45 protein-coding genes and 6 pseudogenes are annotated in these 54,958 nt (G+C 39.0%); 30 read left to right on the forward strand and 21 right to left on the reverse strand.

The window, feature by feature from the left end; translation table 11 throughout:
- Positions 1-277 precede the first annotated feature (277 nt).
- From HPS56_RS12210 to HPS56_RS13435, 9 genes and pseudogenes are all read left to right on the forward strand, one after another.
- Positions 278-472 (forward strand): annotated as a pseudogene (locus HPS56_RS12210) (NAD-dependent epimerase/dehydratase family protein); the annotation flags it as partial.
- A 176-nt stretch (positions 473-648) separates the two neighbouring features.
- Positions 649-1,029, forward strand: a complete 381-nt coding sequence (locus tag HPS56_RS12215; RefSeq protein WP_172277098.1) for a hypothetical protein — start codon at positions 649-651, stop codon at positions 1,027-1,029.
- Positions 1,030-1,060: 31 nt separating this feature from the next.
- Positions 1,061-2,809 (forward strand): outer membrane beta-barrel protein, encoded by a 1,749-nt coding sequence (locus HPS56_RS12220; RefSeq protein ID WP_172277101.1) that lies wholly within the window; start codon positions 1,061-1,063, stop codon positions 2,807-2,809.
- A 30-nt stretch (positions 2,810-2,839) separates the two neighbouring features.
- Positions 2,840-5,066 (forward strand): annotated as a pseudogene (locus HPS56_RS12225) (peptidase domain-containing ABC transporter).
- Positions 5,066-5,785: a hypothetical protein gene (locus tag HPS56_RS12230; protein WP_172277104.1), complete on the forward strand. Its 720-nt coding sequence runs from the start codon at positions 5,066-5,068 to the stop codon at positions 5,783-5,785. Before HPS56_RS12225 ends, HPS56_RS12230 begins: the two are co-directional and overlap by 1 nt.
- Positions 5,786-6,003: 218 nt before the next feature.
- Complete coding sequence (locus HPS56_RS12235; RefSeq protein WP_172277107.1) at positions 6,004-6,681, forward strand: DUF4422 domain-containing protein; 678 nt, start codon at positions 6,004-6,006, stop codon at positions 6,679-6,681.
- A gap of 13 nt (positions 6,682-6,694) precedes the next feature.
- Positions 6,695-7,420 carry a hypothetical protein gene (locus HPS56_RS12240; RefSeq protein WP_172277110.1) on the forward strand — a complete coding sequence of 242 codons (726 nt, stop codon included), beginning with the start codon at positions 6,695-6,697 and terminating at the stop codon, positions 7,418-7,420.
- 7 nt (positions 7,421-7,427) lie between these two features.
- Complete coding sequence (locus HPS56_RS12245; RefSeq protein WP_172277113.1) at positions 7,428-8,594, forward strand: hypothetical protein; 1,167 nt, start codon at positions 7,428-7,430, stop codon at positions 8,592-8,594.
- Between the two features lie 265 nt (positions 8,595-8,859).
- Positions 8,860-9,246: pseudogene (locus HPS56_RS13435) on the forward strand (transposase); the annotation flags it as partial.
- Positions 9,247-9,567: 321 nt separating this feature from the next.
- Here HPS56_RS13435 and mltG read toward each other — a convergent pair.
- A complete protein-coding gene (gene mltG / locus HPS56_RS12250) occupies positions 9,568-10,593 on the reverse strand; it encodes an endolytic transglycosylase MltG (RefSeq protein ID WP_172277116.1) in 1,026 nt (341 codons plus the stop codon).
- A gap of 140 nt (positions 10,594-10,733) precedes the next feature.
- Here mltG and HPS56_RS12255 point away from each other — a divergent pair, with 140 nt between their 5' ends.
- Both HPS56_RS12255 and HPS56_RS12260 read left to right on the forward strand, forming a co-directional pair.
- The gene (locus HPS56_RS12255; protein ID WP_172277119.1) at positions 10,734-13,421 is read left to right on the forward strand and encodes a 4-alpha-glucanotransferase; all 2,688 of its coding nucleotides are present in this window, start codon (positions 10,734-10,736) and stop codon (positions 13,419-13,421) included.
- Between the two features lie 42 nt (positions 13,422-13,463).
- On the forward strand, positions 13,464-14,105 hold the full coding sequence (locus HPS56_RS12260; protein ID WP_172277122.1) for an HAD family hydrolase: 642 nt from the start codon (positions 13,464-13,466) through the stop codon (positions 14,103-14,105).
- Between the two features lie 261 nt (positions 14,106-14,366).
- On the opposite strand, the gene HPS56_RS12265 is transcribed toward HPS56_RS12260, so the two are convergent.
- Together HPS56_RS12265 and HPS56_RS12270 are read right to left on the reverse strand one after the other, a co-directional pair.
- A complete protein-coding gene (locus tag HPS56_RS12265) occupies positions 14,367-14,966 on the reverse strand; it encodes a riboflavin synthase (RefSeq protein ID WP_172277125.1) in 600 nt (199 codons plus the stop codon).
- Positions 14,967-15,328: 362 nt separating this feature from the next.
- Entirely contained in the window at positions 15,329-16,033 is a 705-nt protein-coding gene (locus HPS56_RS12270; RefSeq protein WP_172277128.1) for an SIMPL domain-containing protein, read from the reverse strand.
- A gap of 331 nt (positions 16,034-16,364) precedes the next feature.
- Here HPS56_RS12270 and HPS56_RS12275 point away from each other — a divergent pair, with 331 nt between their 5' ends.
- Positions 16,365-17,297: a restriction endonuclease gene (locus tag HPS56_RS12275; protein ID WP_172277131.1), complete on the forward strand. Its 933-nt coding sequence runs from the start codon at positions 16,365-16,367 to the stop codon at positions 17,295-17,297.
- A gap of 505 nt (positions 17,298-17,802) precedes the next feature.
- Here the strand turns inward: HPS56_RS12275 and HPS56_RS12280 are convergent.
- Entirely contained in the window at positions 17,803-18,609 is an 807-nt protein-coding gene (locus HPS56_RS12280) for a metallophosphoesterase (RefSeq protein ID WP_172277134.1), read from the reverse strand.
- A gap of 280 nt (positions 18,610-18,889) precedes the next feature.
- Entirely contained in the window at positions 18,890-19,246 is a 357-nt protein-coding gene (locus HPS56_RS12285) for a hypothetical protein (RefSeq protein WP_253952471.1), read from the reverse strand.
- A gap of 150 nt (positions 19,247-19,396) precedes the next feature.
- Here HPS56_RS12285 and HPS56_RS12290 point away from each other — a divergent pair.
- Positions 19,397-19,941, forward strand: a pseudogene (locus tag HPS56_RS12290) (transposase); the annotation flags it as partial.
- 129 nt (positions 19,942-20,070) lie between these two features.
- On the opposite strand, the pseudogene HPS56_RS12295 reads toward HPS56_RS12290, so the two are convergent.
- The 10 genes and pseudogenes from HPS56_RS12295 to rplU form a co-directional block, all read right to left on the reverse strand.
- Positions 20,071-20,762, reverse strand: a pseudogene (locus HPS56_RS12295) (helix-turn-helix domain-containing protein); the annotation flags it as partial.
- 263 nt (positions 20,763-21,025) lie between these two features.
- Positions 21,026-22,486: a tRNA uridine-5-carboxymethylaminomethyl(34) synthesis GTPase MnmE gene (gene mnmE / locus HPS56_RS12300; RefSeq protein WP_172277140.1), complete on the reverse strand. Its 1,461-nt coding sequence runs from the start codon at positions 22,484-22,486 to the stop codon at positions 21,026-21,028.
- Between the two features lie 28 nt (positions 22,487-22,514).
- Positions 22,515-23,393: a nucleoside phosphorylase gene (locus HPS56_RS12305; protein WP_172277224.1), complete on the reverse strand. Its 879-nt coding sequence runs from the start codon at positions 23,391-23,393 to the stop codon at positions 22,515-22,517.
- Positions 23,394-23,444: 51 nt separating this feature from the next.
- The gene (locus HPS56_RS12310) at positions 23,445-24,626 is read right to left on the reverse strand and encodes a YncE family protein (protein WP_172277143.1); all 1,182 of its coding nucleotides are present in this window, start codon (positions 24,624-24,626) and stop codon (positions 23,445-23,447) included.
- A 200-nt stretch (positions 24,627-24,826) separates the two neighbouring features.
- A complete protein-coding gene (locus HPS56_RS12315) occupies positions 24,827-25,561 on the reverse strand; it encodes a tRNA 2-thiocytidine biosynthesis TtcA family protein (RefSeq protein ID WP_172277146.1) in 735 nt (244 codons plus the stop codon).
- A gap of 48 nt (positions 25,562-25,609) precedes the next feature.
- Positions 25,610-25,978 (reverse strand): DMT family protein, encoded by a 369-nt coding sequence (locus HPS56_RS12320; RefSeq protein ID WP_172277149.1) that lies wholly within the window; start codon positions 25,976-25,978, stop codon positions 25,610-25,612.
- 14 nt (positions 25,979-25,992) lie between these two features.
- Positions 25,993-28,350, reverse strand: a complete 2,358-nt coding sequence (locus HPS56_RS12325) for a bifunctional dihydroorotate dehydrogenase B NAD binding subunit/NADPH-dependent glutamate synthase (RefSeq protein ID WP_172277152.1) — start codon at positions 28,348-28,350, stop codon at positions 25,993-25,995.
- 191 nt (positions 28,351-28,541) lie between these two features.
- A complete protein-coding gene (gene serS, locus HPS56_RS12330) occupies positions 28,542-29,831 on the reverse strand; it encodes a serine--tRNA ligase (RefSeq protein WP_172277155.1) in 1,290 nt (429 codons plus the stop codon).
- A 226-nt stretch (positions 29,832-30,057) separates the two neighbouring features.
- Complete coding sequence (rpmA, locus tag HPS56_RS12335; RefSeq protein ID WP_172277158.1) at positions 30,058-30,321, reverse strand: 50S ribosomal protein L27; 264 nt, start codon at positions 30,319-30,321, stop codon at positions 30,058-30,060.
- A 17-nt stretch (positions 30,322-30,338) separates the two neighbouring features.
- On the reverse strand, positions 30,339-30,656 hold the full coding sequence (rplU, locus tag HPS56_RS12340) for a 50S ribosomal protein L21 (RefSeq protein WP_172277161.1): 318 nt from the start codon (positions 30,654-30,656) through the stop codon (positions 30,339-30,341).
- Positions 30,657-31,640: 984 nt separating this feature from the next.
- Between rplU and HPS56_RS12345 the strand changes: the two genes are divergently transcribed.
- From HPS56_RS12345 to HPS56_RS12405, 13 genes are all read left to right on the forward strand, one after another.
- Positions 31,641-32,105 (forward strand): helix-turn-helix domain-containing protein, encoded by a 465-nt coding sequence (locus tag HPS56_RS12345; protein ID WP_172277164.1) that lies wholly within the window; start codon positions 31,641-31,643, stop codon positions 32,103-32,105.
- Entirely contained in the window at positions 32,105-34,054 is a 1,950-nt protein-coding gene (locus HPS56_RS12350; protein WP_369800314.1) for a dipeptidyl-peptidase 3 family protein, read from the forward strand. Before HPS56_RS12345 ends, HPS56_RS12350 begins: the two co-directional genes overlap by 1 nt.
- Positions 34,055-34,111: 57 nt before the next feature.
- Positions 34,112-34,735, forward strand: coding sequence for a DNA alkylation repair protein (locus HPS56_RS12355; protein WP_172277167.1), 624 nt, complete (start codon positions 34,112-34,114; stop codon positions 34,733-34,735).
- Positions 34,736-34,938: 203 nt separating this feature from the next.
- Complete coding sequence (locus HPS56_RS12360; RefSeq protein WP_172277170.1) at positions 34,939-36,210, forward strand: adenylosuccinate synthase; 1,272 nt, start codon at positions 34,939-34,941, stop codon at positions 36,208-36,210.
- Between the two features lie 116 nt (positions 36,211-36,326).
- The gene (hisS, locus tag HPS56_RS12365) at positions 36,327-37,694 is read left to right on the forward strand and encodes a histidine--tRNA ligase (protein WP_172277173.1); all 1,368 of its coding nucleotides are present in this window, start codon (positions 36,327-36,329) and stop codon (positions 37,692-37,694) included.
- A gap of 158 nt (positions 37,695-37,852) precedes the next feature.
- Positions 37,853-38,857 (forward strand): rhamnogalacturonan acetylesterase, encoded by a 1,005-nt coding sequence (locus HPS56_RS12370; RefSeq protein WP_172277176.1) that lies wholly within the window; start codon positions 37,853-37,855, stop codon positions 38,855-38,857.
- A 404-nt stretch (positions 38,858-39,261) separates the two neighbouring features.
- Positions 39,262-39,822, forward strand: a complete 561-nt coding sequence (locus HPS56_RS12375; RefSeq protein ID WP_172277179.1) for an NADH peroxidase — start codon at positions 39,262-39,264, stop codon at positions 39,820-39,822.
- A gap of 68 nt (positions 39,823-39,890) precedes the next feature.
- The gene (locus tag HPS56_RS12380) at positions 39,891-41,378 is read left to right on the forward strand and encodes a right-handed parallel beta-helix repeat-containing protein (protein ID WP_172277182.1); all 1,488 of its coding nucleotides are present in this window, start codon (positions 39,891-39,893) and stop codon (positions 41,376-41,378) included.
- A 140-nt stretch (positions 41,379-41,518) separates the two neighbouring features.
- A complete protein-coding gene (locus HPS56_RS12385) occupies positions 41,519-41,833 on the forward strand; it encodes a T9SS type A sorting domain-containing protein (RefSeq protein ID WP_172277185.1) in 315 nt (104 codons plus the stop codon).
- A gap of 121 nt (positions 41,834-41,954) precedes the next feature.
- Positions 41,955-43,436: a L,D-transpeptidase family protein gene (locus HPS56_RS12390; RefSeq protein ID WP_256372624.1), complete on the forward strand. Its 1,482-nt coding sequence runs from the start codon at positions 41,955-41,957 to the stop codon at positions 43,434-43,436.
- Positions 43,437-43,499: 63 nt separating this feature from the next.
- The gene (locus HPS56_RS12395; RefSeq protein WP_369800315.1) at positions 43,500-44,051 is read left to right on the forward strand and encodes an RNA polymerase sigma factor; all 552 of its coding nucleotides are present in this window, start codon (positions 43,500-43,502) and stop codon (positions 44,049-44,051) included.
- Positions 44,052-44,093: 42 nt separating this feature from the next.
- Positions 44,094-44,486 carry a hypothetical protein gene (locus tag HPS56_RS12400; protein WP_172277191.1) on the forward strand — a complete coding sequence of 131 codons (393 nt, stop codon included), beginning with the start codon at positions 44,094-44,096 and terminating at the stop codon, positions 44,484-44,486.
- Between the two features lie 33 nt (positions 44,487-44,519).
- A complete protein-coding gene (locus HPS56_RS12405) occupies positions 44,520-45,038 on the forward strand; it encodes a hypothetical protein (protein ID WP_253952472.1) in 519 nt (172 codons plus the stop codon).
- A gap of 55 nt (positions 45,039-45,093) precedes the next feature.
- On the opposite strand, the gene nth is transcribed toward HPS56_RS12405, so the two are convergent.
- The 4 genes from nth to proS form a co-directional block, all read right to left on the reverse strand.
- Entirely contained in the window at positions 45,094-45,741 is a 648-nt protein-coding gene (gene nth / locus HPS56_RS12410) for an endonuclease III (protein ID WP_172277194.1), read from the reverse strand.
- A gap of 1 nt (position 45,742) precedes the next feature.
- Positions 45,743-46,555: an SDR family oxidoreductase gene (locus HPS56_RS12415; RefSeq protein WP_172277197.1), complete on the reverse strand. Its 813-nt coding sequence runs from the start codon at positions 46,553-46,555 to the stop codon at positions 45,743-45,745.
- Positions 46,556-46,614: 59 nt separating this feature from the next.
- Positions 46,615-47,814, reverse strand: coding sequence for a mannonate dehydratase (gene uxuA, locus HPS56_RS12420; protein ID WP_172277200.1), 1,200 nt, complete (start codon positions 47,812-47,814; stop codon positions 46,615-46,617).
- Between the two features lie 188 nt (positions 47,815-48,002).
- Complete coding sequence (gene proS / locus HPS56_RS12425) at positions 48,003-49,484, reverse strand: proline--tRNA ligase (protein WP_172277203.1); 1,482 nt, start codon at positions 49,482-49,484, stop codon at positions 48,003-48,005.
- A 134-nt stretch (positions 49,485-49,618) separates the two neighbouring features.
- On the opposite strand from proS, the gene HPS56_RS12430 reads away from it, so the two are divergent.
- Together HPS56_RS12430 and mtgA are read left to right on the forward strand one after the other, a co-directional pair.
- On the forward strand, positions 49,619-50,293 hold the full coding sequence (locus tag HPS56_RS12430) for a YiaD family glycine zipper/OmpA-like lipoprotein (RefSeq protein ID WP_172277206.1): 675 nt from the start codon (positions 49,619-49,621) through the stop codon (positions 50,291-50,293).
- A 45-nt stretch (positions 50,294-50,338) separates the two neighbouring features.
- Entirely contained in the window at positions 50,339-51,049 is a 711-nt protein-coding gene (gene mtgA / locus HPS56_RS12435) for a monofunctional biosynthetic peptidoglycan transglycosylase (RefSeq protein ID WP_172277209.1), read from the forward strand.
- 162 nt (positions 51,050-51,211) lie between these two features.
- On the opposite strand, the gene HPS56_RS12440 is transcribed toward mtgA, so the two are convergent.
- Together HPS56_RS12440 and folK are read right to left on the reverse strand one after the other, a co-directional pair.
- Positions 51,212-52,444 carry a M64 family metallopeptidase gene (locus tag HPS56_RS12440; RefSeq protein WP_172277212.1) on the reverse strand — a complete coding sequence of 411 codons (1,233 nt, stop codon included), beginning with the start codon at positions 52,442-52,444 and terminating at the stop codon, positions 51,212-51,214.
- A gap of 96 nt (positions 52,445-52,540) precedes the next feature.
- Positions 52,541-52,918, reverse strand: coding sequence for a 2-amino-4-hydroxy-6-hydroxymethyldihydropteridine diphosphokinase (folK, locus tag HPS56_RS12445; protein WP_172277215.1), 378 nt, complete (start codon positions 52,916-52,918; stop codon positions 52,541-52,543).
- A gap of 314 nt (positions 52,919-53,232) precedes the next feature.
- On the opposite strand from folK, the gene HPS56_RS12450 reads away from it, so the two are divergent.
- Entirely contained in the window at positions 53,233-54,732 is a 1,500-nt protein-coding gene (locus tag HPS56_RS12450) for a xylulokinase (RefSeq protein ID WP_172277218.1), read from the forward strand.
- An 88-nt stretch (positions 54,733-54,820) separates the two neighbouring features.
- Positions 54,821-54,958: pseudogene (locus tag HPS56_RS13440) on the forward strand (xylose isomerase); the annotation flags it as partial.

The following is a 54,958-nucleotide window of genomic DNA, read 5'->3' on the forward strand; positions in this document are numbered from 1 at the left end:
AAAAAAAGTATGTTTTTATTTTGTATTATATAATATATATTGTATATTTGTAGGCAAAAAATACGGCATGATATCAAAAAGTCAAGTTGTATAAAACAGAATTAAAACCAACATAGTTATGAGATTCAACCAACAAAAAACAAAAAGAGGATTATGCTGTTCATCTGTGATAACCATTATTAATTCAGAAAAGGAAATCTGTAAATATTGAAATCTTGTTTCTTGTTAAAACAAAGTATTTTACAGAAAGACCAATATTAAGATTATGGGAGAATATATGAAAAAGGACGGAGAGTATAAAGTGACTTTGGTCGCAGGAGGTGCGGGCTTTATCGGTTCGCATTTGTGTGAAAGGCTTATAAAAGAAGGCTATAATGTGTTATGTGTGGATAATCTCTATACTGGAAGTATGGAGAATATCCGGCATTTATTACCCCATTCTGAATTCACCTTTAAAGAACACGACACGACATAACCGATCCGATAACAGCTCATACAGGAAAGCAGACAAAAATGATTTTTATATTTGAAAAGAACCTAAAACCCGCAAGTTGTTTCCATACGGGCTAAATTACATGCCTGTTGTTCCATTTGACAATGATTTTGCTTGTCTTTAAACACAGCACTAAGATAAGTAAAACATATGTTATGGCAAAATTTCCTGCAACGATTTGTTGCTTAAGAGCTTATAAGAAAAGTTTAACTAAAGTGCTGCGAAATTTAAGAAAAATGCGATTTTTGATTATTATGTTTTCTATATTCTCTTTGTGTGTTAATGCGCAAGAGAGCACAAATGACACGACTGTAGTCAATGGTAAAACCTTAAACGAAATTGTCGTTAAGGCAAAATATATGAGGCAGAAGAATAATGGCGATATTATTCTTCAAATAGCAGGGAACCCTCTTGCAGAAGGAAAGCCATTATCACAGGTGTTAAATTATATACCTGGAGTTATTTCCAAAGATGGTAATGTTTCGATAAATGGATTAGACGGGACTGTTTTTTTACATAGACGAGAGACAAAGTAGTCTTGATGAAATAAATGCTCTTCCAACGTCAATGATTTCAAAAATAGAAGTGATAGGTTTCCTTGATGCTTATTATGGAAGAGTTCATGGTGGGATAGTTAAAGTTGTATTGAAAAAAACAGAAGCTTTTACAACAAGTTTCAATGTTAAAAATCAAGAGGATAAAGAGGGCTATGTTGATGCTTCCATCTCTAATTTCACAGTATATCAAAAAGGTAAAAATACGTTGTACAATAATATTCGATATTTTCTTTATGGTGACTATCATACTGTCAACACACGCAGGGATATATATGAAGATTCTGTCTCAGTTACAAAAATGTATATGAATAATAAATGTTATGGTAGTATAACAGACAATATAGGTTTTACCCATAATTTTAATAAAGATACATATATAAATGTATATGGTGGTGTGTGCTTTGAAAATTCTGAGAAGGACAATATAAGTGTAACTGATAATCATATCCTGTCCATACATGGCAAAAATAATCCTTGGAGCTATAATGTCGGCTCTATTTATAAGAATGGTATCTTTAAAAATGGGAAAAAACATGATCTCACATTAAAAATAAACCATTCTTATTTGCACAGCGAGAATACAAAACAATATGATTATTATGGCAATGATTCAGAATATTTAAGAAGGCATTATTATAACGTATCATTTAATCCATGTTATAAATTTGAAATAGCTAAGAATACTTCTATTAATATAACTTCATTTTTAGGCTACAATGAAGATCGCCATTATGAACAAGGATTACAAAATTCTATACTTCAACAAATTGTTCAACGTGATTATAAAACACAAGAAACCAATTTTGAGTCATGGGTTGAGTTGCAGACCTCTTTGTTTAAATGTCTGTTTGCAAGATTGTCATTTTCTTATCTTAATGGCTCTTTGCATTATAACGATTTATTATCACCTTCAAATAATTATAAGGCAAAAGGAAGAAGCGGCTTTTTTTATGATGGACTTTTGAATTGGGTTATTAAAGATAACAGATATCTTTTATTGTCTTTTAAACATTATTATTCTTTTCCTAATATTGGACTCTATAATCCAATGGCGACTTATAGCTCAAGCAACTTTTATAATATAGGAAACCCGAACTTAAAAATGGAAATTTTCAATCGCCTAGAATTGAAATATACAGCAAATGAGAATTTGTCTTTTTTATTTCAACTTAGGTCGGGACGTAATATCATTCAAACATTAACTCATAAAGAAGAAAATGCCGATATGTATTACACAAGACCTGAGAATGTAGGCAATAATATGAGATATAATTTTCTTACCTATTTGAATTTTGATGTTGCAAAATGGTGGAGAACAAATAACACTATAAATTTGTGTTTATATCATGAAAACCTTAATGGCGATGTTGCGAATTGTTATGTTGCAGCTTTAACCTCTGCGAATAATTTTAGGATTAGCGGAAAATTTGGAGCTAATTTAGAATTTAGTTTATATCCAAAGTCTGAAAGTGTGCACTATCAATATAATGCTGGATACTATGTCGATTTAAGTTTTTATTACAAATTTAACAAGAACTTAAATCTTAATGTTATGTTTGGTAATATATTATGCAGCCACTCAAAACTTACAATCAAAGGAAGTGACTATGAACTGATACGAAAAGATGAATCAAATCGTAGTCGTCTGAAATTAAATTTAACTTGGAATTTCGGTAGAGGAAAGGGTAAAAAAGCTTCTATTGAAACTGGACAGATTATGGAAATGAAAAGTGTGGAATTACAGCAGACTATGCAATAATTTATTTAACATTTAGAAATTTATATATATATGATCTCGTCATTTCCACATTATTTACAACATGATGCAATGGATTGTGGAGCCACATGTCTTCGCATGATTGCTAAATACTACGGTAAGGAATATTCAGCTGAGATGTTACGCCATCATTGCTTCATAACTCGTAATGGTGTGTCAATGCTTGGTATAAGTGATGCAGCAGAGTATATTGGATTTCATACTATAGGTGTGAAAATAACGGCTGATCAGTTAGCAAAAGATGTTAAGCTCCCTTGTATCCTCCATTGGAATCAAAAGCATTTCGTCGTATGTTATAAAGTTAAGGAAAATAGAAAAGGAAAACATTGTTTTTATATTTCGGATCCCGCGTCACAACGATTGATATACACGGACGAAGAGTTCCGAAAGTGCTGGATTAGCTCGTCTGTCTATGGCAAAGATACTGGAGTAGCCCTTCTGCTTGAACCAGGAACAGATTTTGGAAGGCGTGAAGAGGAAGTTTTATCGAATAGAAAAAGTATATCATATTTCTTTCGCTATCTTCTACCATATAAAGAACAATTCTTTATGTTGTTTCTTGGAATGGTGTTAGGGAGTCTACTGCAACTCGTCTTTCCCTTTCTCACTCAGGCATTAGTGGATTGTGGAATACAAGATGGAAATATAAATTTCATCACTCTAATACTTATAGCGCAACTGATGCTTTTCGTTGCGCAGCTAAGTGTTGGCTATATTCGCAGTTGGATTCTCTTGCACATAAATTCAAGGATTGATATATCGCTGATATCAGACTTCCTTATCAAACTGACAAACATGCCTCTGATTTTTTTCGACACAAAGAATACTGGTGATATCATGCAGCGTATAGGAGATCATTGACGTATCAAATCTTTTCTCATGAGTAACTCTATGAGTATGATGTTTTCGATTGCTAATTTTGTGATATTCTCTGTTATATTGGCGTATTATAATACGATGATACTCTGCATCTTTTTCCTTGGAAATGGTCTCTATGTATTGTGGATTCTCTACTTCATGAAATATAGGAGGGAACTTGACATAAAACGTTTCAATGTGTCTGCCTCGGAACAAAGTAAGATTATACAACTTATTCAAGGAATGCAGGACATCAAACTTAATAACTGCGAGAAACAGAAACGTTGGGAATGGGAAAGATTGCAGGTCAACCTTTTTCGTATTAGTGTGAAAGGACTGAGGATTGGACAGATTCAGCAGACAGGAAGCGTATTCTTTACTCAGACAACCAACATTCCTGATATCATTCATTGCGGCCAAGTCTGTATGCGATGGTTTAATGACACTTGGTATGATGATGTCCATGACCTATATCATAGGTCAAATTTCCTCTCCCATATCATCATTCATAGGTTTTGCACGGTCTCTGCAGGATGCAAAGATTAGCTTTGAACGTTTGAGTGAAATTCATGCACAGAAGGATGAAGAGAGTGATATTGCAGAAAAATTGTCTGTACTCCCAAAGGATAGAACTATAAAAATAGAGAATCTGAGTTACAGCTATGATGGGGCAGACCGTAACTATGCTCTTAACGATGTTACACTGACCATACAACCGAATAAGGTAACTGCCATTGTGGGTGAGAGTGGATGCGGTAAGTCTACACTAATAAAACTGATACAAGGATTTTATGTTCCTAATCACGGAAACATAAAGGTTGGAGGAGTAAACCTAAATAACATAAATGCACATCTCTGGCGTAGTGTTACAGGAAGCGTTATGCAGGAGAGTTATATATTTTCTGACACAATAGCCCATAACATAGCTCTCAATTTTGATAACATCGACACGGACCGTCTGTATGAGTCGGCCGTTGTTGCCAATATTGATAATTTTATCTCAGAACTTCCACTTGGTTATAATACTAAAATCGGTATGGAGGGGCAAGGGTTGAGTCAAGGACAACGTCAACGACTGCTTATAGCACGGGCTGTATACAAAAAACCAGAGTATCTTTTCTTTGATGAGGCAACAAATTCTCTTGATGCATCAAACGAAAAATCCATTATGGAAAAACTCACACAGTTCTACAAAGGAAGGACTGTTGTGATAGCTGCTCATAGAATAAGCACAATATGTAATGCCTACATGATTGTTGTCATGAAGCAAGGAAAGATAATTGAATCAGGTACGCATAATGAGCTGCTTGACAAAAAAGGTGAATATTTCACTCTCGTGCAAAATCAAATGGAAATTGGCAGAAAGGAGGTGGCTATATAATGAAAAAAAATAAAAAGAAGAAATTTATGGATATCGGGTTAAGGAGTGAGGAAGTACAGGAACTCATGGGCAGAATGCCATCGCATATAGTTCGCTTTGGAATACCTGTTATATTGTGTTTTGTGCTTGTCTTTCTCGGAGCAAGTTACTTTATCTCTTATCCTGACATCGAGACATTTCCTATTAAAATTGTTTCTGAAAATGTTACAATGGAATGTAAAACACCTATGGATGGTAAGCTGGTAATGAAAAACAGAGAAATTCCATGTAAAGTTTCTGCAGGACAAACAATAGTGAGTATTGTTAAAAATGAAGACACCGTTAATATAGTTAGTCCTATATCTGGAAGGGTTTTCAAACGAACAATCTTTAGAGACGGTGAGAGTATGGATAGTGCAAAGACAATCTGCATTGTTGTTCCCTATTGCAGGTTCAAGTGTTATGGATACATATATGTGGATTACCATACAAAACATTTGCTTTCTCTCCATACAAAAGTTGAGGTAGAATATAAATCCACCTCGATAAAAAGTGTAGTGACACAGATTGCAGACTTACCTAACTCACAGACAGGGCTATATGATGTCGAACTCGACCTTGGGTTGTTTAAACATGATGTTTACGATATTGTAGGAAATACCGAAGTTGTAGCTAAGATTCACAGAAGTGATGCCACTATATTTGATAAAATTTTTAAATCAAAAGTATTCTATCGGTAAGGCTGGCCGGCAACTTGACTTCTCAAAAAAATTAGTATGTAATCTGTAACAAACCTTGCTCAACATTCATTAAAACACGATTGATTCAATACGAAATCACAGGATTGTCTGTGGATTACAAAGAACATACTTGCAGATTATAACTTTTCTCTATGCGGAAATCTTTCTCGGATGGGCTGTAGGAGAATAGTTTCAAAATATGATAAAAAAAATAAACTATGGAAGAAAAAGAACTTACATTTTGGATTACATATCACGAAGATAAGCAAATAGAGATATACGGGCTTAAAGAAAGTGATATTTTCAAGTTGTTTAGAGGTAATAGTAAAGACGTTGATGGGGATAATATCAACTACCTGAATAAATTTTATTCTGAGATTGGAACATTTTATTATGTATGGAAAAACAATCTCAAAAGTCGAATAATCGGTTTTGGGCATTACCGCAGATTATTTCCTCAAATATACGATGTGGAAGAAGGGCAATGCCAAGTATTATCAATTAACTATAATAATTCGGTTTTTAACCACTACAAGTTATCTCATAACTATCAGGACATTTATGATGTCATTGACATTCTCAATGAGAAATATGGTAAGGATAATAAATATTCAAAATATTTGCTTGAAGGTAATGTCTTTATTCCCTTCTGTTGTTTCATCATGAACTATACAGATTTTGAAAAGCTTTGTAACTGGTTGTTCCCAATCATTTTTGCTTGGGATAAGAAGAATGGACTGGAAATGATCCCAGATAAGTATTTGGAAAAAGCAAAGCGTGATTTTCGCTATGACAATGTGGATTATCAATGCAGAGCTGTTGCTTTTCTGGCAGAGAGATTGATAAGTTGTTATATAGTAAATGAAATGAACCCATTTTGTATTAGTACTTTGTAATTTTATAAAAGAAATGAATAGTAAAAATTGTATAGTTCTTGTAACACACAAGCAGGGGGAAGATTTATTGCGATATATTTCACATGTAGCGGAAGTATCAGAAGGTACAATGGACTTTTATGTGTTATTTGACAACTCAAACAGTAAGCCGCATTTTTCAGCTATGGCAAACGTAAATGTTTTCGAGTACAATTCAAAAAAATTGGATGGCTTCTTCTTTGCTAACAATAGGCTTTTGCCTAACGCTTTAGTTGCATTGCTCGATTTTGCCCAAAGCAACCACTATGACCACTACTTGCTTATGGAGTTTGATATAGTTTTGAACGGCCGTTTGGGTGATTTTGTCAATAAGGTAAATTCTATTGATGATATAGACTATATTCATATAGGTTATGACCCAGAAGGAGGGCCAGAGAATCATTGGCCAATCAAATATATTAAGGATAATCCATTCAGAAAGACATATTTTGCTTGGTGCCATATCTTCTATATCAGTCACAATTTCTTAGTGGATATTGAACAATTCATGACTAAAAACAATTCTTTCCACTATGAGTTTTTATTGCCAACAATGGCGTATAATGGGAATTATATTGTCAAACAGTTTGAAAATATAGGATATCAGTTTAATGTTTCATGGGGACCTGTCGATAAATACGAGACAATATACAAGGAGTGTGCAAGGGATAATACATTCTACCATCCTATAAAAGACCTTAGTATCGTCACATTTAAATAAAAGTTAAATGAAACAAGCAATTCTTTTACTATCTAACAGAATAGATTATACTGTACGTGATAGGTATGACAAGTTGGTAAAAGATTATAAGCATAAGGCTAATGTCTATTTACTTTTTGACCTTACTAAAGGTTATAACAAACAGGAGTTGGTACACTTCGGACACGTATATCCCTTTGATGTGGACAAAATGATTGATGATGGTTATACTGCTTTGGAAGAAGGTTTTCTTGGTAATTGTCATTATCCAGTTTTGACATTCCATAAAGAACATCCCCAATATGACTATTGTTGGATTGTGGAGGATGACGCTGTTTTTTATGGTGACTGGAGTACGCTATTTGATGCTTTCTTGGATGACCCTGCCGATTTGGTGGCAGCTTATATAAGGAAGTATGAGGACGACCCCAATTGGTGTTGGTGGAATAGCGTGAGGGCTCCTGATGGAGTTGCTTTGTCACGTGATGATTTATATGCTTCTTTCAATCCTGTTTATCGGTTATCAGCTAAAGCTTTGAAATGTCTTGAAATGGAAATGCGGAATGGGTGGCGAGGACATTTTGAAGGTGTTGTTCCAACTGTCTTAATTGAAAATGGACTGACATTAAGAGATATGAATGGTAAGGGTTACGGATTGGACGAACGTGTAAATCTTCATTTTTATTCAGACGGCACACATAATTGGTTACCATTGCACGTACAGTCCTTTGAAAAGAATATAATTTGCCATCCTATAAAAGAAAAGGCAGGTAAAGAAACGTACCAGCGTTATTGCTTACTATCTGTAGTAGGAGAACACAGCAGGCATATAGAATGGATAACAGGTAATGTAAGACGAAATTATGACATTCATCTTATAGTTAATGATATGTCATTTGGCAAGCATTATGATGATGCAGATTTTGTATATGGTAAAACAGGTAGAAAGATAGAATTGATAAAAGATTACTTCGATAATCACAAATATCTGCTTAACCAATATGACTATTTCTTCATCATTAATGAGATGTATGGAATGGATGTGAGTCAAATTAATGAATTGTTTGAGGAAATGGCACAAGAAAATTGTGAGTTTTCGTTTGTGGGCATGACTATGCCTTGTTTCAGACAAGATGCTATGATTCAAGTGCTGGAAGACGACCCTGAAACATCAATATTGTTCTTTGGAAAATAAAGCAATGAAGTACGATTGCCTAATAATAAGCTCTGGATTATTTGGAGCAACCTTCACATATTGTGCAAAGCAAGCTGGAAAATCATTGTGGTGATTGATTCTCGCTCTCATACTGGTGAAATCTGTATCAGGAGAATGTGTAGGATATAAATAGTCGTTCCTTAAAATTCATCTTCGGTACTTATATTCATCGATTTTATTTCTATAATCCTTTGATAAATCTGCAAGAATTCTTATCTTTACAGAAAGAAACTTGCAGATCTTTATGATTAAAATGTCTCATAATACCCCTTCGTTATTCAACAGTCTGTTTGATATGCTGGATCAGTCTCACCAACTGTGCAAGTTGGCAGACAAAATAGATTGGACAAAATTCGAGAACACTTTCCTCTCTTTGTATTTCCAGAGCAACTGTCGCCCTGGAAACCGGTCCACATTATGTGTGGTTTACTAATCATCAAGCATCTGCCAAACCTGTCAGATGAATCCGTTGTGGAGCCAATGGAATTAAAATGCCTATTACCAGTATTTCTGCGATATGCAGGAACTCACCCGTCCCATGCGCCGCTTCCAAACAGGTCCATTTCCGTAATCGTATCTGTGAAAAAGGTATTGAGCTTATTTTCGAGAAAGCATCCGTGTGAACAATGAATTTCTCTTGGAGTCAGATGTTTTATATCAGTAAACGGTATCTGAATGCTGTCCGTGAATTTATGAAGACCAATAATTCTTTCTATTATGAGTTTTTACTTCCAACAATGGCATACAATGAGATGTTTCATATCAAGCAGTTCGAAAACTTAGGTTATCAATTCTGTCTGTCGTGGGGACCTGCAGAACTCTATGAGTACAAATATTTATATGAACGTCAGCAAAATACGTTTTATCATCCGATTAAGCAACTGTGCATAGCAGACTTCACTTAGTTATGATTGCTGTTCTCGCTTTCTTATCCAATTAATTTGCCTTGCCGCTATCTTATTCCTCGTTCGTTGAGAGCTTTGGTATATCTTGCAGCGTTTTCAAGATGCTCTTCGTATGTGCGCGCAAAGTTGTGCGTGCCGGAAAAGTCTTCTTTCGCACACATATATAGATAATCATGCTTCACATGGTCCAGTACAGCGTCAATGCCGGCCACGGACGCAATCTTTATAGGTCCTGGAGGCAGACCGATGTTCTTGTATGTGTTATACGGGTTTTCTATACGCAACAGTTTGTTGTATATACGTTTTATTGAAAAGTCTTTCCATGCAAATTTTACCGTAGGGTCAGCCTGTAAAGGCATTTCCTGTTTCAGTCTGTTGTAATACATGCCTGCAATCATCGGCTTTTCCGCATTGTTTGCTGTTTCCTCGTCGATGATGCTTGCCATGGTTGCCACTTCGTTTGGTGTCATTCCCATTGCTTTTGCCTTGTCTGTACGTTGTCCTTTCCAGAAAGCATTGTGCTCTTTCAGCATTCTTCTCATGAAATCATCGAGTGTCAGGTTCCAGTAAACTTCGTAAGTGTCCGGCACGAACAAAGCAGGAATTGTTTCCGGTGTATATCCGTATTTTCCGCAGAAAGCCGAGTCACCGAGAGCTTGGGCGATCTCTGTGCTGTCTATCATGAGCTTGCCGGCAAGGAAGCCGGCGAGTCTGTTCATTGTGCGTGTTTCGGGGATTGTAAGCCTTATCGGGGCCTGAACACCGTTCTTAAGACGGCGATATACGGTAAATGCGTTTTCTTTCGGAGCCACGGCATATCGTCCGGTATGTATCTTATTGTCATATCCGCTGTGGCGTGCTATGGCACGAAATCCGGTAAGGGCATGTTTGTTTGCTATTGTTTCCATTTTTGCAAATACAGAATCTTGAGTGTCGTCATCGTCTATATATACATACTGCACTGTGTCGTGTTCAGACAGTGGAGTGAAAAAATAGTAATACACCAGTCCTATTATGACAAGAATGCATACGGCTGCAGTGTAGAGATAGAGTTTTGATTTTATTTGTTTCATTTCTTGATGTCTTTAAATTTGCCGCAAAGTTAGTGCTTTTTCCCTAAACAGCGCAATGTTTGTATGTTTTTTTATTACCTTTGCAAGTGCTGGATACGATGTATAGAATCTGTTCCTGCGCATTAAATAAAAGAAACAGGATGAAATTAAAATTCGCTTTGGATTATGGTACGGCATGGGGCGAGAGGCTTTATGTCGTCATAGAATATGTCAGGTCGGACAAAAGTATAAAGCGCAACAGCCTTCCTATGGATACTGCCGACGGCATGAGATGGACGGTGGAGACAACCGTAATGGAATCCATGCGCCATCCGATAGATTTCTTCCGGTATTCATACCATGTTGCAAACGCGGAAGGTATCATCCTGCGTAAGGAATGGAGAATGGTGCCGCGCCAGTTGCATTTCGATTCTTCCCATAATTATTTTATGGATGACAGTTGGAGCGACAAGCCTTTGCAGCATCATCTATATACATACGCTTACACAACATTCACCGGGCAGGATAAGATTCGTCAATCCGACAATGTGGTGCGTATACCATTGTTCCGGAAGACAATAGTGTTGAAGGTTTCCGCGCCACAGCTTAAATCCGGGCTTGCATTGGCTGTTTGCGGCAGTCATCCGGCGCTTGGCGGCTGGAACCCATCGCAATATGTCAAGATGCGCTATGCAGGAAACACAGAATGGATTGTGTCGATAAACGTTGCAGGCATATCATTGCCGTTTGAATATAAATATGTAGTAGTCGACCAGTCAACGAACACGTTGAAGGAATGGGAACTTGGTTTCAATCGTATTATAGGGGAGGCCGATATGACAGACGGCAACGTTATTGTGGCAGACGGCGGGCTTTTGAGGGTGAAGGAGGATATTTGGCGGATGGCAGGACTTTATGTGCCGGTATTCTCATTACGCAGCATCCGTTCATGCGGTATTGGTGATTTCAGCGACCTTAGGCGTGTTGTAGAATGGGCGGCATCTGTCGGAATAAGTGTAATAGATGTGCAGTCGGTCAATGATACATCCCTTTCCTGTTTTAATGACAGTATTATATCCGTGCATGCACTCAATCCGTGTTACATTGATATAGAGAAAGCGGGGCGTATTTCAGACAAGGGAAAGATAAAGATGTTGCATAGGCGCCGGAGTGAACTCAACGCCCTACCATACTGCGATGATGAAAAGGTGTGGAAAGTGAAATCAGCGTATCTGCGCAACCTGTATTCAGAATGCGGACATAAAGTGACAGCGTCTGACGGATTTAAGGAATTTATAGATGAAAACAGAGGCTGGCTGCGTCCGTATGCGGCTTTTTGTATTCTCAGACACAGATATTCCACATCTGTATCAGAGGAATGGGATGTCTTTGCCTTATATTCAGATGCAAAGGTTGATGAGCTGATTGCTGATTATTCCGATGAGGCGGGTTTTATTTATTATGTACAATATATTCTTCACTGTCAGCTGTCTGATGTATGTGACTATGCCCGTGGGCTTGGAATAGTCATGATGTGCGGCATCGGAATCGGAGTGAACCGCAATAGTGTGGAAACATGGGTTTCGTCTCAATATTTCAATACAGACAGTTGTGTAGGGATAATGCCTGACAGACAGCACCGCAGCGGGAAAAACACGTCGATACCCACATATAATTATGAAGCCATGGAATCTGACGGCTACCGTTGGTGGAGAGAAAGAGTGAGGCACATGGAGAGATATTTTGATGCTGTGAGCATCGACAGTGTGTCCGTATTCTTCCGCGTATGGGAGGTTTCCAATGGGGATGCAGACGGAAGACTCGGGCATTTCTCACCGGGATTGCCATTGACAAAGGATGAAATAGAGTATTTCGGTCTTGTGTTCCGCAAAGACGTATATACACGGCCGTTTATCAACGACAGTGTGCTCAATACAATGTTCGGAGTACATGCCGCATACGTCAAAGACACATTTCTTGTTTCCAGGCAATATGGATTGTACGACATGAAGGATGAGTATTCGACGTCAAAGGACATCTACAGGTATTTCGCCGGTCATAATGACGAGAACGGTATATGGATCCGCAACGGAATATTCCGTATGATGGCAGACGTCCTTTTTACGGAAGACCGTCGCCGGCCCGGAATGTATCATCCTGTGGCAGGGGCTTATAATGAGCCTATATATAATTCTTTGAGTGATGACGACAAAGAAGCGTACATGAGGATATACAACAACTATTTCTATCAGCGGCATGACATATATTGGGAGAATGCAGGAAGGAAAAACCTTTTAGGGGCATTCGGTGGCACCGGTGTCCTTCTTTATGCCGACAATCTCGGAAATGTTCCCGGATGTGTGCCGAAGGTTCTTGACGAGCAGCGGATTCTCACTCTTGAGGTGCAGACCATGTCTAAGAACTACGGATGCGAGTTCTCACATCTTGACAATAATCCGTATCGCAGTATATCGATGGTGACATCTCCGGATATGCCGACACTCAGGCAATGGTGGGAAAGACAGCGCGAGCTTGTTCAACGGTATTATGCCACAATGCTGCATAAGGAGGGACATGCTCCGGAACATCTTCCGGCACACATTGCCGAGGAGATAATAGGAAAACACTTGTACTCACCTTCGATGATATGTATGCTGTCTCTTTATGACTGGATATCAATGGATGACATTCTCCGTGCAGATGATGTAAGGAAAGAGGGTAGGGGTGTAGAAGATTCACATGGAAGGAAATACAGGATGACGGTGGATATTGAACAGATTGCATCGGCTGACAAGTTAAACAGGAAAATCAAGACAATGATTCAGCGAAGTATGCGTGGGCGCAGATAATAAACATTTTATATATTTGATAATAAACAAAAACATAATGGTATGAAAGATTATTCAACTTATATATTCGACCTCGATGGAACACTTCTTGATACAATAAACGACCTTGCCAGGGGAGTGAACCATGCAATGTGTGAATACGGAATGCCTTTACACAGTGTAGATGATGTCAGGCGCTTTGTCGGCAACGGTGTCAGAAAACTGATGGAAAGAGCCGTTCCCGGTGGAGAGGACAATCCTGACTTTGCCGCGGCTTATGCCTCATTCCGTAAGTATTATATGGAACATTCATACGATACAACGAATCCGTATCCGGGTATTATCGAGTTGCTTGTCGAATTAAAGGCACGCGGCAAGAACATTGCTGTGGTCAGCAATAAATTCTATGAGGCCACACAGGAACTGTGCCGTCATTTTTTCAGCGGTTATGTGGATGTTGCAATCGGTGAACGTGACAATATACGCAAAAAACCAGCTCCGGATTCTGTTATCGAGGCTCTGAGGCAGTTGGGGGTCACTGCCGATAATGCGGTATATATCGGTGACAGCGAAGTTGATGTTGCCACTGCACGCAACTGTGGCATACCGTGCATCAGTGTACTTTGGGGATTCCGTGACAAGGACTTTCTTGCCGTCAACGGTGCAGATATGTTTGTGGAAACGCCTGCGGAGATACTTGGCTGAACAACTTGCTGAAAATTGATGAGGAAATTCTTGATATTTAGTGTTTGTCGTTTTTGTCTGTTGGCTTGTGTTTTTAGGGAGCGTTGAAAAATCAATGTGGAGGCTTCATCTTTCTTTGGCTGTAGATATGTGTCATCGCCATACAAATACAGACGTTTTTTAAATGTGATCCATATCGTATGGGCATTATTTTGCAATGTAAAAACCCCTCCGACTTCCCGAATGAGAGAGAATGGAAGGGTAGATGGAGATTTTTGAGTTTTACAATTGCTGAAGCCTTGCAATGTATTTGCCCAATATGTCAAACTCGATATTTACTGTGGAGCCTGTTTTTATGTCGCAGAAGTTTGTATGTTCAAATGTATAAGGGATTATCGCTACCTGAAATGTGTTCTTTGTGGGATTGCATACTGTGAGTGACACACCGTTGACTGTTACGCTTCCTTTGTCTACGCAGAAATATCCGTTGCGGGCCATTTCCCTGTCTTCTTTATATTCAAATGTGAAATATGTACTTCCATTTGCATCTTTTGTGTCGATACACTTTGCTGTAAGGTCTACATGTCCTTGTACAATATGGCCGTCAAGCCTTCCGTTCATAAGCATGGAACGTTCTACGTTTACCTTATCACCTACATGAAGGAGTCCGAGATTTGTGCGTTCGAGAGTTTCTTTCATGGCTGTAACTGTGTATTTTCCGTTACATATACCAACGACAGTAAGACATACTCCGTTATGAGCCACACTTTGGTCAATTTTCAGCTCATCAACAAACGAGCATTCTAATGTGAAATCTATATTGTCGCGGTCTTTAGTTATTGCTGTGACCGTGGCAAATTCTTCGATAATGCCTGAAAACATATAAAATTCCGGATTTGTTTTATTATAAAAAATGACGTTTCTGACTGAAAATGAAGAAAAGGGAAAGGCCGTACCGATGATATGATGAAAACTCCTATGATATAAGATTTGGGTGGTCTCCGCCTTTGTAATCCACCGGCATTTCTGCTACCTCAGAGAGGTATGTGGCCCGCCATTAGCAAAAGAAGTGTTCCCGGTTTTCGATTTTTAATTGATGAGTATCCCGATCGAACCGATACGACCTTTGTTCTTTTCTTTTGCAAAGTTAAAGTTTTTGTCTCAAATATACAAACATTGCATAGCTTTTTTATCCGTTATTTGCATTTCTGCATGCATTGACTGTATAAAAGTAACTGTTTTTATCAATTCTTAAGTGAATAGGTCACTGTTGTTACAACCCTAATCTTTTTTATCCACGGTGTATTTTCGTCAAGGTCGTCTATTGAGAATTGTCCTTGGTCAGCGGTGATGATTTTGTTTATATCGCTGTGACTGTTTTCCGCGAATTGCTGTGCTGTTTTTTCTGCGTTCCCTATAGCTTCCTGCATCATTTTCGGTTTCATGTCACGGAATGCCGTATATTCCCATTTTGTCTGATATTGATATTCGCTGTTTGTTATGGCAATGCCTTCCTTATATAATTCGGCCTGTCTGTTGATGAGTTCCTTTATAAGGTTTACATTTTTGGAAGTAACAGTCACTACCGATGTTACCGAGTATCGGTAAGCTTTTCTGTTCTCATTGTAGACGTTTGATTCAAGGTCGTATATTTGTGGGGCACTGACTCTTATCTCGTTGTCCTTTACTCCGTTTCTTGTCAGGAAGCCCTTTACTTTGTTTTGTGTTTCTTCAATTTGTTTATACAATTCAGGAAGACTGTTACCGTTTATTTTTGTGGCAAGCGGCCATGTTACCTTGTCCGCATTCACTTCTTTCTCGGCAAGTCCTTTCACCGTTACCTTTCTGTCTTTATTGGTATAGTTGTCTATGCCGGACTTGATGAAAACTCCCAAAAGTGTGATGCCTAATGCTATCACAAACGATGGAATAAGATTTTTGTTGTTCATTCGCATACTTTTCTTTTTAATGGTTTATATATTTATTGTAAGTATTTTATGGTGTTTATACCAAGTGGCAAATATACGAAGAATTTCTGAAATCCAACCTGTTTTGGGCTTCACATAATTCGATATTTTAGAAAAATATCGTAAGAGTTTTTAATGAGTGTGAAATGAAGATACGGCAAGCATCCCCAATTTCAACTTGGAATCATTCACCAAAATATTAACTGATGAATAACTTTTTGATGATAATAGATGGTGATTACAAAAATTTTAGCTACTTTCGCAAGTGGAAATACCCCAATGTTACTGAAGCAATAAAACAAATTTGTCGTTTATGATACCGAAGTTTGATAAAATACGGATACAAGCATTGAAAGAATTGAGTGTTGGATTTGTTATGAGAGCTAAAGATTTACGCATTCCTTTGGCTAAGCATTTTGGACTAACTGAAGAGGAAATGAATGCTTGGTATCCTTCAGGAAATGGCGAAATATTTTTGGATCGTATTTCGTGGGCTTTATCGTATCTTTTTATTGCAGGACTTGTCGAAAAGCCTCAAAGAGGTGATTACAAAATCAGTGAAAAGGGTCTGTCTATGCTTTCTTCATGTACGGAGGAACAAATAAATGAATTTGTCAAAGTAACTGTAAATACGAGAACTCCAAAGAAAGATTTCAAAAACAAGGGTACAAACAATGCTTCTTCTCATGTGGAAAATGATGATGAACGTACTCCGGAAGAAGAATTGGCAGATTCGTATGATAGGATAAAGCAAAATGTGCAATCTCAAATTCTGACGACTATATTAAGTAAACAGCCACAAGAATTTGAAAGATTAGTCGTGAAATTACTTCAAGCAATGGGGTATGGTGGTGAGGTCAAAAACTCAGGTATAGTTACGAAATTTTCTAATGATGGTGGTATTGATGGCATTATTAAAGAAGATATTTTAGGCTTCAATCATATTTCCATACAAGCAAAGCGATATGCCTTAGATAATAATGTTGGTCGCAACGAGGTCCAAGGTTTTGTAGGAGCTGTTGCTGGAACACCATCCAAGAAAGGAGTATTCATCACCACCTCTGATTATACCAAAGGGGCAATGGAGTATGTGGAAAGTCTTAACGGTTCACCAACTATTATTCTTATAAATGGTCAGCAATTGACAGAATACATTTATGATTATGGATTAGGATTGCAAACAGAAAGAGTCCTTAAAGTTATGAAAATGGATACGGACTACTGGGATGCAATAGATAATGCTTAGCGAATCAGTGACAATTCATTTTAATCGGTACAATCTCTGTTTTTACAAATACACAGAGTAGGGACAAATATAAACCGTTGTATTTCATGGTTTTGCATATATGTGTTGTACCGTCTCTTTTCAGCCCTTTTGTGGAATGTCCGCTATCTGATTGTGCTATTTTGCAGAACGCTTGTTGAATGCAAAGGTTGTGTTTTTCTGTGGATTTCTGAGGTTTGTGGTGTGTGTGTTATCCCTTAAAGGGTTTTGGATGGTAGAAAATAGGTCATAAGATCAGAAAATTTTTGTGGAATATTTATGATTTGCTTGGAAAAGTGTAGGGAAATTGGCCATATTCGTTGGAAAAAGTGTAATGAATCAGATTTATCCGCTTGAAAAGTGTAATTGCTTCCGTTGTCCACTATGGAAAATGAGACAGGAGCACTTATATTCAGGCAATAACTATTATATCATATCGGGTATAATTCTGTTTATTATATCAATGTTATACCTGAAAGGGTATAAATCAATATATTCGGCTGAACTCCATAATGTATAGCATCTGATATAGTATTCCGTCAATGCAGGAATGCCAACTTTGATGAAAATGACCATAGTACCAATGGTTTATCGGATGGTTGTCGGTTTTAAGATGGTGCAGAAGCATATCCATCGTTTTCCGTTCAAATTGTATATCCTCAATCAATGAAGAATCGTTCTTAGCCCATTGGTAAAGGTCGCTTTTTGAGAACAGTTCACAATGTGATGGAGCGGTATGTGTGACAACTGTATCAATCAAGAAGTTTGCGCGGATGGTATTCAGCTTATCAGCATCATAAACAGGAGCTTCGTTCTTCCAATATAAATTGCGGGAAATATCGTTTTCTTGCGAATCGTTGAGATGGAGTCTGTATTTTCGTTTATTCCATTCATTTATGCGATAGATACGGTCAATAGAGATAGCTCCACCTACACAAAGGATGGTATGATTACAAACTTGTAGAATGGAATAATCAGGAACTGCGATGAAGCGTTTGACATTGAACATTGCGCCATCAAAATAAGCAGGATTATCATGATTACCTCGCACAAACACAATCCAATTGTTAGCTTGGCTCATTCGCTTTGCATTTCGTCTAACCATCTGCTCATAGTACTCTTTCTTTTCGAAGCCGAAGCCGCAATCCCCGGCTACAATTAGTAAAGTGTCCGTAAGCTGATATTGGATACAGAGTTTGAACACCAACTGATTAAAGTCTCCATGAATGTCACCGGAAACAATAATTGTCTTGGCTTCGGGAAAAGATATTGAGAATATGCCGTTATGATTCATTTTTTGATAGACTAATTCTATTGTTTTCTTAACTGTACAATTCGATAGTTTATGTTACTTCTTTTTATAGTATTCGTCAATCAATCGGCTTACTTCGTCCATTGAAATTTCTCCTTCGATATGCTTACGGGCAGTTTCGATAAGAAAGTTAGATATGCGCAGATTGTCAACGGCTTGTAATCCTATAGATGCTCTCCACAATTTGGCTCGTTCACGCTTTTCCAAATCTTCGCTATTTAGGTATTCTTATAATGTTTTGTTAAATGCTATTCGCATGAAATCACTCAAAATATTTCCTTAAATAATCTTCTTGATATTCATTAAGCTCTTTGAATTGTGAGTGGCGATTAATACCTAATTCTTCAAGGATGTCTAATGATAATTCATCTCCCATATACATTGTTGCTGTTGGAATGAGTTTATAACAGTCGTTATCTGCCTTGAATGGAGTAATCCAACAAGAGCTGTCTTCACGAGCACAACTAATATCAACCACTTCAAGACGAAAGCGTATTTGATAATGACCTTTACCTATGAGATAAAGATAACATATATCTCCAACTTGTAGATTTTTGTTACGAGCCTTTTTCCAGTAAGCACATCCCAGTGTTTGAATACTCTTTACATGATCAATCATGCTCTCTTTTCCTTTTAGTAAAAATATTCGTATTGATTTCATAACTAACGTGAATTCGACGAATTATACTCATCTTTAAATTTGGTGATTAGCGAATCTTTTGGTAACTTTATAGTGCAGAATTACAAAGTATTATAAACAATAGTCGCTATGCTCACCGATGACAAAGTTAATGAATTATTTTGTATGTCCAATGACTTTTGTAAGTTTTTTGATGTCATGTTGGAAAAATATACGTTAAAATCAGATAGGAAACGCCGTTATCACCGTAAGTCAACCCTGTCAAAAGCAGAAATCATGCTGATAATGATACTGTTTCATGACTCAGGCTATCGTTGTCTGAAACATTATTATTTGGAAAAAGTATGCAAACATCTGCGCCATCTTTTTCCGAAAGTTGTCTTGTACAATTGTTTTGTGGAACTTGAAAAATAGGTAGCCCTCCCTTTGTCCCTGTTCATCAAGAAGATGCTGCTTGGAAAATGTACAGGTATAAGTTTCGTTGACAGCACACCTCTGAGAAGGTATGCAGGAATCAAAGGATACATATCCATAAAGTATCCAAGGGAATTGCCCAAAGAGGCAAATGCTCCATGGGATGGTTCTTCGGATTCAAACAGCATCTGATTTGTAACGAGAAAGGAGAATTGTCATTTCTGGTTTTTGTTCCGGCACATCGAGATGAGATTATTCCGAATAGGTCTCTGACAAACCGTTACTTTTGTACACGTGTGTGACATACTGTTTAATATTTAGAGTTTTACATTTGTTTGGTGCAAAGGAATATGGTGATTCAATGGTGGCAACATTCACCGATAAATAACTTATTCAATCTTTGGGGCTGCAAGTAGCTTATCCAATTCAGATTTGGAGATAAGCGTGTATTTGCCTTTCTTGACCTTAGGAATATTATGATACTTCGCATAATGATAGAGTTGGTCACGAGTAAGATTGAACTTCTCCATCGCTTCGGCTACCGTATAATACTGCGGTTCTTTGGGTGTAGTCACACCTTTGGCTATATCCACATGCTTCTTGGAATAGTACACCATGATACCTTCTTTCTTCTTCGGAATGGCATTCTTGGAAACGAAAGTGTAGATGGTGGATAAGGTCATACCGAATTTATCCTGCATTTCTTGGGTGCTATACCATTCGGTAATGTCGGGATTCGGGGCTTTCTTGGCAAAGTAAGCATCCATGTGCTTCTTGCTCCAGTAAGTCTTGCCACGATTGAAAGTCCGAGGTATGTTATGCTTCTTGGCTATCGCAAATATCCATGATTCATTTACATGGTATTTCTCTTTCACTTAGGCTGTGGTGTAGAAGACGGTGATGGGGGCTTTCTCTTTTGGTTGTCTGTCCTCTGAACAATAAAGTCTGTCATATCTTCTATGTTAACTTTGCGAACAAGGGTTTTCCTTTCAAATCGGATTACCTTCATTACGCCATTGCGGATATAGCGATATATGGAAGTGCGTCCGATATCTAATAATTCGGCTACTTCTGATGGGGTGTCGATTCACTCATTTTATTTATCCGTTTATTTCGCCAAATCTGTTTCATCGCGTACCACCACGTACCATGACGTACCAGTGTATCCACGACCTTTCCGACCTAAAATCGGAGAGTAACAAGCGAGCAATAAATACGGTACAAAAATGAGCTGAAAAAGCCCTATAAATGATAACCATCGCTTATAAGGCTAAAAAGAAAGGCGCTCAAAATGAACGCCTTAATAATCATTGATGATATATGCTAATCGTTGGTAATCACCATTTACTTGCCCACGCAAAAATTCTTGAAGATATTACCTAAGACTTCGTCTGTGGTAATTTCACCGCCTGTGATTTCTGACAGGTGGGAAAGGCATTCACGGAGATCTTGGCTGATGAGGTCACCTGGGATATTCAAACAAAGACCCTCGTTGACACGGTGGATGGAATCATTAGCCCGTGAGAGTGCTTCAAAGTGGCGTATGTTTGTTACGATAACATCATTTGGAGATATTGATGTACCTGTAAGAGAAACAAGAAGTTTTTTAAGTTCTGTGATACCTTTTCCTGTTTTGGCTGAAATACTTATTGTATTTGTAGAAGCTGTGATTCCGGTAAAGTGGGAGATTACGTTTATGTAGTTCTGGGCATTTTCAGGAACAAGATCTGTTTTATTATAGACAATGATAAGCTTTTTGTCATTGCAAAGCTTACTTATTTTTGAAAATAATTCCGTGGTACGATTCTGCGAATCGGTAGAGTCTATCAGTAAAAGCACGATCTCCGCTTGGCATATTTTTTTAAATGTACGTTCTATGCCAATACTCTCTATTGTGTCTGTTGTCTCACGTATTCCGGCCGTATCTATAAAGCGGAAGGTGAATCCGGATATGTTCACAGTGTCTTCAATTACATCTCGTGTTGTTCCATGTATATCACTTACGATTGCCCGTTCCTCACCCACAAGTGTATTTAAAAGTGTGGATTTTCCTGCATTTGTTTCACCGATGATTGCCACAGGAATTCCGTTTTTAATGGCATTGCCAAGCCTAAAAGACTGCATCAGACCGGTTATTAATTTCTCTATTTTCAATGATATTGCATGCAACTCCTTCCGGTCGGCAAATTCAAGTTCCTCATGATCAGAGAAATCCAGTTCTAATTCCATTAATGATGTCAGATGAAGCAGTTTATCACGCAATGCAGCCAATTCCTTACTGAAAGTTCCACGCATTTGATTCATAGCAAGTCGGTGTGTTGATTCAGATGTAGATGCAATCAAATCTGCAACGGCTTCTGCCTGACTTAAATCCATTTTCCCATTGACAAAAGCACGCTGTGTATACTCTCCCGGTTTAGCCAAACGACATCCGTTGTCTATCAGCAGTGCTATTATTTGCTGCATGATGTATGATGATCCGTGACAAGAAATCTCTACAGAATTCTCGCCTGTATATGAGTGAGGTGCATGAAATATGCTGACAAGCACTTCATCTATCAATTCATAGTTCTTTCCATTTGTATTTTTACAACATTGGTCATTGGATTTTGAAGATAATAAAGGCTTTCTTATTTGCCCGAATGCGATGGTATAAGGTTTTCTTTCTGCTAAAGGTAAATTATTACCGACAGGAAAAAAAATCCTGTCGGTAATTGCTATTGAATGATATCCTGAAATGCGTATTATGCCAATGGCACCGCCTTGAGCCGTCGCAATGGCACAAATTGTATCGCTTATGTTCATTAGATTATATACTTATATATAATATCGATTATATTCTGTCAAGTACCAGTCTTATCAAACTGTCTATATGATTCTTGTATCCAGTATTGGCTTTTCCTGCCCTGCGGTTTGCTATAACCATGCATACCGTTGTTGCCTTATGTCCCATTAGTTTTGCAAGACCAGCCAATGCGGAACTTTCCATTTCATAATTTGTTATGCAGCGTCCATTAAATTCGAAGCTTTCCACTTTTTCATTTTGACGCGGATCGGCAAGAGGTATGCGTAACTGACGTCCTTGTGGTCCGAAGAAGCCTCCGCACGCAACAGTTATTCCACGTACCATATCATTTTGTGCTATTCTTTTGACCAACTCCTCGTCCGCGTCAATAACGTATGGAGCTGGGGCACAGATATTTCCTGTCCATCCAAGATGATTAAGCAATGCACGTTCCATAGTAAGGTTGCATACCGAATTTCGGCCTTCATAAAAATTTAGCAGACCATCGAAACCAATAGATGTCTCTGAACAAATAAATGTACCTTCTTGAGTGTGCATTTGTAATCCTCCGCATGTTCCTATACGTACTATCTCCAATTGCCGATGGTTCTCTTTTTCTGTTCTGGTCTCGAAATCGATATTGGCCAATGCATCTATTTCATTCATCACAATATCAATATTGTCACATCCGATACCAGTGGAAGTTACCATTATGCGTTTTCCACAATATGTTCCTGTCACAGAATGGAATTCCCTGCTTTCCACTTCATTTTCAATGGTATTAAAATGCGAGCTAACTAATGCTACACGTCCAGGGTCACCAACAAGAATAATTTTGTCTGCAAGGTTTTCGGGTTTCACATGTAGATGGAAAATACTTCCATCAGAGTTTATAATCAGTTCTGATTCTGCGAAATACTTTTTCATCATTTTGATTTTTAGTCTTAAAGATTTATTTTATCATATAATATGAATAATTCACTTTTTTCCAAGTGCTTTATTCTCGGCATTTCTTATATTTTTTTCTGTTTTCAATATTTCGGATTCTATTAATTCACATAATTGTTCACTTTTAAGAATATCTGCTTTTAATGCCGTCCTTTCGCTGTTTCCTGCTTTCATATAATATTTGCGGGCCTTACTGAGAGCATCGGAAAGTTTCTTATGTTGTTCTTGTTTTCTTTGGAGTTCGATAAACATTCTCATTCCCTCTTCGGTTTTAAAATCAGCAAGATCCTTATAAGTTATCTTATCATTTATTATGAACGTAAATCCTACTTTTGCGGCATTCATTTTTTTCAAGCGATTGGGTATTTCTTTTATTCTTGCCAATGCCTGTTTTCGTTCACCGCCTTTTCCCCAAGTTTCAGAGATTGATGTGAGTTTCGAAAAACGTTCTATCTGTTCACTACTATATTCTTCAATACTATATGTCTGTCTTGTTTCTGAAGGAATAAATGTATATATGCATACTTTGTTTTCATCTTGGCCTCTGTCTGTGGCAAACCATCCGATATTGGCATATTCGTCTATTGCGTACATATAGTCATTGGCTGTAGAATTGAATGGCATGCCGATATTTTCAGGTTTTAGGAATTTGCCTGTCTCAGAATCGAATCTTGTGACAAAAATATCAAATCCGCCAATGCTTTCATTTCCTTTTGCTGCAAAGTACAATGTTGTCCCGTCTGCCATCATGAAAGGATAATTGATGCTTGTTATGTCAAGGTCTTCATCCAACCCCTTTAGCTTTTCCGGTTTTGTCCAATTGCCATCAAAGTAATCACTGGTATAAAGTTTCATTGTTCCTGCAGTGTCAACTATCATCGAATAATAGCATTTGTCTCCTAATTCATTTATGTATGCAAATGCATCCGGATGTTTTTTTGAATTAAACAAATCATTATATCTGCCTATTTTTCCTGCTTCAGGATTGAGTAGATATTCTTTCAAGAAATCATTTCTGTTTACAACAATACTGTCTACGACAATTATTTTCTGTGTAGCCTCAGTCATTAATTTTATTTTCTGTTCTGCCGCATTGTCTACAGTGGCAATTTTATCTTTTGCTTTTTTTGTCTGTATACGTTTCTTCTGCGCAGATGCGGCAATGCCAATTAATAAAAGTACTATGATTATAAATATATTTTTTACTCTCATCTTATTCAGATTGCAATATTACTACTATAATTTGTACAAAGATAATGTAATTTACAGAAAGGGCAAAACAAAAACACTTTTTTCTTTAATGTATAGAAACTTTATATACCTGTTTTATTTTAATATTATACAAGTATATCTTTTTATAGACAGATTCATTAATCATATATAAAAATTTATGATGCTTATTGGTGAAACAATTACAGTTCTATTAGTTTTCCGGCAGCCTCCAATGCATTCCACATGGAGTATCTTGCTTCCGGATTTATTTTTTCTATCGTATTGAAAATATCCCGCATATTTGTACGATGAGACTCTTTTTCAAACGGACAAAGCTTTTTTTGTTTCTCATACCCCTTCATTTCTGCATATTGGGATATGTCAGTTTCTGATACGAGACACAATGGTCTTATGATTGCCAGAGGTATTTTTTTCATTTGAAGCTTGACCGGCATTGTTGAAAACTGACCTTGGAAGAACTGGTTCATCATAGCTGTGTGTATAATATCATCCATGTGATGTCCCAATGCAATTTTATTGCATCCAAGTTTCTGTGCTAAATTGAATATTTGTTTTCTTCTATACCATGAGCATAAAAAGCATATCGGTTTGCCGGAATTTTCAGAGAAATCAAAATGTGTGGCTATGACATGTAAAGGAATACCATATCCATCGGCAAAGCTTTTTAAATATGAAGTGTCGCTTTGATAATTAACATTATCCATACGTATATGTACAGCTTCCGCCTTGAAATATGGGTTGTGTATCTTCATTCTGCGTCCAAGCATCTCAAGCATACACAATGAATCCTTACCTCCAGACAATGCTATGAGAATATTATCTCCGTCTTGAATTAAATTGTATTGGTAAATGGCTTTTTGAAAACGACTTATAATCTTTTTCTCAAGTTTTTGTTCAAATGTAGGATATGGCATGTTTCTTTAACCGCAACAATGTTTTAAGATGTCAGTCATAATGAATTATCACTTCATAAAGACAAGGTATACAGCACAGATAATCAAAAAGAAAGCCAGGATATGATTCCAATGCAGACTTTGCCCTTGGAACATGATATTTGCAATTATGGCAAATACTCCGAGGCTGATACATTCTTGAATAACTTTCAACTGAACAAGGTTAAACGGGCCTCCATTTCCAATGAATCCCATTCTGTTTGCAGGTACCTGACAACAATATTCAAAAAATGCAATTCCCCAAGAGAAGAAAATGATGCCGATTAAAGGCCAACGTGACGAAATGCCAGTTTCCTGCAATTTCAGATGCCCATACCAGGCAAGTGTCATAAACACATTGCTTAGTATGAGCATTATTATCGTATACAGTCCGTTCATTTAAAAGAAACAGATTACAGGTTTTTATTTTTTAATTGTCTGTCCATATTGCTTGCAGCCTGTCTTCCGTCGCCCATTGCGAGAATTACAGTAGCTCCTCCTCGTACAATGTCACCTCCGGCAAAAATCTCAGGGCGTGAGCTTTGCATGTCTTCATTTACAACAATGGTGTTTTTGCGTCCAAGGTTCAGTCCTTCAATAGATTTTGGAACAAGAGGATTTGGAGATACTCCAACAGCCACAATAACTTCATCCACATCAAGTGTGATGGTTTTTCCTTCAATTGGTACGGGGCTTCTTCTTCCACTTGCATCCGGTTCTCCTAATTCCATTACCTGGAGTATTGCCTGACATACAGCCCCGTTTTCATCTTCCTTATATTCAATAGGATTATGCAATGTAAGGAATTTTATTCCCTCTTCCTTTGCATGCTTTACCTCTTCGAGACGCGCCGGCATTTCTTTTTCAGAACGCCTATATACTAATGTCACATCGGCACCAAGACGTTTTGCGGTACGGCAAGAATCCATGGCTGTGTTTCCTCCGCCTACTACCAACACCCGCTTTCCGAGATTTATCGGGGTATCCGTGGCCGGATTGGCGGCGTCCATGAGGTTTACACGTGTCAGATATTCATTTGATGACATTATATTTATAGCGTTTTCACCCGGAATCCCCATAAAGTTGGGGAGTCCGGCACCAGATCCAACAAAGATGCCTTTGAATCCGTCCTCTTCCAATTGTTCGACCGAGATTGTCTTGCCTACAACACAGTCTGTATGGAAATGGACTCCCATTTTTCTTAGGTTGTCAATTTCAACATCTACTATATGGTTAGGCAGGCGGAACTCTGGTATTCCATATTTCAATACCCCTCCGATTTCGTGCAATGCTTCAAACACAGAAACGTCATATCCTCTTTTCACCATATCTCCGGCAAAGCTAAGGCCGGCAGGCCCTGAGCCGATGACGGCCACCTTTATGCCATTTGCCTTTTCAATTTCAGGCAACGCCATGTTCCCGCTTTCACGTTCATAATCTGCAGTGAATCTTTCAAGGTATCCTATGGCCACGGCAGGTTCATTCATTTTGAGGTGTATGCACTTGCTTTCACATTGTTTTTCTTGTGGGCAGACACGTCCGCATACTGCCGGCAGCGCTGATGTCGCTTTTAATACTTTTGCCGCAGCAAGAAACTCTCCACGTTCAATGTTCTTTATGAATGAAGGAATATTGATATTTACAGGACATCCTTCCACACATGTAGGGTTCACGCAGTCGAGACAACGCTTGGCTTCAGTTATTGCCATTTCTTTTGTAAGTCCTATATTTACTTCTTCAAGCCTTGATTTTACCCTATATTCAGGAGATAGTTCAGGCATGACAACACGCTCTATCCCTGTTCGTTCCTTCGCTTTCATGGAAGCTCGTAATTCCTTGCGCCATACTGTGTTACGGTCAGTTAGTGTTTCTATACTATCATCAGAAGAATGTATTGTATTGCATGCTGTATTGGTATGATTAGGACATTTATGTTCTTTTGTGTCTTCCAAATGTTCTTCCAAATGCTCCAACTCATCTTGTTCTGCACGCTTGAATGTACTCATGCGTTTAAACATTTCGTCCCAGTCTACAAGTGCTCCGTCAAATTCAGGCCCGTCTATACATACAAACTTTGTCTTTCCTCCGATAGTGAGCCTGCACGCCCCACACATACCTGTTCCGTCTACCATAATAGTGTTTAGTGAAACATCTGTGGGTATGTTGTATTTCTGTGTAAGCATACAGCAGTATTTCATCATTATCGGAGGGCCTATGGCATAGGCTTTGTCTATGTGCTCCTGATTTATAAGTTTCTCAATACCGACAGTTACCACACCTTTATCTCCATAAGAACCGTCATCTGTCATTATAATGACTTCATCGCTATATTTTCTTACCTCGTCTTCCAGTATTATCAGTTCCTTTGAACGGCCGGCTATTACAGACAGAATTCTGTTGCCTGCTTTCTTTAGTGCCTTTATTATTGGGAGCATCGGTGCGATGCCGACACCTCCACCGGCACATATTACAGTTCCGAATTTCTCGATATGTGTAGGATTACCGAGTGGTCCGGCAACATCCGTGATATAATCACCCTCATTAAGGTTGCATAGTTTTATGGACGACAGGCCGACTTTCTGTACCACAATGGTTATTGTTCCCTTGTCGGTATCAGCGTCAGCGATGGTCAGAGGCACTCGTTCTCCGTTTTTGCCGATACGTACAATTATGAAGTTACCCGCTTTCCGGCTTTTGGCAATCAGTGGGGCTTCTATTTCAAAAAGATATACTTTTTCAGACAACTGCTGTTTTCTTGTGATTCTGTTCATTGGAGAAGATGTATTTCAGGCTGTAAATATTTGAAAAAAAATAAATAGTACTATACCTATATATAAATAAGGATGTGAAAAGACATTCTGTTTATAAATTGGCTGTAGATGGGACTTTCTGCTTAAAAATCACTGCTTCCCATTATGCATTTCTCAGAAAGAAAAAAATGGGAAGCAGCGTTAATCATATATTAAAAGTTATTATTGTCAAGCATTTCAAATCCGCAATACGGAACAAGGCACTTTGGAACACGGATACCGTTCTCGGTCTGATTGTTCTCGATAATAGCCGCAACTATACGTGGTAAAGCCAATGCGGAACCGTTAAGTGTATGGCATATTTCTATTTTCTTATCCTTTGCACGGCGGTAACGGCACTTCAGACGGTTTGCCTGATAACTTTCAAAGTTTGAAACGGAAGAAACCTCAAGCCAACGTTTCTGAGCGGCACTCCATACCTCAAAGTCATAGCATATTGCAGATGTGAAACTCATGTCACCTCCACAAAGTTTCAATATGTGATAGGGGAGTTCCAGTTTCTGCAGCAACCCTTCTACGTGTATAAGCATCTCCTTAAGACTTTCATAAGAATGTTCAGGTGTGTCGATGCGTACAATTTCAACTTTGTCAAACTGATGCAATCTGTTGAGACCCCTTACATCTTTTCCGTAAGAACCGGCTTCGCGGCGGAAACATGCCGAATAGGCTGTACGCTTTACCGGTAAATCTTTCTCTTCTATTATAACATCGCGGAAAATGTTTGTCACGGGCACCTCTGCCGTAGGGATGAGGTAAAGGTTGTCCTCATTGCAATGGTACATCTGTCCCTCTTTATCCGGAAGCTGTCCTGTTCCATATCCTGAAGCTTCATTTACCACGTACGGAGGCTGCACTTCGAGATATCCGCTTTTACGTGCCTCTTCAAGGAAAAAAGCCTCGAGTGCTCTTTGCAGACGTGCCATCTTTCCTATATAAAACGGAAATCCTGCACCGGTAACCTTTACTCCCATATCAAAGTCTATCAGGTTGAACTTTTTGCACAGATCCCAGTGACACATAGCATCGTCACCGATTTCCGGCATAATTCCTCCTTCTTTTACAATGACATTGTCTGAGGCAGATGTTCCTTCCGGTACGTCATCGTTTGGAATGTTTGGTATGGCACAGAGCGCGTTACGCAGTTCTGTTTCTGCATTTTCCATTTTCTCCTGCAGCTCTTTGTCGGTTTGCTTTAGGTTTTGTACCTTAACCTTTATTTTTTCAGCCTCGTCCTTCAATCCTTCTTTCATCAACGCACCGACTTGTGATGACAATTGCTTTGTTTCTTGTTTTATTTTGTCTGACTTCTGCTGTGCCTCACGACGGCGTTTGTCAATGGCAAGAACATTTTCGACAGCTTTTTCAGCATCGTTGAAGTGTTTTTTCTTCAAACCGCGAATTACGCGTTCTGTTTCTTCACTGATGAGTTTAAGTGTAAGCATAATATATACTTTTTAAGACATGTAATTACAAATTATTTTGCAAAGATAATAAAAAAATAAAGAAAGAAGTAATCGTATTACATAAAAATGGTGTTTATGTAATCCATACAAATATTTCAGACTAAAATGAGATTATCCACACCACAACCATATTATAAAAAGGAATCCCATTCTCCTTCATAGAGAATGGGATATTGTTTGTTTGGAATAAATTAATGTTTGTTGTTTAGGCCTCTGCGTTTGGTATTACAGAAACAATACTCTTGTTTTTGCGTCCTTTCTTGAAGTTGACAATACCGTCTGCCAAAGCGTAAAGTGTATCATCCTTGCCAATGCCGACATTATTTCCGGGATTGTGCTTTGTACCACGCTGCCGTACAATGATATTGCCGGCTATTACTTTCTGGCCACCCCAAATCTTAACGCCTAATCTCTGTGAAGCAGATTCACGGCCGTTCTTTGAACTACCTACACCTTTTTTATGTGCCATTTTTACTCCTCCTAAATTTAAGCGATTACTTGTTTGATTTCAATTTGTGTGAACTGTGCGCGATGACCGTTCTTTTTGCGGTAATCTTTTCTGCGCTTCATCTTGAAAACGATGACCTTGTCACCTTTTACAAGAGGATTGAGAACTTCACATACTACTTTTGCACCTTCTACGGTAGGTGCGCCAACCTTTACTGTTCCCTCGTTGTCTACGAGCAGAACTTTGTCAAACTCTACAGCCTGACCTGCTTCAGCATTCTTAATGTGGTGGACAAAGAGTTTTTTTCCTTGTTCTGCCTTGAATTGCTGACCGTTAATTTCTACGATTGCGTACATTATAAATTATATAAAAAACGGTTTTTCCGTAAGGCGGACAAACATTGTGCTGTCTCTTTACCGAGCCTTTCCAGATTAAATCGGCCGCAAAGTTATACATTTTTTATGGATAAGCGATTGTTGTAGCCAAGGAAAAATATCCACTTAAGTAATAATTAACGTTTGTTTGCATAATTGATATGTTTTTACCTTGATTTGTCCCCGAAAGCAAGGTCCTATATAAAAAACAAAAAAGCGATGACCCTCACAGGCAACCGCTCAATTACCTTCAATAGGTATTAGTTAAGGTAAAAAGATTGTTTTCAGGATAACGTTTGCAAAGATAATGCTTTTGTTTGTAACGGCAAAATATTTTTAGATATATTTTTCAGATTAACATGTAATTCTGTTGTTTTTCGCGTGATATACTTGACGTTTTGTATTTTTTCAGTTTTGACTGCCTATATTCGATTTTCGTATTCGAGCGAGGCTATTTCCTGTGTCTTTTGAATGCCAAGGCATATCAGTGACAAACACTATGTAAATAAGATTAAAAAAGCGTGTATGTATATGAGTCCTATATGGTTTTCCATGAAGAACAATAAAGGCGTCAAATGCGGATAGCAAATGTTAAAAGTGTATATGTGCTAAATACACAGTGTATATAGCCCATATACAGAGTGTATGTAGCCCAAATACACTCTGTATGTGGCCTAAATACACTTTTAAGATATGTGCTTCATGATATGAAAACAATATCATGATTCTATGCTTTATACTGTTCCTTGCCTGCGAACATGAGATTTGCTTGCTTTATGTCTTGATTTTTATTTCATTACCTGCGGCTTACCTGTAATGATATTTTATTTGATATTATATTAATGTGTATTTATTGTAGGAGAGGTTAATTATTTTTTAGAAAAAATATGAATTAAAGTACAGGTGACAATCAATTTTTTTTGTATATTTGCAGAGAAATATTTAAATCAAAAAATTCAATAGGTTATGGCAAAGTATAATATTACAGAAAAAAAGGAAAAAGAGGCAGTATACAGGAGTCTTGTCAGTCCCAAACTAATGGATGAGATGAAAGAGAAAATTCTGAATATCATTGTAATGAACAAAAAATACAAAGATAAGAATTATTCGGCCAAACATCTTGCAGAAGATCTTTGCACAAACACAAGATATGTCTCAGCTGTTGTTAATGTGAAATTTCACATGAACTACACATCTTTCGTGAACAAATTCAGGATAGAGGAAGCAATGACAATACTTGTTGACCGCCGTTATCAGCATTTGAAGATGGAGCAGGTTAGCGACATGGTCGGATTCTCTAACCGTCAGTCTTTTTATGCTTCTTTTTATAAGCTTATGAATATGACTCCGCGTGAGTATCGCATAAAGCATCTTTCACAAAACCCACATAAGGCTGTTAAGAAAACGACAAAACCCACAACAAAGGAATAATGGTTTTCGATTCTATGTTTTGCTTTGGCGAACGGTTTGCCGACATACAAATGTTGAGATATAAGCTCAATGGATTTGACAAACTGTCCGCCAGGCAAAAATTGTATATATACTATCTTTCCAAGGCGACGCTCTATGGTCGTGATATAACTTTTGATCAATTTGGAAAATACAATCTCCGAATACGGAAAATGTTAGAGGCAGTATTTGTGTCTCCTGCGGTTATACGTGATACAAAAGAGTTTAATGCTTTAGAAGAATATTTGAAGAGAGTTTGGTTTTCAAATGGTATTTATCATCACTATGGCTGTCAAAAATTCAAACCGGGCTTTTCACGTGAATATCTAAGAAGTTGTCTTGAAGCAGTATCTTCAGATAGCCTTCCCCTAAAAAAAGGAGAGACATTAGATGAAATGTGTGATGAATTGTTTCATGTGATTTTTGACGAAGAATACATGTCAAAACGTGTAAACAAGTCTGAAGGTTGCGACCTTGTTGTTACATCAGCATGTAATTATTATGAGAATGTAACTCAAGAAGAAGCTGAAGAATTTTATCGCTCAATGAAAAAGCCTGATGATGACTCTCCCGTGTCATACGGTCTGAATTCACGCCTTGTAAAATCTTCCGGCCTGTTAGAAGAGCAGGTGTGGAAGGTCGGAGGTATGTATAGTGAGGCGATTGAAAAAATCGTGTATTGGCTTGGCAAGGCAGCAGAAGTGACAGAGAATGAGAAACAGCATACTGTCATATCAAAGCTTATCAAGTTCTACCGTACCGGCAGTCTTGAAGATTTCGATGATTACTCAATAGAGTGGGTCGGTGCGTTAGAAGGTGACATAGATTTCATAAACGGGTTTATAGAAGTTTACGGTGATCCTTTGGGTTTGAAAGGCTCCTGGGAAGGTATCGTGGAGTATAAAGATGCAGAGGCTACAAAGCGTACTGATATAATATGTAGCAATGCCCAGTGGTTTGAAGACCATTCGCCTGTGAATCCAAAGTTCCGTAAGACAAAGGTAAGGGGAGTCACCGCGTCTGTTATTTGTGCGGCAATGCTTGGCGGAGACGAGTATCCGTCTACAGCTATAGGTATAAACCTGCCTAATGCAGATTGGATACGCTCCAGATACGGGAGTAAAAGTGTTACAATAGGCAATCTCACAGAAGCTTATAACATGGCCGCTAAAGGTAGCGGCTTCCGTCAGGAATTCGTGTCGGATGAAGGAGTCTTGGAGCTTTTGGACAAGTATGGAGATATATGCGATGAGCTTCATACAGACCTTCATGAATGTCTTGGGCATGGCAGCGGAAGACTGTTGCCGGGAGTGGATCCCGACTCTCTTAAATCTTATGGCAGTACCATAGAAGAAGCCCGTGCAGATCTTTTTGCTCTTTATTATATGGCAGATGTAAAAATGGTGGAGTTAGGTCTGCTCCCCGATATGGAGGCATACAAGGCAGAGTATTATTCCTATATGATGAACGGATTGATGACTCAGCTTGTACGTATCAATATCGGTGACATTATAGAAGAGGATCACATGCGTAATCGTGCACTTGTTGCCAACTGGTGTATGGCACATGGTGACGTATTGAGAATTGTCAAGCGTGAAGGAAAGTCGTATGTGGAAATCAAAGACTATGATAAGCTTCACGTGCTGATTGGAAAATTGCTTTGGGAGATACAACGCATAAAGAGCGAGGGCGATTTTGAGGCGGCCCGCAGTTTGGTGGAGCGTTATGCGGTAAACATTGACGCCGGTCTTCATGCAGAGATTGTTGGCAGGTATGAACAACTGAATATCGCTCCATATAAAGGATTCCTTAATCCTTGGATGAAACCGGTGTATGACGAAGCCGGAGAAATTACAGATATAGAGCTTGATTATTCGGAAGATATGTCTCACCAGATGCTGCGATACAGCAGGGAATATTCAACATTGTAATATGCATCTTATCTATAATAAATAGGTCTAGCAAAAAGGAAACAGGATTGTTGGTTTATGACACAGGAAGAGATTCAAAATAAACTAAAAGATATAAAGAAGTCGTTTCGTTTGGTAATGGATGGAGTTACGGCTCAGTCCATGCGCGATAAAGGCCTTGACTATCATATAAACTGGGGGGCGGCTGTTCCCCGGCTGAAAGCGATGGCAAAAGAAATAGACAAGGATTACGGACTTTCCGTTGCTCTATGGAAAGAGAATATCCGTGAGTGTAAGATTCTTGCCACACTTGTGATGCCGGTTGACATGATGGAAAGTGATATGGTCGATTTATGGATGGAACAGACGGATTCTGTCGAGATAGCGGAAATGGCTTCACTGAATCTGTATCAATACCTGCCTTTCGCAGCAGAAAAGGCTTATCAGTGGATCGCATCTGATAAAGAACTGTATCAATTGTGCGGATTTCATGTATTGTCTCGGCTTTTCATGAACGGGCAGCAACCTAACGAGCGCGGCATCAATGAGTTTCTGGACCAGTGGCAGGTTGCCGTGTGCGGTTCTTCTGTCATGGTAAGAAAAGCCGCGGTGGCAGCTCTTTTGCGTTTTGCCGGATTAGGTCTTGTCTATGAACGCATGGCTTCTACTGTGAGCCGGCGTACCGGCTTCGACATTATATAGACAAATATATTACATTTATTATAAGCTGCAGGTATTAATAATATCTGCGGCTTTTTGGTTCTTTAATATACCCTGGTACTTTTTCATTAGGAAAGCACTCTCTTTCAATAAAAATTAGTAACTTTGTGCGGGCGTAGAATAAAAGTCCTTCATAAGTCATTCTAAACAAGAATAATCGAACGTAAAATTAGTATAATAACAGTATGAGTACAGGAAAAGTGGATGTCCTTTTGGGACTTCAGTGGGGAGATGAAGGTAAGGGAAAGGTGGTTGACGTACTTACACCAGAATATGATGTGATAGCACGTTTTCAAGGTGGTCCCAATGCCGGTCATACATTGGAATTCAATGGAGAAAAATATGTCTTGCGCAGCATTCCCTCAGGAATATTCCAAGGAGGGAAAATCAATATTATAGGCAATGGCGTTGTTCTTGCTCCGGATCTTTTTATGGATGAAGCAAAAGCTCTTGAGGCAAGCGGTCATAATCTGAAAGATTGTTTGCAAATATCAAAGAAAGCTCATCTCATCATGCCAACTCACCGTGTACTTGATGCTGCATATGAAGCATCTAAAGGCAAGAATAAAGTCGGCACAACGGGAAAAGGTATTGGTCCGACATATACAGACAAGATTTCAAGAAACGGTCTCAGGGTAGGAGACATTTTTGAAAACTTTGCAGAGAAATATGCCGCCCATAAAGAAAGGCACGCCAATATACTTAAGTCTATGAATTTTGAGTATGACATAACAGATGTGGAAAAGAGATGGCTTGAGGGCATAGAGTATCTCCGCCAATTTAAAATAGTTGATTCCGAACATGAAATAAATGCTGCTTTAAAAGGCGGAAAAAGAATTCTTTCTGAAGGTGCCCAAGGAACAATGCTTGACGTAGACTTCGGCTCATATCCTTTTGTAACATCATCCAATACCATTTGTGCCGGAGCATGTGTAGGTCTGGGCATTGGTCCTAATAAAATAGGTGAGGTATATGGAATAATGAAAGCATACTGTACACGTGTTGGAGCCGGTCCTTTCCCCACAGAACTTTTTGATGAGACAGGTGCGGAAATTCGTAGGATAGGTCATGAATATGGTGCCGTCACCGGGCGTGAACGCCGTTGCGGATGGATTGATTTAGTGGCCCTGAAGTATGCCATCATGGTAAATGGTGTTACACAACTCATTATGATGAAGAGCGATGTGCTTGACGGATTCAGTACAATAAAGGCCTGTGTGGCATATAAGCAGAACGGAAAACAGATAGATTATTTCCCATACAATATTGAAGACGGTATTGAACCTGTATACAAGGAATTACCAGGCTGGAAGACAGACATGACTAAGTTCACGTCTGAAGACCAGTTCCCCAAAGCATTCAAAGACTATATTTCATTCCTTGAATCAGAACTTGAAACACCAATAAAGATTATATCTATCGGTCCGGATCGTGATCAGACGATAGTAAGAAACTAAATAAAAGCAAGTACCGTATTTATGCGGTCGCAGTAAACTTTAATCGGTCGTTAGTTCTCTAATGGCCGATTAAAGTTCTGGATATAACAATAATAATAATATATATAAATTAATTAATGGCACAAAAACCAAGTATACCTAAAGGTACGCGTGATTTCTCACCCGTTGAGATGGCAAAGCGCAACTATATTTTCGATACAATACGTTCAGTATATGCCCTTTATGGCTTTCAGCAAATAGAGACTCCTGCAATGGAGACACTGGATACTCTCTTGGGGAAATATGGCGAAGAGGGAGATAAGTTGCTGTTCAAGGTCCTTAACAGTGGCGATTATCTGTCAAAAGTCGCAGACGATGAACTGAACGACCGTAATTCACTTCGTCTTGCATCACGTATATGTGAGAAAGGCCTGCGTTATGACCTCACAGTGCCTTTTGCACGCTATGTAGTGATGCACCGTGACCAACTTCAATTGCCGTTCAAGCGTTATCAGATACAGCCGGTATGGCGTGCCGACCGTCCTCAGAAAGGCCGTTACCGTGAATTCTTTCAATGTGATGCAGACGTTGTCGGCAGTGACTCTTTACTTAATGAAGTTGAGCTGATGCAGATTGTAGACACTGTGTTCACACGTTTCGGAGTGCGCGTACGCATCCTTATAAACAACCGAAAGATACTCACAGGTATCGCGGAGGTTATAGGGGCTGCAGACAAAATTGTAGATATTACGGTTGCCATAGATAAACTTGACAAGATTGGACTTGAGAATGTGAATGAAGAACTCAAGTCGCATGGGCTAAATAAAGATGCGATAGACAAACTGCAGCCAATCATATCTCTTAGCGGAACTAACGATGAGAAGCTTGCTGTAATCAAAGATGTGCTTAAGGAAAGTGAGACAGGACTTAAAGGCGTCGAAGAAACCAAATTTATACTTGACACGCTTAAAACAGTCGGACTTACAAATGAAATAAGCCTCGACCTCACCCTTGCAAGAGGTTTGAATTATTACACAGGAGCCATTTTTGAGGTGAAAGCACTTGACACCCCAATGGGAAGTATTACAGGCGGTGGACGTTATGACAATCTTACAGGAATCTTCGGCATGCCTGGACTCAGCGGTGTCGGCATATCTTTTGGCGCCGACCGTATTTTTGATGTGTTGAACACTCTTGATTTATATCCTAAGGATGCCATTACCGGAACTCAATTGCTCTTTATCAATTTTGGTGAGAAGGAAACGGAGTATTGCCTGCCTGTAGTAGCAAAAGCACGCCAAAGCGGAATACGTACAGAGATTTTTCCCGACTCATCAAAAATGAAAAAACAGATGAGTTATGCAAATGCAAAGAGTATACCTTATGTGGCGCTTGTAGGAGAAAATGAAATGAAAGAAGGCAAGATTACTCTTAAGGATATGACAACCGGTACTCAGCAAATGCTTACCCCGGAAGAACTTATCACAGAGATAAATAAACTTTAAGTGTACGTGACTACATATTGCAGCAGATGTTTGGCAGAAGCACCTTGCTGCAATGTGTATATAACAGGAAATTTTCATGGATATGTAAGATAGCTACAGAATACATTCTTGTTATTTACATATTAATACCCATAATAGAATAAACAAACTACAAAAAAATGAAATTATTAAGACTATGCGCTTATGCGCTTATCGCGGTGTTTGTGATGACATCGTTTAAGCAGGACAAGGTTATCACTGTTTTCATGATTGGCGACTCAACAATGGCAAACAAACCTTATGACAAAGGACAAAAAGAAAGAGGATGGGGAATGGCCCTGCAATGCTATTTTGATGATGGTATACGTGTCGACAATCACGCTGTAAACGGAAGGTCATCAAAGAGTTTCATAAATGAAGGACGCTGGCAGGCTGTTGTCGATAAAATACGTCCCGGTGACTATGTGTTCATACAGTTTGGACATAACGATGAGAAACCCAAGGCAGACAGACATACGGATCCGGGCACGACGTTTGATGCCAACCTTAGAAAATTCGTGAGAGAGACACGTGAAAAAGGAGGTATTCCGGTTTTGTTCAACTGTGTTGTCCGCCGTAATTTCTTTGCCGCCGTACCCAAGAATGATGACGATGAGGCTCTCCGCAAAACAACTGCAGCAACAAAAGAGGAAATGGTGGAAGGAGACACACTCGTAGATACACACGGTGCCTATAGGATTTCTCCAAAAAATGTTGCCCGTGAGACTGGAGCACCATATATTGATGCAAATAAGATTACTCATGATTTGGAACAAGGCTTGGGCCGGGAAGCCTCAAAAAAGCTTCACATGTGGTTCTTGCCGGGTGAGGAGCCTACAATACCTAAAGGCAGAAAAGACAATACACATTATAATATATATGGTGCACATATTGTTGCAAAACTGCTCACTCAGGCTATAGTAAAAGAAGTACCGGCTTTGAGAAAACATGCCGTCTATTATGATTATTCTGTTGCAAGAAACGGTATCGGTGATTTCTTCACTCCGCAAGAGGCTGTAGATGCGGCCCCGCAGGGTAAGAAAACAACAGTACAGTTGTTTGCCGGTAAATGGAAGAAACCGGAGATACCTAAAGGTAAGAAAATAAAATTCATACTCCGCAACGGAGCCGAATGGGCAAAATAAAAGTTACGGAAATGTCTTTCGTTGAAAGTCCCTGTTGCTACGTCATATATATTCGTAGTTACAGGGGCTTGTCTTTAATCCGGGCATGTCATTGGATTTTAAGTCAGAGCATTGTTTGCTTCGGCATGTTTCAACTCTTGTGGCTAAGGCATAGAGGACTAAGGCAAGATGGAAGCGGAAGCATGATGTCAAGCTATAAGAATATAGCAGCATATTTTAATATGCCTACTGTTTATAAATTCTCAAAAATACAAATAGTAATATTCTAAAATATTTGCATGGTTTAATTATTCTCCGTATCTTTGCATAGATATAATGACAATCCGAACCATGTGGAACATGGGTTGTAATCACATTATGTGAATAGATTTATTTATGTTTAAATATTAAAGTAGAGAAAATTTATGAAGAAAAAATTTATTTGCTCAGTATGTGGATACATATATGAGGGTGAGAATGCTCCGGAAAGTTGTCCGTTGTGCAAGGCTCCAGCATCGAAGTTTACAGAAATGGCCGATAACGGTGAAATAACATTCGCAACAGTCCATACACTTGGCGCAGCAAGAAATGAAGGCGCAACAGAGGAAATGATAAAAGATCTCGAAGCCCATTTTAATGGCGAGTGCACAGAAGTAGGAATGTATCTTGCAATGAGCCGTCAGGCTGACCGCGAGGGGTATCCTGAAATTGCAGAAACCTACAAGCGTTATGCATTCGAAGAGGCAGAGCATGCTTCAAAATTCGCAGAGCTTCTTGGTGATGTTCTTAAAGACACCAAGGCAAACCTTGAGGCACGTATTGCCGCAGAAAGAGGTGCATGTGAAGATAAGTTCCGCATTGCAAAGAACGCAAAGGCTGCAGGAATGGATGCGACACATGATACAGTGCATGAGATGGCCAAGGATGAGGCACGCCACTGTGCCGGTTTCATAGGATTGTATGAGCGCTATTTCGGCAATAAATAATAAGTCTTACATGAGAAAATATTCGGTATCAATATAATAAAATACCGATTAAGCCGTTTTATCACTATATGATGAAACGGCTTTTATTATACATATATTTCATCACTCCGATAATGATGTTGTCATGTTCGGATGATGACAGTTTCAGTTCGGACAGTGCATACAGGATTTCATTTTCCGCTGATACTATATCTCTTGACACTGTGTTCAGCACAGTGCCGACATCTACATATTCTTTTTCTGTATACAACCGGAATTCGAAGGGTCTGCATATAAATAAGATAAGGCTAAAGCGTGGAAACCAGACCGGATACCGCGTGAATGTCGATGGAGTATATCTTGACAATGCTTCCGGCAGCCAGGCTTATGATTTTGATATTCGCAAAAATGACAGTATCAGAGTGTTTGTCGAACTGACACCATCATTTAACAATGCAGATATGCCTAAGCTTGTATCGGATGATATTGTATTCACTCTTGAAAGCGGAGTGGAACAGAGTGTAAACCTGCGTGCTTATTCTTGGGACGCTCAGATGTTTGACAGCCTTATAATAACAAGGGATTCTGTCATGGAAACAGAAAAGCCGGTACTTGTGCGTAAGGGAATAAAAATAGACAGTACGGCTACACTTACAATAAAATATCCTACTAAAATATATTTTCACAATGGAGCCGGCATAGATGTATATGGACGGCTTATCGTTTGCGGGCAGCCTGTACAGGGTGGGGACGTCGTGCTTCGCGGTGACCGTACGGACCGCATGTTCAGCTATCTTCCTTATGATCGTATCAGCGGACAGTGGCGTGGCATACGTATATATCCGTCATCTTCCGGGAATGTTATAACAGGGGCTGACATCCACAGTTCCGAGTATGGAATAATATGTGACTCTGCGGCATATAATCCGGACGAGACAAGGCTTGCCGTTCATTACAGTACAATCCACAATTGTAAAGGAGCGGGAATCCTGGCATTTAATTCTTTTGTACACATATCGGATACACAGATAAGCAATACATTAGGTGACTGTCTTGCCGTTTACGGTGGGAGGACAGAAGTGGTGTTCTCTACCTTGGCACAATTTTATCCTTTCAGTGCCGACAGAGGCATGGCACTGAATTTTGCCGACCATTATAATGGTCATCCTTATCCGACAGAGGCTTTGGTTTGTTATAACACTCTTATAACAGGATATGCAAAAGACGTGATAAACGGAAGTTTGCGTGATACCGTGAATGTGGCTTCGTATGCTTTTGTCAATAGTATCATCAGGACTCCAGAGATAAAAGACACTATAGAAATAAAGCATTTTGTAGATTGTATTTTTGAAACTCCCGAAGATTCCATACAGGGGAAAGAACATTTTATAAACATCGATGAAACGAATATGATTTATAATTTTCACCTACAGGAGAAATCTCCGGCCAGGGGCAGGGCTTATTTGTTTCCCGGTGAATATCCACTTGACCGAGATTACAGGTTACGTGGCAATTTTCCTGACATCGGCTGCTTCCAATATAATGAAGAGGACAAAGACGGAGAAAACAAACATTAAAGTTTTTATGTGACTCATGGTATTTACTGTAAATTCTGTCAACACCATAAAAGATAATTTACTGAATGTAAAAAACATATAGAAATATTTTGCTGTTTTGGCTTTTTATTGTATATTTGCAAAAATAAAATTCAGTAAATATGCGTAAAAGTCTACTTATACTTTCCTTTATATCTCTAATATCCATGGTATTTCCGTTGACAGGAAATGCAAATGAATCGGATTTGACTGCCTTTGAGCACGTTCAGGAAGATAACATAACAATTACGGTAGAGCAGTCTGTCATACGTGTGAACGGGGCTGCAGGAATGACGCTTGAAGTAGTTTCACTTACAGGAAAGAAAGTTGCATCTGTAAAGATAGAAGGTCCTGCCCAACGCATAGAACTGAATCTGCCAAAAGGATGTTATATTCTTAAAGTAGGAAAAGTTGTTAGAAAAATCTCTGTAAGGTAGTTTTTTCCAGTCTATGAGATTTCATGTAGGAGTGTTTCCGTTCCTGCAACTGATGTTTGCTGCTATACTTGTTGTTATTGGGTGTAACAACAGGTCCTCTAATCCGAATAAAAACATCACGATGGATTCGTTTTCAGATTTGAAAACGCAACAATTTGTGTTGGATATCGGAAAAATAAAATCGGAAATTCTTAAGCAATGCCGTTCTGATAGGGATAGTTCCGGAGCAGATTACCGCTCTCGTCAATATTATCAGAACAATGGTCACCTGTTATGGATTTCAATGAAAGGAATTCATTCCAGTGCAGACACCTTGATTTCATTTCTTGAGCATATCGGAGATATTGGTTTTACCAAAAAGTCTTTTTATGTAGAACAACTGAAAGAGGATATATTAACGTTCCGTAATCTTGATTTCGGCAATGATTCAGTAAAGAATGTCTCGGGCAAACCGATTAATGAAATAGCCGCACGTATAGAATACAGATTGACAAAAGCATATTTGCGTTATGCGATCGGACAAAGTTTCGGATACGTAAACCCTATATATGTACTGAACAGAATAGATCCTATATATGCAGATACGACAAAGACAAAAATTACCGGTTACAGACGCTTATATGATATAGATATCCTACGGCCAACCGATGAGTTTATAAACCGTGCTTTGCACATAATCAAGACAGATAGTCTCGGTTCTTTTCTAAGAGACTGCCAACCGGATTCCCCGCTTTATTTACAACTGAAGAAACGTCTTGCAGAACCGGGAATCTCGGCATATTTGAAACAGCTCATCATTTGTAATATGGAATATAGCCGTTGGCGGGAACGTAATCCCCTCGATACAAATGGAAAATATGTATTTGTAAATCTTCCGGCTTTCCATCTTTATGCCTGCAACGGTGAAAAGAATATTGTAGATATGCGGATCGGATGTGGAGCCCAGAAAACAAAAACACCGTTGCTTACAAGTAAGATAGAGCGGATGGACGTTAATCCTGTATGGAATATCCCTGTAAGCATAATAAAAAATGAGGTAGCTCATCATGCAGGTGACCGGGATTATTTTGAAAGAAATAATTATGATATAATCAATCGTGAGACAGGAGAATCTGTGGAACCTGACGAAATATCAGTGTCAGCATTGCGCAGCGGAAAATATCGTGTCGTGCAAAAAGGCGGTGAAGGAAACTCTCTTGGACGTATAATATTCCGTTTTGCAAACAATTTCTCTGTCTTCCTTCACGATACGTCAAGCAAGGGTGTCTTCAGCCGCACTTTCCGTGGGGTTTCACATGGTTGCGTGAGAATACAAAAACCATTTGAGTTTGCTGTGTTTCTGATGGATGAGGAAGATGAATGGAAACAGGACAAGCTGAGAATATCAATGGGACTGGAACCGAAAACAGAGCGTGGAAAGGCTTATATTGTTGATGACGAAAAAGACCGCAACCTTGTCAGGAGCGTCAGTGTGAAGAATGTACCTTTAAAAATCGGATATTATACACTGTATCCGGACAGTACCGGCATATTGAAAGAATACTTTGATATATACGGATACGATAAAATTATTTTGAGTAACATTAAACAATTTCAGAAATAAAACGTCTTAGAATAAAGACAGTGTGGCGTGTTCGTATAACGGATGCGGAAAAGACTATAACCATTGGAATCTATAAAGGAAAAAGAACTGATACACATGCTTGCCGATCCTAAAACAGAACGTAAGGCTTTCGGCATTCTTGTAAACCAATATGGTGAAAAGCTATATTGGCAAATAAGACGTATTGTGCTTACTCATGATGATGCCAATGATGTTCTCCAAAATGTATTTCTTAAAGCGTGGAATAATCTTGACTCATTCCGTAATGAGTCAAAACTGTCCACATGGCTGTATAGAATAGCAGTAAACCAAAGTCTTGATTTTATGCGCAGCAACAGCAGACGCACAGGAATAAGCCTTGAAGAATGTGACAATGGAATAGCCAATACATTAGCTGCAGACCGGTATTTCGACGGAGATAAGACAGAGGCATTGCTTATACAAGCTATCTCAAGATTGCCTGAAGTACAGCGTACGGTCTTCAATATGCGTTACTATGACAATATGAAATATAGTGAAATCAGCAAAATTCTGAATACCTCAGAAGGAGCCTTGAAAGCTTCATATCATATTGCCGTGAAAAAAATATCCGAGTATTTCAATTCAATAGATTAAACTTTCAAGCATACAATCCGTCATAATGATAAAATAAATAATATGATGAGCAGTGAAGATTATATCAAAAAGAAATTAGGAAAAAGAAACCTGTTTTCTGTTCCTGACGGATATTTCGACAGTCTGTCGTCAGAAGTGATGGCAAGATTGCCCGAAAGACATACGTCCGGTAATATACCGGCAGATTCCGCTGATTCGAACAGGCACAATACGTATATGAGACTTTTGCGTCCCATACTCTATGTTGCAGCATCTGCAGTTATATGTGTATTTGGAGTTTATACATATCTCACATTCGATACAGAAGGCAAGGACAATGTCGCGCATATTGAGAATAGTATTATTTCAAATAGTACAGATGCATATACAGATGCTGTGGCGGATTATGCCATGATGGATAATGCAGACATATATGCCTATCTATATGACGAATAACATAATTAACAGATATTGATATAGAATATAAATATGATAAGATATATTTGTTTATCCTTGTTGGGCTTATTATTAATGTACACAGGAAATATTGCTGCTGAGGTTATTGACAACAAACATATTGTGTGTGGGAATGACTGTCCTGATCTGCAAAAAGGAAATAACAATGACAAGAAAAATCATTTTAGTCCTGAAGCATTCCAAAAAGAACTTGAGGCATTTATAGTTCGTGAGGCCTCTCTTACCCCTAATGAGGCAGAGAAATTCTTCCCGCTTTATCGTGAAATGGGTAAAAAGCAACGGGAGATATTTAATAAAATAAGGCATATAAACCGTACACGTCCTTCTGATAGTAATGAATATAAAAAATGTGTGACAGAACGCGATAAATTGGATATTGAATTAAAAAAGATTCAGCAGACATATCACAATAAGTTCTTCACCGTTTTGTCTGCAAAGAAAGTATTTGAAGTATTAAGGGCAGAAGACCTTTTTCACAGACAAATGCTTAACAAGCGCAACAATACTCCAAGAACAAAAAAAGGAAGATAATAAAAGGTTTCATTAGTTATATATTATATTCTGATTTTCCAGGATGGAGAACTCATTAAAGTTTTGAGTTCTCCATCTTTTTTGCACAGAATCTTTCTATGCCGCATTTATCACAATTAGGTTTTCTTGATGTACATACATATCTCCCATGAAGTATGAGCCAATGATGTGCGCGCGGAATATCTTCATCCGGTATGTTTTTTATCAGTTCCTGCTCGACTTTTAACGGTGTGTTTGCCCTTGACGACACTAGCCCCGTTCTATGGCTTACTCTATACACATGTGTGTCGACAGCCATTGTTGACTTACCGAAAGCCACAGCCTGGATGACATTTGCCGTTTTTCTGCCAACCCCCGGAAGTGACAGAAGCTCATCTAATGAGTCTGGAATCTCTCCATTGTATTTTTCTGTTATTATCCTTGCTGTCTGAACAAGATGTTTAGCCTTTGCATTGGGGTATGAAATACTACTGATATATTCAAGTATATCCTCCGGTTCTACCTTGGACATGGCTAAAGGAGTGGGATAGTGTATGAATAAATCCTTAGTAACCATGTTTACACGCTTGTCAGTACACTGCGCACTTAATATTACAGCAACAAGAAGCTGGAAATTGTTTCCAAATTCCAGCTCTGTGTTCACTTCCGGCATTTCCTTTTGGAAATACTCTATAATTCTTTTATATCTTTCGTATCTTCGCATATCACATTGCAAAGGCATTAAATCCTCCGTCAACTACGGCTACTGTACCTGTTACAAATTTTGACGCATCACTCATAAGATAGTGTATGGTACCGCAAAGCTCATCCGGATTACCCATTCTTCCAAACGGAGTCTGCCGTATCACATCATTTCCACGCTCTGTATATGAACCGTCAGGATTTGTAAGCAATGCACGGTTCTGTTCTGTTATGAAGAAACCAGGAGCAATGGCATTAACCCTTATGCCCTCACCGAATTTCTTTGCACATTCTGTCGCCATAAAGGCTGTAAAATTGCTTATTCCGGCTTTTGCTGCCGCATATCCGCATACACGTGTCATCGGACGAAATGCAGCCATTGACGAGAAATTGATTATGCTTCCTTTTCCTTGTTTTACCATAGGTTTTAGAAAAACCTGTGTCGGTATAACTGTTCCGGTAAGATTAAGACTGAGTACTGTCTGGAACTGTGAAGCCTCGAGGTCAAAAAAGTTCTGATCTGGGGCGATAGTCGCACCTTTCATATTTCCTCCGGCTGCATTCAATAATGTGTCTATCTTCCCATATTTCGCAATGATGTCGTCACAATTATTCTGTACAACTTCCTGATTCATCACGTCGGTCTTCATAAATTCACATGTTCCACCTGCGTTTCTGATATCTTCGGCTATAGCATTTCCTACATCTTCCTTACGTCCTAAGATTATTACTTTTGCACCGTTTAGTGCCAGATATTTGGCAATAGCACGTCCCAAAACGCCTGTTCCTCCTGTGATTACGGTCACATTGTCTTTTATATCAAAAAGGTTTTCCATGACATTTCATTTTTATTGGTTATAATTTTTTATTAAGATTCTATTTATTGATTATACAATCAGTCGAAAAATCCCGGCTGCTTATACTCAATACCCAACTCTCTGTCTACAGTGGCAAGTATACCCTGTACTTGGCCCATTGCAAACATGCGTCCGAGGAAGCTATATCCGGCATTGTATCCACGTTCTTCGTCACCAAGCATTGTCATGCCATGATCTACGCGCATAGGAAGATTCGGATTTATCTGTTCGAAGATCCGTGCCAGTTCAATAAGGTCGGCACGTCCTCCAAGATGTGATGCTTCCGTAAAATCACCGTTTGGGAAGATATGACATGAACGCATGTGTACAAACCATGTTCTTGAAGCATATTTTTTTGCCAACTCCGTTATATTGTTATGTTTTCCGGCAGATAGTGAGCCTGCACAGAAAGTAAGGCCGTTGTGCGGGTTGTCTACAGCATTTAAGAACCAATTTATATCTTCATCGCAAGTAACAATGCGCGGAAGTCCCAAGATCTGAAATGGTGGGTCATCAGGATGCACACACATATACATGTCATATTCCTCACATGTGGGCATGATGGCTTCAAGGAAGTATTTCATATTCTCACGCAACTGTTCCTTCGTGATTCCTTTGTATAGTGAAAGTAATTGTCTGAACAATTCTACAGGATGTTCATCATCTTCAGTAATGTTTCCACTTACAAACCCCTGTGTTTTTACTATTATTGTATCAACAAGGTTATGGTCATCTTCCGGTGTCATTGTCTGCTTCAGCCTTTCCACTTCCGCAAGTACTTCCGGTGACCATTCCTTTTCCGCTCCTTCACGTTTCAGAATGCAAATGTCAAAATAAGCAAACTGAACATGAGAGAAGAACAGGTTTGTCGTTCCGTTGGCATTAGGATGACTAAGGTCCGTGCGTGCCCAATCGAGTACAGGCATAAAGTTGTAGCATACGGTATGTATACCTTCCAAAGAAAGGTTTTTAAGGCTTTCCTTATAGTTTTCGATGAGTCTGTCACGATCTTTTCCTGCATATTTGATGCTTTCACATACCGGCAGACTTTCCACTACAGACCATCGCATGCCATAGCTTTCGATATAAGTTTTCAGGTCATTAATCTTCTCACGTGTCCAAACCTCTCCGTTTGGTACGTCATGAAGGGCCGTAACGATACCCTCCACTCCGATTTCTTTTAGCATGGCAAGAGTGATTTTATCATTCTTGCCAAACCATCTCCAAGTTCTTTCCATGTGTCTATTATACTTTATTTAGTAGTAAAATGTTATTATTTTATTTTTTGCAAAGTTAATCAAATTAATTATATTACAGGGTTAATATAATGTTAAAAAAAACGCCTTGAAAGTCTAAACTCTCAAGGCGACGTAAATAAATCCTTTACACAGGAATATTGGAATATTCCTTGGTTTCATTTGCAATTCTAATAGCTGCGGGCAATAATAACCCTATACTTTGCAGGCTTTCCGCTAACCATGTCCAAACCTTCCGTCTGTTCGTAGGCAAAAGGTACACAACGTATTGTTGCCTGAGTTTCTTCTTTTATCCTTGCCTCGGTTTCAGCTGTTCCGTCCCAGTGACAAAGGAAGAATCCACCATCTTTCACACGCTCCTTGAACTCATCATAATTATCACATACGTAAACACGTTTATCGCGTTCCTTGCGTGCCTTCTCAAAAATACTGTTCTGAATATCATCAAGAAGATTCTCAACATATTCCACGATTCCGTCAATAGAGACGGTCTCTTTTGTAAGGGTGTCACGGCGCATAACCTCCAATGTTCCGTTCTCAAGGTCTCTTCCTCCCATCACAAGACGTACGGGCACACCTTTCAATTCATAGTCGGCAAACTTGAATCCCGGACGTTTATTGTCCGCATCGTCATATTTCACTGTGATTCCATGCGCGCGTAATGCCTCTATGACAGGTGTCAGTTTCTTTGTAATAGCAGCAAGCTGCTCTGCACCTTTTGTTATAGGGATGATTACAACCTGTATCGGAGCGAGTTTGGGCGGCAGTACAAGACCGTTGTCATCAGAATGAGTCATTATAAGTGCCCCTATAAGGCGTGTTGACACACCCCATGATGTGGCCCAGACATATTCCGGCTTGTTTTCTTTATTCAAATATGTGACATCGAATGCTTTTGCAAAGTTTTGTCCCAGGAAGTGGCTGGTACCGCTTTGGAGGGCTTTTCCGTCTTGCATCATCGCCTCAATGGTATATGTGTCAAGTGCACCGGCAAAACGCTCCGTCTCGCTTTTTACTCCTTGCAGTACGGGTACAGCCATCCATTTTTCCGCGAAATCGGCATAAACATGCAACATTTTTCTTGCCTCTGCCTCTGCCTCTTCGCGTGTCGCATGTGCGGTATGTCCTTCCTGCCAAAGAAATTCACTTGTACGCAAAAATGGACGAGTCCTCATTTCCCATCTCATCACATTGCACCACTGATTGCACATAAGAGGAAGGTCACGCCATGAATGTATCCAGTTTTTATATGTATTCCAAATGATTGTCTCTGATGTAGGACGGATGATCAGTTCCTCTTCAAGTTTTGCCGAGGGGTCAACTTCAACACCGCTTTTGTCTTCTTTCGCCTTTAGGCGATAGTGTGTCACAACAGCACATTCTTTGGCAAAACCTTCAACATGCTCAGCCTCTTTAGAAAGGAATGATTTGGGAATCAGAAGCGGGAAGTATGCATTCTGGGCACCAGTTTCCTTAAACATTTTGTCAAGTTGCTGCTGCATCTTTTCCCATATGGCATAGCCATAAGGCTTTATAACCATGCAGCCTCTTACGGCAGATTGTTCCGCAAGGTCTGCCTTTACAACCAAATCATTGTACCATTGGCTGTAGTTTTCCGCACGCTTTGTTAATTCTTTTAATTCTTTTGCCATAATATTTTTCTTAATCTAAAATTTGCTTGCAAAAGTACAAAAAAAACTTGAAAAGTGGGAATTATTTAAATAAATAGATTACCTTTGCACCGCAATTTTTTATTAATTAATAACTCAATAAAATTAGGTAGAATATGAAGAAAATCAAGATTTCAGCATTCATCCTTTGTCTTGGTATTGTCCTTGCAGGATGCAACAACACACAGAAAGGTGCGGGTATTGGTGCCGGAGGCGGTGCTTTGTTAGGTGCTATAGTAGGTAAGCTGGCTGGTAATACTGCTGTAGGTGCAGCTGTAGGTACTGCCGTAGGTGCAGGAACAGGTGCTATTATCGGCAAACACATGGATAAGGTTAAGGCGCAGGCCCAGCAGGTTCAGAACGCGCAGGTTCAGGAAGTTGAAGACGCGAACGGTCTTAAAGCTGTGAAGGTTACATTCGATTCCGGTATACTTTTTGCCACAAATAAGGCAGAATTGAACGCTGCGGCAAAGAATTCTCTTGTAAAATTCTCTAATGTATTGAAGCAGAATCCATCCTGTGACGTTGCGATATACGGTCATACCGACAACACCGGTAACGATGCCATCAACCAGCCTCTTTCCGTAAACCGTGCAAACAGTGTGGCTAATTATTTGAAGAGCTGTGGCGTTTCTTCTTCTCAGATTAAGACTGTAGAGGGGCAGGGGTCTACAAATCCAGTTGCCGACAATTCTACAGCTGCCGGGCGTACACAGAACCGCCGTGTGGAGGTTTACATGTATGCAAGCCAGGATATGATAAAGGCTGCAGAGAACGGTACGCTTAAATAATCTTTTTCTGGAATTAAAAAACAGCTCAGGATATCTGAATTACAGATGTTTATTGTTTTAAAAAGAATAAAAGTTATACTTAAATGGATGGTGGGTGCGTTTTTCGCTTCCACCATCCTTGCTGTTGTGGCATTTCGTTTCATTCCGGTTTATTTCACTCCTCTGATGTTTATCAGAGTGGCAGAACAAATTACAGACGGCCGTGATATACGCATGCGTCATCGCTGGGTTCCGCTGTCTGATATATCCCCAGAGTTGCCTTTGGCTGTTATTGCCAGTGAGGATTCCCGTTTCATGGAACATCACGGGTTTGATTTCAGGGCAATTGAGAAGGCTGTCGAAAAGAACAATAAAAATAAGGGCAAGCGCAAATTAGGCGCAAGCACTATATCCCAGCAGACAGCAAAAAATGTTTTTCTTTGGCCGGGACGGACATGGGTGAGAAAAGGATTTGAAGCTTATTTTACCGTGCTCATAGAACTTATGTGGAGCAAAGAGCGTATAATGGAAGTATATCTTAATTCTATTGAAATGGGAGAGGGGATTTATGGCGCAGACGCTGTGGCAGAGTGGCACTTCAAATGCCGTGCAAAAGATCTAAGCAGTTCTGAATGTGCTTTAATTGCTGCAACATTACCTAATCCGCGTAAGTTTGATTCATCAAATCCAAGTAAATATATAAGAAAGCGGCAACGGAAAATTGAAAGGGAGATGAGATTTGTAAGGAAGGCATTAAATGATAAGGAAAATAAATGAATGGTGAAAGATAATATAGACAATTACATTAATGCAAAATGTTTTCTATAGGAATACAGATATCAGACAACAAATATTAAGAGTGTATTTTGGCTAAATACACTCTTTAGTTGCCGGATTCAATATAGATGTAAGTTTAGTCTGTTAAATTATTTGCCCTTGCTATTCTGTATAAAACCTTATAAGTCTTGTCAGTGCCTGTCTGCATACGACACAGAATTCCGGCACGTCATTTGTTTTCATACGGCAATTTTCCACACCGCGGAAGACCCCTTTGCTTTGGTATCCGCCACCTTCCACAAATCCGGCCTTACCTTCTTCTACAAGGTTTTCCCATTTATCTCTGAAATCGTGCTTTGTTGTAAGGTTTGGTTCCCATGGCTCCGTGTCGGAAAAATACATCGGGTCGTCATTTCCATAGTCATACTCATCACCCAAACCTCCGAAGCTATGCCCGAATTCATGTACAACAACAGGCTTGAAATATTTTCCTTTTGTATATGACAGGTTATAAGAATTATAAATGCCACCTCCTCCGTATTTATCTGTATTCACCAATATAATAATATGCTCATAGGGCACACCTGCAAGCAGGTCATGAAGTTTCTTAAGGTGAAGGGTTGTCAAGTATCGGTCGCTATAGAACGTGTCAAAGTGTGAATCGAGTGCTGTTTTGCGCCATATATTGTTGGCGGGTTCACTTGTTCCGCTGTCTTCGGAGACTGATCTTACTGCAACAATGTTGAATTTATCTCTCATAGACTTGAACGGTTCATGACTGAAAAGTGCGTCTGTTGCAGTTTTTGCATCATTTATATAGTCATCCATCTGCTCCATAGTGTATCCTTCGGCCACGTATGCGATATTGATACAGTTTGTTGTATCGCCAGCCGCATGAATGGTTGTATAAGGCGTGACATTTCTGAATCCGATGCGTCTTATCAGTATATCTTGCGGATTCACTATGTGTGTTGCCTGCGCCACGATTCTATTGTGGTAGTCATAGAGTTCGACTTTTACTCTTATTTTGTTTTTAGGAAATGGAACAAGAAATACATTCTCGAATGATTTTCCTGTATGTTTTGCCTCTGCCGTAGCTATCCATTCCTGAAACAGTGTGGAAAAAGAATGCTTGTAAATTATTTCATTAGTCATATAGTCTGTCACGGTTATTTGCCCGTTACCTTTTAGAGGAAGTTCATTAAGATGCTTACGTCTGCCATACCATCTTGGTTCCAAATTAAGCTCATCAACAAAAATATTGTAATTGCTTGCATCACCAGCAAAAATATAATTAAGTCTTAACGTGCTGTCACAGAAATGTGCATTAAACCCCTGTGCCTTAATATATGTTCCAAGACACAATAAAATAAATGTAAATATACTTTTTCTCATATTGCTATATATTTATTAAAAACCATGTTCTGAATAAACGCTTTGCTCCTGCATAATGAAAGTAAACATTGTTTCTGCATTCAAAATTCTGTTTCTTCATGGATGAATGTCTGTTTCACCCATCAGTTTTCTTATGTATTCACGATTCCAGTCATCAATATGCATTTTCATATTGTCATAGGCAAGTATATCTATGTCCATTTTTATTATCATACGCATAGACTCCTCCCTTTTACGCCCACAAGTTTGTTCGATATTCTTCAGTTCGTTTTCCAGCTCGTGGATGTCCAGTTCCGTTTCCGCCCTAATAACGGCATTCAGGAATTTTCCGGAATCCATGCCGATAGGGTCTGTCCACAAGAAATCAGAACATATCTCATTATCCAATATGTCACCAAGCATTTTCTTTGCATGCCTCATGTTTTCATGATGGTTTATATTTGTTCCTATTGCCAGAATAACTTTGTGTGCCATTTTATTATCGGTTTTAATACTAAAGCCATAACTCCAAGATATTATTCTATATTTCGGATACCATGAATATTATTCTTCAAAGGTACTATATTTTTTGTTAACACGGGCTTTTATTATTGAAAATAAATAAAGTTTATATTGTGCGCAATATCTTTACGAATGAATTCTCTGTATAAAGAACGGATAATGAATTTGATTTAATAGTGTAAATTAATTATAAAAAAACGACATTAGGATATATAAAAAATTGTACGTTAGGAAAAATATAACTACATTTGTAATTGAAACTTAAAACCAAAATATAATCTCTGAATATGGAAAAAAGATATTTATTAGGATTTGATATAGGAAGCAGTTCTGTTAAGGCATCATTAGTAGATGCAGATAGCGGAAAGTGTGTTGCGTCGGCATTCTATCCGGAAACGGAGGCTCCGATAACCGCAGTCAAGGCAGGATGGGCCGAACAGGATCCGCAAATGTGGTGGGACAATGCCAAATTGAGTTTGAAAAAGATAATGCAAATGTCTGCAGCAAAAGCTGACGAAATAAAAGCCATAGGTATTTCTTATCAGATGCATGGACTTGTGTGTGTGGATAAGAACCATAACGTTTTGCGGCCGGCCATTATCTGGTGTGATTCACGTGCGGTTCCATACGGTGACAAAGCCTTTAACGCACTTGGTGCGGAAACATGCCTTACACATATTCTTAATTCTCCGGGAAACTTCACCGCTGCAAAACTTGCATGGGTGAAAGAAAACGAACCGTCTGTATATGATAATATATATAAGGTGATGCTCCCAGGAGATTATATTGCGATGAGGTTGAGCGGTGTGGCAAACACTACCATAAGCGGACTCAGTGAAGGTATGTTCTGGGATTTTAAAGAATGTAAACCGGCACAATTCCTTCTTGATTATTATGGAATAGACAATAGTCTGCTTTGTGACACGGTTCCTACATTCAGCATACACAGCAAGGTATCGAGACTTGCTGCAGCAGAAACAGGTCTTGCAGAAGGAACACCTATAACATACCGTGCCGGTGACCAGCCAAATAACGCATTGAGCCTTAACGTGTTCAATCCTGGTGAGATAGCATCTACGGCAGGCACGTCAGGTGTCGTATATGGTGTGCTTGGAGACGTGAATTACGACCCGAAGAGTAGGGTTAACACATTTGCTCATGTAAACCATACAGACACCCAGACACGTCTTGGAGTGCTTTTGTGCATCAATGGCACCGGAATACTTAACGCCTGGATACGCAGGAATATTGCTCCTTCCGGTATAGGATATGCAGAAATGAATCAATTGGCAGAAAAGATTTCTATCGGTTCTGAAGGTGTATCCGTCATTCCGTTTGGAAACGGTGCCGAGCGTGTTCTTGAAAACAAAGAGACAGGATGCGCGATACGCGGAATTAATTTCAACAAACACGGTCGTGAGCATATAATCCGTGCTGCACAGGAAGGTATCGTATTCAGTTTCTGCTATGGCATGGAAGTAATGCAACAGATGGGCATGAACATTAAAAAGATACATGCAGGCAAGGCAAACATGTTCCTGAGCGATATTTTCAGGAATACACTTGCCGGAGTAAGCGGTGCAACCATCGAACTGTACGATACAGACGGAAGCGTAGGAGCCGCAAAAGGCGCAGGCATCGGAGCCGGTATCTATAAAGATAACAACGAGGCTTTCGCGACATTGGAAAAATTGTCTGTCATCGAGCCGGACGAATCCCGTCGTGCTGAATATTTGCGTGCTTATGCGGAATGGAAAGAGCATCTTGAAATGCTTATATGTAAGTAAAATTACTTGAAACATTCATTTATAGCATTAAATAATATAGAGGTGAGAACCTAATTTATTACTAATTATATAAAACTGAAAAAGAATTATGGCAAAAGAGTATTTTCCCCAGATAGGAAAGATTCCCTTCGAAGGACCCGAGAGTAAGAACGTTCTTTCATTCCACTACTATGATCCCGATCGTGTTGTAATGGGCAAGAAGATGAAGGACTGGCTTCGTTTCTCG

It is taken from the genome of Xylanibacter muris, assembly GCF_013166605.1.
Lineage (GTDB): Bacteria > Bacteroidota > Bacteroidia > Bacteroidales > Bacteroidaceae > Prevotella > Prevotella muris.

What these genes read in the sequence shown, in the direction of transcription:
- rpmA (WP_172277158.1), bottom strand. Translation starts at nt 30,321, where the DNA reads ATGGCACATAAAAAAGGTGTAGGTAGTTCAAAGAACGGCCGTGAATCT.
- HPS56_RS12405 (WP_253952472.1), top strand. Translation starts at nt 44,520, where the DNA reads ATGATAAGATATATTTGTTTATCCTTGTTGGGCTTATTATTAATGTAC.
- HPS56_RS12380 (WP_172277182.1), top strand. Translation starts at nt 39,891, where the DNA reads ATGATGAAACGGCTTTTATTATACATATATTTCATCACTCCGATAATG.
- HPS56_RS12215 (WP_172277098.1), top strand. Translation starts at nt 649, where the DNA reads ATGGCAAAATTTCCTGCAACGATTTGTTGCTTAAGAGCTTATAAGAAA.
- serS (WP_172277155.1), bottom strand. Translation starts at nt 29,831, where the DNA reads ATGCTTACACTTAAACTCATCAGTGAAGAAACAGAACGCGTAATTCGC.
- HPS56_RS12315 (WP_172277146.1), bottom strand. Translation starts at nt 25,561, where the DNA reads ATGCCATATCCTACATTTGAACAAAAACTTGAGAAAAAGATTATAAGT.
- HPS56_RS12260 (WP_172277122.1), top strand. Translation starts at nt 13,464, where the DNA reads ATGAAAGATTATTCAACTTATATATTCGACCTCGATGGAACACTTCTT.
- HPS56_RS12255 (WP_172277119.1), top strand. Translation starts at nt 10,734, where the DNA reads ATGAAATTAAAATTCGCTTTGGATTATGGTACGGCATGGGGCGAGAGG.
- HPS56_RS12350 (WP_369800314.1), top strand. Translation starts at nt 32,105, where the DNA reads ATGGTTTTCGATTCTATGTTTTGCTTTGGCGAACGGTTTGCCGACATA.
- HPS56_RS12305 (WP_172277224.1), bottom strand. Translation starts at nt 23,393, where the DNA reads ATGAAAAAGTATTTCGCAGAATCAGAACTGATTATAAACTCTGATGGA.
- hisS (WP_172277173.1), top strand. Translation starts at nt 36,327, where the DNA reads ATGGCACAAAAACCAAGTATACCTAAAGGTACGCGTGATTTCTCACCC.
- nth (WP_172277194.1), bottom strand. Translation starts at nt 45,741, where the DNA reads ATGCGAAGATACGAAAGATATAAAAGAATTATAGAGTATTTCCAAAAG.
- HPS56_RS12270 (WP_172277128.1), bottom strand. Translation starts at nt 16,033, where the DNA reads ATGAACAACAAAAATCTTATTCCATCGTTTGTGATAGCATTAGGCATC.
- HPS56_RS12245 (WP_172277113.1), top strand. Translation starts at nt 7,428, where the DNA reads ATGAAACAAGCAATTCTTTTACTATCTAACAGAATAGATTATACTGTA.
- HPS56_RS12440 (WP_172277212.1), bottom strand. Translation starts at nt 52,444, where the DNA reads ATGAGAAAAAGTATATTTACATTTATTTTATTGTGTCTTGGAACATAT.
- HPS56_RS12265 (WP_172277125.1), bottom strand. Translation starts at nt 14,966, where the DNA reads ATGTTTTCAGGCATTATCGAAGAATTTGCCACGGTCACAGCAATAACT.
- rplU (WP_172277161.1), bottom strand. Translation starts at nt 30,656, where the DNA reads ATGTACGCAATCGTAGAAATTAACGGTCAGCAATTCAAGGCAGAACAA.
- proS (WP_172277203.1), bottom strand. Translation starts at nt 49,484, where the DNA reads ATGGCAAAAGAATTAAAAGAATTAACAAAGCGTGCGGAAAACTACAGC.
- HPS56_RS12275 (WP_172277131.1), top strand. Translation starts at nt 16,365, where the DNA reads ATGATACCGAAGTTTGATAAAATACGGATACAAGCATTGAAAGAATTG.
- HPS56_RS12345 (WP_172277164.1), top strand. Translation starts at nt 31,641, where the DNA reads ATGGCAAAGTATAATATTACAGAAAAAAAGGAAAAAGAGGCAGTATAC.
- folK (WP_172277215.1), bottom strand. Translation starts at nt 52,918, where the DNA reads ATGGCACACAAAGTTATTCTGGCAATAGGAACAAATATAAACCATCAT.
- HPS56_RS12325 (WP_172277152.1), bottom strand. Translation starts at nt 28,350, where the DNA reads ATGAACAGAATCACAAGAAAACAGCAGTTGTCTGAAAAAGTATATCTT.
- HPS56_RS12240 (WP_172277110.1), top strand. Translation starts at nt 6,695, where the DNA reads ATGAATAGTAAAAATTGTATAGTTCTTGTAACACACAAGCAGGGGGAA.
- HPS56_RS12310 (WP_172277143.1), bottom strand. Translation starts at nt 24,626, where the DNA reads ATGAGAGTAAAAAATATATTTATAATCATAGTACTTTTATTAATTGGC.
- HPS56_RS12390 (WP_256372624.1), top strand. Translation starts at nt 41,955, where the DNA reads ATGGATTCGTTTTCAGATTTGAAAACGCAACAATTTGTGTTGGATATC.
- HPS56_RS12235 (WP_172277107.1), top strand. Translation starts at nt 6,004, where the DNA reads ATGGAAGAAAAAGAACTTACATTTTGGATTACATATCACGAAGATAAG.
- HPS56_RS12285 (WP_253952471.1), bottom strand. Translation starts at nt 19,246, where the DNA reads ATGATTGATCATGTAAAGAGTATTCAAACACTGGGATGTGCTTACTGG.
- HPS56_RS12370 (WP_172277176.1), top strand. Translation starts at nt 37,853, where the DNA reads ATGAAATTATTAAGACTATGCGCTTATGCGCTTATCGCGGTGTTTGTG.
- mltG (WP_172277116.1), bottom strand. Translation starts at nt 10,593, where the DNA reads ATGAAACAAATAAAATCAAAACTCTATCTCTACACTGCAGCCGTATGC.
- HPS56_RS12280 (WP_172277134.1), bottom strand. Translation starts at nt 18,609, where the DNA reads ATGAATCATAACGGCATATTCTCAATATCTTTTCCCGAAGCCAAGACA.
- mtgA (WP_172277209.1), top strand. Translation starts at nt 50,339, where the DNA reads ATGTTTATTGTTTTAAAAAGAATAAAAGTTATACTTAAATGGATGGTG.
- HPS56_RS12430 (WP_172277206.1), top strand. Translation starts at nt 49,619, where the DNA reads ATGAAGAAAATCAAGATTTCAGCATTCATCCTTTGTCTTGGTATTGTC.
- HPS56_RS12415 (WP_172277197.1), bottom strand. Translation starts at nt 46,555, where the DNA reads ATGGAAAACCTTTTTGATATAAAAGACAATGTGACCGTAATCACAGGA.
- mnmE (WP_172277140.1), bottom strand. Translation starts at nt 22,486, where the DNA reads ATGAACATAAGCGATACAATTTGTGCCATTGCGACGGCTCAAGGCGGT.
- HPS56_RS12355 (WP_172277167.1), top strand. Translation starts at nt 34,112, where the DNA reads ATGACACAGGAAGAGATTCAAAATAAACTAAAAGATATAAAGAAGTCG.
- HPS56_RS12400 (WP_172277191.1), top strand. Translation starts at nt 44,094, where the DNA reads ATGATGAGCAGTGAAGATTATATCAAAAAGAAATTAGGAAAAAGAAAC.
- HPS56_RS12450 (WP_172277218.1), top strand. Translation starts at nt 53,233, where the DNA reads ATGGAAAAAAGATATTTATTAGGATTTGATATAGGAAGCAGTTCTGTT.
- HPS56_RS12375 (WP_172277179.1), top strand. Translation starts at nt 39,262, where the DNA reads ATGAAGAAAAAATTTATTTGCTCAGTATGTGGATACATATATGAGGGT.
- uxuA (WP_172277200.1), bottom strand. Translation starts at nt 47,814, where the DNA reads ATGGAAAGAACTTGGAGATGGTTTGGCAAGAATGATAAAATCACTCTT.
- HPS56_RS12220 (WP_172277101.1), top strand. Translation starts at nt 1,061, where the DNA reads ATGATTTCAAAAATAGAAGTGATAGGTTTCCTTGATGCTTATTATGGA.
- HPS56_RS12360 (WP_172277170.1), top strand. Translation starts at nt 34,939, where the DNA reads ATGAGTACAGGAAAAGTGGATGTCCTTTTGGGACTTCAGTGGGGAGAT.
- HPS56_RS12385 (WP_172277185.1), top strand. Translation starts at nt 41,519, where the DNA reads ATGCGTAAAAGTCTACTTATACTTTCCTTTATATCTCTAATATCCATG.
- HPS56_RS12230 (WP_172277104.1), top strand. Translation starts at nt 5,066, where the DNA reads ATGAAAAAAAATAAAAAGAAGAAATTTATGGATATCGGGTTAAGGAGT.
- HPS56_RS12320 (WP_172277149.1), bottom strand. Translation starts at nt 25,978, where the DNA reads ATGAACGGACTGTATACGATAATAATGCTCATACTAAGCAATGTGTTT.